At 54.9% G+C, this 55,567-nt stretch carries 56 protein-coding genes and 1 pseudogene (1 of these 57 cut by a window edge); 19 read left to right on the top strand and 38 right to left on the bottom strand.

The window, feature by feature from the left end; all coding sequences use genetic code 11:
* The 6 genes in view from QQJ87_RS04120 to QQJ87_RS04095 are tightly spaced (at most 21 nt apart) and all read right to left on the bottom strand, a layout consistent with a single transcriptional unit that may run on beyond the window.
* On the bottom strand, window positions 1-875 hold the 5' portion of the coding sequence (locus QQJ87_RS04120) for a TRAP transporter large permease (protein ID WP_284280151.1). 430 nt of this gene lie to the left of the window's left edge; the window shows 875 of its 1,305 coding nt (coding positions 1-875); its start codon is at window positions 873-875; the stop codon falls past the left edge of the window.
* On the bottom strand, window positions 875-1,399 hold the full coding sequence (locus QQJ87_RS04115; protein WP_284280150.1) for a TRAP transporter small permease: 525 nt from the start codon (window positions 1,397-1,399) through the stop codon (window positions 875-877). The genes QQJ87_RS04120 and QQJ87_RS04115 overlap by 1 nt, the downstream gene beginning before the upstream one ends.
* 21 nt (window positions 1,400-1,420) lie before the next feature.
* Window positions 1,421-2,626, bottom strand: coding sequence for a 3-oxoadipyl-CoA thiolase (gene pcaF, locus QQJ87_RS04110; protein WP_284280149.1), 1,206 nt, complete (start codon window positions 2,624-2,626; stop codon window positions 1,421-1,423).
* A complete protein-coding gene (locus tag QQJ87_RS04105) occupies window positions 2,623-3,717 on the bottom strand; it encodes a maleylacetate reductase (protein WP_284280148.1) in 1,095 nt (364 codons plus the stop codon). The genes pcaF and QQJ87_RS04105 overlap by 4 nt, the downstream gene beginning before the upstream one ends.
* Window positions 3,714-4,367 (bottom strand): 3-oxoacid CoA-transferase subunit B, encoded by a 654-nt coding sequence (locus QQJ87_RS04100; RefSeq protein WP_284280147.1) that lies wholly within the window; start codon window positions 4,365-4,367, stop codon window positions 3,714-3,716. Before QQJ87_RS04100 ends, QQJ87_RS04105 begins: the two co-directional genes overlap by 4 nt.
* The gene (locus QQJ87_RS04095) at window positions 4,364-5,038 is read right to left on the bottom strand and encodes a 3-oxoacid CoA-transferase subunit A (RefSeq protein ID WP_284280145.1); all 675 of its coding nucleotides are present in this window, start codon (window positions 5,036-5,038) and stop codon (window positions 4,364-4,366) included. Before QQJ87_RS04095 ends, QQJ87_RS04100 begins: the two co-directional genes overlap by 4 nt.
* Window positions 5,039-5,139: 101 nt before the next feature.
* Between QQJ87_RS04095 and QQJ87_RS04090 the strand changes: the two genes are divergently transcribed.
* Window positions 5,140-5,934, top strand: a complete 795-nt coding sequence (locus QQJ87_RS04090; RefSeq protein ID WP_284280144.1) for an IclR family transcriptional regulator — start codon at window positions 5,140-5,142, stop codon at window positions 5,932-5,934.
* Window positions 5,935-5,951: 17 nt separating this feature from the next.
* On the opposite strand, the gene QQJ87_RS04085 is transcribed toward QQJ87_RS04090, so the two are convergent.
* Complete coding sequence (locus QQJ87_RS04085) at window positions 5,952-7,169, bottom strand: MFS transporter (protein ID WP_284280143.1); 1,218 nt, start codon at window positions 7,167-7,169, stop codon at window positions 5,952-5,954.
* A gap of 142 nt (window positions 7,170-7,311) precedes the next feature.
* On the opposite strand from QQJ87_RS04085, the gene QQJ87_RS04080 reads away from it, so the two are divergent.
* Window positions 7,312-7,836 carry a cytochrome b gene (locus QQJ87_RS04080; protein ID WP_284280142.1) on the top strand — a complete coding sequence of 175 codons (525 nt, stop codon included), beginning with the start codon at window positions 7,312-7,314 and terminating at the stop codon, window positions 7,834-7,836.
* A gap of 104 nt (window positions 7,837-7,940) precedes the next feature.
* Window positions 7,941-10,139 (top strand): catalase/peroxidase HPI, encoded by a 2,199-nt coding sequence (gene katG / locus QQJ87_RS04075; RefSeq protein ID WP_284280141.1) that lies wholly within the window; start codon window positions 7,941-7,943, stop codon window positions 10,137-10,139.
* A gap of 27 nt (window positions 10,140-10,166) precedes the next feature.
* On the opposite strand, the gene QQJ87_RS04070 is transcribed toward katG, so the two are convergent.
* The 8 genes from QQJ87_RS04070 to QQJ87_RS04035 form a co-directional block, all read right to left on the bottom strand.
* Window positions 10,167-10,712: an NUDIX domain-containing protein gene (locus QQJ87_RS04070; protein ID WP_284280139.1), complete on the bottom strand. Its 546-nt coding sequence runs from the start codon at window positions 10,710-10,712 to the stop codon at window positions 10,167-10,169.
* Window positions 10,709-11,281: a YaeQ family protein gene (locus QQJ87_RS04065; RefSeq protein ID WP_284280137.1), complete on the bottom strand. Its 573-nt coding sequence runs from the start codon at window positions 11,279-11,281 to the stop codon at window positions 10,709-10,711. Before QQJ87_RS04065 ends, QQJ87_RS04070 begins: the two co-directional genes overlap by 4 nt.
* Before the next feature lie 14 nt (window positions 11,282-11,295).
* Window positions 11,296-12,522, bottom strand: a complete 1,227-nt coding sequence (locus tag QQJ87_RS04060; RefSeq protein ID WP_284280135.1) for an MFS transporter — start codon at window positions 12,520-12,522, stop codon at window positions 11,296-11,298.
* Window positions 12,523-12,580: 58 nt separating this feature from the next.
* A complete protein-coding gene (locus tag QQJ87_RS04055) occupies window positions 12,581-13,168 on the bottom strand; it encodes a chalcone isomerase family protein (protein ID WP_284280134.1) in 588 nt (195 codons plus the stop codon).
* Window positions 13,152-13,583, bottom strand: coding sequence for a MauE/DoxX family redox-associated membrane protein (locus QQJ87_RS04050; RefSeq protein ID WP_284280133.1), 432 nt, complete (start codon window positions 13,581-13,583; stop codon window positions 13,152-13,154). The genes QQJ87_RS04055 and QQJ87_RS04050 overlap by 17 nt, the downstream gene beginning before the upstream one ends.
* Entirely contained in the window at window positions 13,580-14,404 is an 825-nt protein-coding gene (locus QQJ87_RS04045) for a DUF547 domain-containing protein (protein ID WP_284280131.1), read from the bottom strand. The genes QQJ87_RS04050 and QQJ87_RS04045 overlap by 4 nt, the downstream gene beginning before the upstream one ends.
* Before the next feature lie 2 nt (window positions 14,405-14,406).
* Window positions 14,407-15,846, bottom strand: coding sequence for a radical SAM protein (locus tag QQJ87_RS04040; protein WP_284280130.1), 1,440 nt, complete (start codon window positions 15,844-15,846; stop codon window positions 14,407-14,409).
* A gap of 88 nt (window positions 15,847-15,934) precedes the next feature.
* Window positions 15,935-16,387 (bottom strand): rhodanese-like domain-containing protein, encoded by a 453-nt coding sequence (locus tag QQJ87_RS04035; protein WP_284280129.1) that lies wholly within the window; start codon window positions 16,385-16,387, stop codon window positions 15,935-15,937.
* Window positions 16,388-16,510: 123 nt separating this feature from the next.
* Here QQJ87_RS04035 and QQJ87_RS04030 point away from each other — a divergent pair, with 123 nt between their 5' ends.
* Window positions 16,511-17,917 carry an amidase gene (locus QQJ87_RS04030; protein ID WP_284280127.1) on the top strand — a complete coding sequence of 469 codons (1,407 nt, stop codon included), beginning with the start codon at window positions 16,511-16,513 and terminating at the stop codon, window positions 17,915-17,917.
* A 6-nt stretch (window positions 17,918-17,923) separates the two neighbouring features.
* On the opposite strand, the gene QQJ87_RS04025 is transcribed toward QQJ87_RS04030, so the two are convergent.
* Window positions 17,924-18,829, bottom strand: coding sequence for a recombination-associated protein RdgC (locus QQJ87_RS04025; protein ID WP_284280125.1), 906 nt, complete (start codon window positions 18,827-18,829; stop codon window positions 17,924-17,926).
* 129 nt (window positions 18,830-18,958) lie between these two features.
* Between QQJ87_RS04025 and QQJ87_RS04020 the strand changes: the two genes are divergently transcribed.
* Window positions 18,959-20,647, top strand: a complete 1,689-nt coding sequence (locus QQJ87_RS04020) for an AMP-binding protein (RefSeq protein ID WP_284280124.1) — start codon at window positions 18,959-18,961, stop codon at window positions 20,645-20,647.
* Window positions 20,648-20,667: 20 nt separating this feature from the next.
* On the opposite strand, the gene QQJ87_RS04015 is transcribed toward QQJ87_RS04020, so the two are convergent.
* Window positions 20,668-21,513, bottom strand: a complete 846-nt coding sequence (locus QQJ87_RS04015; RefSeq protein ID WP_284280123.1) for a DMT family transporter — start codon at window positions 21,511-21,513, stop codon at window positions 20,668-20,670.
* A 149-nt stretch (window positions 21,514-21,662) separates the two neighbouring features.
* Here QQJ87_RS04015 and QQJ87_RS04010 point away from each other — a divergent pair, with 149 nt between their 5' ends.
* From QQJ87_RS04010 to QQJ87_RS14670, 3 genes and pseudogenes are all read left to right on the top strand, one after another.
* Window positions 21,663-22,214, top strand: a complete 552-nt coding sequence (locus QQJ87_RS04010) for a hypothetical protein (RefSeq protein WP_284280121.1) — start codon at window positions 21,663-21,665, stop codon at window positions 22,212-22,214.
* A 141-nt stretch (window positions 22,215-22,355) separates the two neighbouring features.
* Window positions 22,356-23,153 (top strand): annotated as a pseudogene (locus QQJ87_RS14675) (PAS domain-containing protein); the annotation flags it as partial.
* 21 nt (window positions 23,154-23,174) lie between these two features.
* The gene (locus QQJ87_RS14670; protein WP_431310072.1) at window positions 23,175-23,696 is read left to right on the top strand and encodes a methyl-accepting chemotaxis protein; all 522 of its coding nucleotides are present in this window, start codon (window positions 23,175-23,177) and stop codon (window positions 23,694-23,696) included.
* Here QQJ87_RS14670 and QQJ87_RS04000 read toward each other — a convergent pair.
* Window positions 23,650-24,207 carry a YgjV family protein gene (locus QQJ87_RS04000; RefSeq protein WP_284280119.1) on the bottom strand — a complete coding sequence of 186 codons (558 nt, stop codon included), beginning with the start codon at window positions 24,205-24,207 and terminating at the stop codon, window positions 23,650-23,652. The two genes, QQJ87_RS14670 and QQJ87_RS04000, sit on opposite strands and share 47 nt — an antisense overlap.
* Before the next feature lie 144 nt (window positions 24,208-24,351).
* Here QQJ87_RS04000 and QQJ87_RS03995 point away from each other — a divergent pair, with 144 nt between their 5' ends.
* Window positions 24,352-24,741, top strand: a complete 390-nt coding sequence (locus QQJ87_RS03995) for a thiol-disulfide oxidoreductase DCC family protein (RefSeq protein ID WP_284280118.1) — start codon at window positions 24,352-24,354, stop codon at window positions 24,739-24,741.
* Here QQJ87_RS03995 and QQJ87_RS03990 read toward each other — a convergent pair.
* Window positions 24,732-25,310, bottom strand: coding sequence for a peroxidase-related enzyme (locus QQJ87_RS03990; protein ID WP_284280117.1), 579 nt, complete (start codon window positions 25,308-25,310; stop codon window positions 24,732-24,734). The two genes, QQJ87_RS03995 and QQJ87_RS03990, sit on opposite strands and share 10 nt — an antisense overlap.
* 81 nt (window positions 25,311-25,391) lie before the next feature.
* On the opposite strand from QQJ87_RS03990, the gene QQJ87_RS03985 reads away from it, so the two are divergent.
* Window positions 25,392-25,724 carry an HNH endonuclease signature motif containing protein gene (locus QQJ87_RS03985; RefSeq protein WP_284280116.1) on the top strand — a complete coding sequence of 111 codons (333 nt, stop codon included), beginning with the start codon at window positions 25,392-25,394 and terminating at the stop codon, window positions 25,722-25,724.
* A 6-nt stretch (window positions 25,725-25,730) separates the two neighbouring features.
* Here QQJ87_RS03985 and QQJ87_RS03980 read toward each other — a convergent pair whose 3' ends face one another.
* From QQJ87_RS03980 to QQJ87_RS03945, 8 genes are all read right to left on the bottom strand, one after another.
* Window positions 25,731-26,639, bottom strand: coding sequence for a VirK/YbjX family protein (locus QQJ87_RS03980; protein WP_284280115.1), 909 nt, complete (start codon window positions 26,637-26,639; stop codon window positions 25,731-25,733).
* On the bottom strand, window positions 26,636-27,994 hold the full coding sequence (locus QQJ87_RS03975; protein ID WP_284280114.1) for a sensor histidine kinase: 1,359 nt from the start codon (window positions 27,992-27,994) through the stop codon (window positions 26,636-26,638). The genes QQJ87_RS03980 and QQJ87_RS03975 overlap by 4 nt, the downstream gene beginning before the upstream one ends.
* The gene (locus QQJ87_RS03970; protein WP_284280113.1) at window positions 27,991-28,662 is read right to left on the bottom strand and encodes a response regulator transcription factor; all 672 of its coding nucleotides are present in this window, start codon (window positions 28,660-28,662) and stop codon (window positions 27,991-27,993) included. Before QQJ87_RS03970 ends, QQJ87_RS03975 begins: the two co-directional genes overlap by 4 nt.
* Entirely contained in the window at window positions 28,659-31,766 is a 3,108-nt protein-coding gene (locus tag QQJ87_RS03965) for an efflux RND transporter permease subunit (RefSeq protein WP_284280112.1), read from the bottom strand. Before QQJ87_RS03965 ends, QQJ87_RS03970 begins: the two co-directional genes overlap by 4 nt.
* Window positions 31,756-32,928, bottom strand: coding sequence for an efflux RND transporter periplasmic adaptor subunit (locus QQJ87_RS03960; RefSeq protein ID WP_284280111.1), 1,173 nt, complete (start codon window positions 32,926-32,928; stop codon window positions 31,756-31,758). The genes QQJ87_RS03965 and QQJ87_RS03960 overlap by 11 nt, the downstream gene beginning before the upstream one ends.
* Entirely contained in the window at window positions 32,925-34,223 is a 1,299-nt protein-coding gene (locus QQJ87_RS03955) for a TolC family protein (protein WP_284280110.1), read from the bottom strand. The genes QQJ87_RS03960 and QQJ87_RS03955 overlap by 4 nt, the downstream gene beginning before the upstream one ends.
* 90 nt (window positions 34,224-34,313) lie before the next feature.
* The gene (locus QQJ87_RS03950) at window positions 34,314-35,471 is read right to left on the bottom strand and encodes a carbohydrate porin (protein WP_284280109.1); all 1,158 of its coding nucleotides are present in this window, start codon (window positions 35,469-35,471) and stop codon (window positions 34,314-34,316) included.
* Between the two features lie 116 nt (window positions 35,472-35,587).
* The gene (locus tag QQJ87_RS03945) at window positions 35,588-36,073 is read right to left on the bottom strand and encodes a hypothetical protein (RefSeq protein ID WP_284280108.1); all 486 of its coding nucleotides are present in this window, start codon (window positions 36,071-36,073) and stop codon (window positions 35,588-35,590) included.
* 208 nt (window positions 36,074-36,281) lie between these two features.
* Between QQJ87_RS03945 and QQJ87_RS03940 the strand changes: the two genes are divergently transcribed.
* The gene (locus QQJ87_RS03940) at window positions 36,282-37,604 is read left to right on the top strand and encodes an APC family permease (protein WP_284280156.1); all 1,323 of its coding nucleotides are present in this window, start codon (window positions 36,282-36,284) and stop codon (window positions 37,602-37,604) included.
* Here the strand turns inward: QQJ87_RS03940 and QQJ87_RS03935 are convergent.
* Genes QQJ87_RS03935 through QQJ87_RS03920 form a run of 4 tightly spaced genes read right to left on the bottom strand, consistent with a single transcriptional unit; the run spans window position 37,558 to window position 41,861 of the window.
* Window positions 37,558-38,187, bottom strand: a complete 630-nt coding sequence (locus tag QQJ87_RS03935; RefSeq protein ID WP_284280107.1) for a nucleotidyltransferase family protein — start codon at window positions 38,185-38,187, stop codon at window positions 37,558-37,560. The genes QQJ87_RS03940 and QQJ87_RS03935 overlap by 47 nt on opposite strands.
* Window positions 38,162-39,175 (bottom strand): XdhC family protein, encoded by a 1,014-nt coding sequence (locus QQJ87_RS03930; protein WP_284280106.1) that lies wholly within the window; start codon window positions 39,173-39,175, stop codon window positions 38,162-38,164. The genes QQJ87_RS03935 and QQJ87_RS03930 overlap by 26 nt, the downstream gene beginning before the upstream one ends.
* Before the next feature lie 14 nt (window positions 39,176-39,189).
* Entirely contained in the window at window positions 39,190-41,391 is a 2,202-nt protein-coding gene (locus tag QQJ87_RS03925) for a xanthine dehydrogenase family protein molybdopterin-binding subunit (protein ID WP_284280105.1), read from the bottom strand.
* 11 nt (window positions 41,392-41,402) lie between these two features.
* On the bottom strand, window positions 41,403-41,861 hold the full coding sequence (locus QQJ87_RS03920; RefSeq protein ID WP_284280104.1) for a (2Fe-2S)-binding protein: 459 nt from the start codon (window positions 41,859-41,861) through the stop codon (window positions 41,403-41,405).
* 107 nt (window positions 41,862-41,968) lie between these two features.
* On the opposite strand from QQJ87_RS03920, the gene QQJ87_RS03915 reads away from it, so the two are divergent.
* A complete protein-coding gene (locus tag QQJ87_RS03915) occupies window positions 41,969-42,889 on the top strand; it encodes a LysR family transcriptional regulator (RefSeq protein ID WP_284280102.1) in 921 nt (306 codons plus the stop codon).
* Window positions 42,890-42,900: 11 nt separating this feature from the next.
* Here the strand turns inward: QQJ87_RS03915 and QQJ87_RS03910 are convergent, their stop codons facing one another.
* Window positions 42,901-43,503 carry a nitroreductase family protein gene (locus tag QQJ87_RS03910; protein ID WP_284280101.1) on the bottom strand — a complete coding sequence of 201 codons (603 nt, stop codon included), beginning with the start codon at window positions 43,501-43,503 and terminating at the stop codon, window positions 42,901-42,903.
* A gap of 55 nt (window positions 43,504-43,558) precedes the next feature.
* Window positions 43,559-44,176 (bottom strand): 2-hydroxychromene-2-carboxylate isomerase, encoded by a 618-nt coding sequence (locus QQJ87_RS03905; RefSeq protein WP_284280100.1) that lies wholly within the window; start codon window positions 44,174-44,176, stop codon window positions 43,559-43,561.
* Window positions 44,177-44,242: 66 nt separating this feature from the next.
* Between QQJ87_RS03905 and QQJ87_RS03900 the strand changes: the two genes are divergently transcribed.
* The 3 genes from QQJ87_RS03900 (at window position 44,243) to QQJ87_RS03890 (ending at window position 46,417) form a co-directional block, all read left to right on the top strand.
* Complete coding sequence (locus tag QQJ87_RS03900) at window positions 44,243-44,755, top strand: DinB family protein (RefSeq protein ID WP_284280099.1); 513 nt, start codon at window positions 44,243-44,245, stop codon at window positions 44,753-44,755.
* Window positions 44,756-44,817: 62 nt separating this feature from the next.
* Entirely contained in the window at window positions 44,818-45,963 is a 1,146-nt protein-coding gene (ovoA, locus tag QQJ87_RS03895; protein ID WP_284280098.1) for a 5-histidylcysteine sulfoxide synthase, read from the top strand.
* Complete coding sequence (locus QQJ87_RS03890; RefSeq protein ID WP_284280097.1) at window positions 45,926-46,417, top strand: putative 4-mercaptohistidine N1-methyltransferase; 492 nt, start codon at window positions 45,926-45,928, stop codon at window positions 46,415-46,417. Before ovoA ends, QQJ87_RS03890 begins: the two co-directional genes overlap by 38 nt.
* A 42-nt stretch (window positions 46,418-46,459) precedes the next feature.
* Here QQJ87_RS03890 and QQJ87_RS03885 read toward each other — a convergent pair whose 3' ends face one another.
* Window positions 46,460-47,446 carry an aldo/keto reductase gene (locus QQJ87_RS03885; RefSeq protein ID WP_284280095.1) on the bottom strand — a complete coding sequence of 329 codons (987 nt, stop codon included), beginning with the start codon at window positions 47,444-47,446 and terminating at the stop codon, window positions 46,460-46,462.
* A 147-nt stretch (window positions 47,447-47,593) separates the two neighbouring features.
* Between QQJ87_RS03885 and QQJ87_RS03880 the strand changes: the two genes are divergently transcribed.
* Window positions 47,594-48,118 carry an SRPBCC family protein gene (locus tag QQJ87_RS03880; protein ID WP_284280094.1) on the top strand — a complete coding sequence of 175 codons (525 nt, stop codon included), beginning with the start codon at window positions 47,594-47,596 and terminating at the stop codon, window positions 48,116-48,118.
* Window positions 48,119-48,177: 59 nt separating this feature from the next.
* Here QQJ87_RS03880 and QQJ87_RS03875 read toward each other — a convergent pair whose 3' ends face one another.
* Entirely contained in the window at window positions 48,178-49,338 is a 1,161-nt protein-coding gene (locus QQJ87_RS03875; protein WP_284280093.1) for an acyl-CoA desaturase, read from the bottom strand.
* A 343-nt stretch (window positions 49,339-49,681) separates the two neighbouring features.
* Between QQJ87_RS03875 and QQJ87_RS03870 the strand changes: the two genes are divergently transcribed.
* Both QQJ87_RS03870 and QQJ87_RS03865 read left to right on the top strand, forming a co-directional pair.
* A complete protein-coding gene (locus tag QQJ87_RS03870; protein ID WP_284280092.1) occupies window positions 49,682-51,418 on the top strand; it encodes a pyrroloquinoline quinone-dependent dehydrogenase in 1,737 nt (578 codons plus the stop codon).
* A gap of 68 nt (window positions 51,419-51,486) precedes the next feature.
* Entirely contained in the window at window positions 51,487-52,065 is a 579-nt protein-coding gene (locus QQJ87_RS03865) for a c-type cytochrome (RefSeq protein ID WP_284280091.1), read from the top strand.
* 6 nt (window positions 52,066-52,071) lie between these two features.
* Here the strand turns inward: QQJ87_RS03865 and QQJ87_RS03860 are convergent, their stop codons facing one another.
* From QQJ87_RS03860 to QQJ87_RS03850, 3 genes are all read right to left on the bottom strand, one after another.
* Window positions 52,072-52,755 carry a DUF4197 domain-containing protein gene (locus tag QQJ87_RS03860; RefSeq protein WP_284280089.1) on the bottom strand — a complete coding sequence of 228 codons (684 nt, stop codon included), beginning with the start codon at window positions 52,753-52,755 and terminating at the stop codon, window positions 52,072-52,074.
* 203 nt (window positions 52,756-52,958) lie between these two features.
* On the bottom strand, window positions 52,959-53,195 hold the full coding sequence (locus QQJ87_RS03855; protein WP_284280088.1) for a hypothetical protein: 237 nt from the start codon (window positions 53,193-53,195) through the stop codon (window positions 52,959-52,961).
* Window positions 53,192-54,070, bottom strand: a complete 879-nt coding sequence (locus QQJ87_RS03850) for a fatty acid desaturase family protein (protein ID WP_284280087.1) — start codon at window positions 54,068-54,070, stop codon at window positions 53,192-53,194. The genes QQJ87_RS03855 and QQJ87_RS03850 overlap by 4 nt, the downstream gene beginning before the upstream one ends.
* 118 nt (window positions 54,071-54,188) lie before the next feature.
* Here QQJ87_RS03850 and QQJ87_RS03845 point away from each other — a divergent pair, with 118 nt between their 5' ends.
* Window positions 54,189-55,205, top strand: a complete 1,017-nt coding sequence (locus tag QQJ87_RS03845) for an AraC family transcriptional regulator (protein ID WP_284280086.1) — start codon at window positions 54,189-54,191, stop codon at window positions 55,203-55,205.
* The last annotated feature ends 362 nt before the right edge of the window (window positions 55,206-55,567 follow it).

The following is a 55,567-nucleotide window of genomic DNA, read 5'->3' as shown; positions in this document are numbered from 1 at the left end:
GCACCAATGGCCACCGCAAAAATGGAAGTGGTGCTGGTTAGGGTGTCTTTGACTGCGTTTTTAAAGCTGTCAAAGGTCAATGAACGACGAACCAGTGCAATCACCAGTGACAGAAATGCACCCAGGGCACCCGCTTCAGTGGCGGTCATGATGCCGGCAAACATGCCGCCAAACACGCCCAGCACCAGTACGACCATCGGCCAGCTTTCCTTGATGGCACCCAAGCGTTCACGCATCGGCGCAACGCGGGTGGGGGGCACCAACTCAGGGTTTCGGCTGCCTTTGTACACCACCACAGCCATGTACATGGCGGCGGTCAAAATGCCGGGCAACAGGCCAGCAATGAACAACTTGCTGATCGGCACTTCGGCCAGGTCACCGTAGATCAGAAACAGCACAGACGGTGGAATGAGCGAACCCATTGTTCCGGCCGCCGCCACCACCCCGGTGGCCAGGCTGACGTCGTACTTGTAGCGCATCATTTCTGGCACAGCCACACGGCCCATTGCAGCCGCGCAGGCCAGCGATGAGCCTGTTACCGCAGAAAACAGCGCCGCACCGACGATGGACGCGTGGGCCAGGCCGCCCCGCACGCCCGAAAGCCACAACTGAGCGAGCTTGAAAAGCCCTTCCGTCATGCCAGCGTGAAAGGCGATGTAGCCCATCAGCAAAAACATCGGGATGGAACTGAGTGACCAGTGCGCCGTGAACTCATAGGGCACGATCGACAGAATATTGATGGCTGAGGTGGGGCCGACAATAAAGCTGATACAGACCAGCGACACACCGCCCAGTGATACTGCGACTGGAAAGCGCAACATCAGCGTGATCAGAACCGCGCCAAGACCCATAAAACCAATGGCGAGATCGCTCATTACGCACCCTCCGTCAAATTGGCGTCTGATTCAAATTCGGCGTCGATGTCCACACCGCGACAAATCTGCACCAAGCGCACGATCAACACGAGACAATAAGCACCACAGCCCAGCGGCAGGGTAAATCGCCCTGGCCAGGTTGGCAGGGCAAATGCGCCCATCAGGTATTCATGCATCTCCAGACTTTCCAGGGCCTGGCGACCCGTTTGAAAGGTCATCAGGGCAAAATAGATCAGTGCGGCCGTCATGGCGATAAACTGCACCGTCAGCTTGGCGGGCTTGTTCAGGTGCTGGGTCACCAGGTTCACGCTGATGTGATGGCCCGTGAATTCAACCAGTGCCATGGGCATGAACACCACGGCCACCATGTAGTAAAAGCTGACGATTTCCACCGTCAATGGCAGTGGTTTGTTGAACAGTGTTCTCAAGATGACGTCTGCCGAAATTTCCAGCATCATCACCACCAGGGCGATTCCGCCGACCCAGGCAAACAGGTCCGAGCCCCGTCGCAGTAGTTTTTCCATGTCTCTCCTGTCCCTTTTTGGTTAAATGATTTCAATGGCCAGTGCAATGCCTTGGCCAACGCCGATGCACATGGTGCACAGTGCGCGTTTTTTGCCGGTGTCCAGCAACTCATGCAGGGCAGTGGTCACCAAGCGTGCGCCACTCATTCCCAGTGGATGACCCAAGGCAATGGCCCCACCATTCGGATTGACCTGCGCAGCGTCGTCCGGCAGGCCCAGATCGCGGGTCACAGCCAGGGCCTGGGCGGCGAACGCCTCGTTCAGTTCAATCACGTCAAATTCATGAATGGATCGGTTCAACCGGCCCAGCAGCTTCTTGACCGCGGGTGCTGGCCCAAAGCCCATGATGCGCGGCTCCACCCCTGCGGTGGCCATGCCGAGTACACGGGCCAGTGGCTTCAAGCCGTGTTGCTTGACGGCGTCTTCGCTGGCCAGTAACAAGGCGCAAGCGCCGTCGTTGACGCCACTGGCATTGCCGGCAGTCACGCTGCCACCTTGCCTGAAGGGGGTTTTAAGGGCTGCCAGTTGTTCAATCGTGGTGTCTGGGCGGGGGTGTTCGTCGGTGTCAACCAGACTGATTTGCCCCTTCTTGCCAGACACCGGCACCGGCACGATTTCGCGTGCAAATCGACCACGGGCAATGGCGGCACCGGCGCGCCGTTGGCTGCGAAGGGCAAAAGCGTCTTGATCGGCGCGTGAAATACCAAATTGCTCAGCCACGTTTTCAGCGGTTTCGGGCATGGAATCGACGCCGTATTGGGCTTTCAACAGAGGGTTCACGAAACGCCAGCCGATGGTGGTGTCTTCGATGCTGTTGCTGCGCGAAAAGGCACTGGTGGCCTTGGGCATCACGAAGGGCGCGCGGCTCATGCTTTCAACACCGCCGGCAATCACCAGGTCTGCTTCACCGCTGACAATGGCGCGGGCAGCCGTGCCCACGGCGTCCAATCCAGAGCCACACAGGCGGTTCAAGGTAACCCCTGGCACTTCAACGGGTAGCCCCGCCAGCAGGCCTGCCATGCGGGCCACGTTTCGATTGTCTTCACCAGCCTGATTGGCACACCCCAGAAACACCTCATCAATGGCTTTGGGGTTCAATCCGTTTGTGCGTTCGGTCAGGGTTTTGATGACCAAGGCAGCCAGATCGTCTGGCCGCACCGATGACAAGGCCCCGCCGTAACGGCCAATGGGGGTGCGAATCATGTCGCAGATGTAAGCGTCTCTCACAGCAAAAAATCTCCAGGGTTCATAGGCAGGCCTTCCAGCGCGGCATTCAATAGCAGCAGGGCGTCATCGTGGTTGACCGGGCGGGGGTTTGCGTAGGCAGCGCTGGCGATGTCGCCCGCGGCCAATTCGATGTCAGCGTAATCAAGGCCAAAGGCCGACAAGCTGACTGGCAAGCCGTTGCGCCGCGCCAGATCCTGCAGCGCGGGCCCGATGGCGTGAATGTCGGCCACCTGCAGCGCCTTGGTGAGTTGCGTGGCTGCCTGCGCATCGGCCAGTCGGTTGAAATGCGCCACGTAGGGCAGCACAACGGTGTGTGTTTCTGCGTGTGGAGTGTTGAATCGGCCACCCAGCACATGGCACACCTTGTGGTGCACGCCCATATTGACCGAACCCAGACAGGTGCCTGCCAACCAGGCCCCATAAAGCGCCCTTGAATGGGTCTCTTCATTCAGGTGGGCTTGCTCGGCCATGTCCAGCAAAGCCGATGCCAAAGCACGCACCGACTCTTGGGCCATCAGGCTGATAACCGGGTTTTTGTTGGTGGCGTACAGTGCTTCCACAGCGTGGGCCAGCGCATTCATGGCGCTTGCCGCAGCGATGGGCTTGGGCAGCCCAAGACTTAACGCAGGTTCGTAAACAACCATCTTGGGTTGAACCACGGTAGCGCGACCAGTCTGCTTTTTGCCAGCTTCCGTGATGCCATAGATCGGTGTCATTTCCGAGCCTGAATAGGTGGTGGGCACGGCGACAATCGGCAAACCTGTTTTCAGGGCGAGCGCCTTGGCCAAACCAATGCTTGAGCCACCACCCACTGCCAGCAAGACGTCGCAAGGCTCGGCCTGAAGTTCAGTCAAAGCCCGTTCAACGGTCTCCATGGGTACATGTTGTTTGGCCCGAGTGCAATACACCACCTGATGCTTTGCTGTTGCAGCTCCACAAACCCGCCTGGCCAACTCCGCCTGCCCGCTTGAACTGATGCAGAAGACGCGTTCAACGTCCCATTGGGCCAGCACCGTGGGCAGCTTGCTCAAACTGTTCTGGCCAAACAGCACATGGCTTGGAAGTCCAGTGAATTCGAACGGCTGGATCATGCGGACGCTCCGGGTGGCGCGATGAATGCAAGGCCAGTCAGGTTGCTGAGCGCATCCAGCGTCAAGCCTTCTGCCAGCTCAACTGCCACAAGTCCGTCTTCAGTGATGTCGATGACCCCGTGGTCGCTGTATATGCGGTCCACACAGGCAATGCCTGTTAAAGGGTAGGTGCACTGCGGCACCAGCTTGCTTTCGCCCGTTTTAGTCAGAAGGTCCATCATGACAAACACTTTTTTGGCACCAATCGCCAGGTCCATGGCACCGCCTACGGCGGGAATGGCATCGGCCTCGCCGGTGTGCCAATTGGCCAGATCGCCTTTGGCTGACACCTGAAAGGCACCGAGTACGCAGATGTCGATGTGGCCACCGCGCATCATGGCAAAGCTGTCGCCATGGTGAAAAAAGGCACCACCGGTGAGCAGGGTGACGGGCTGCTTGCCCGCGTTGATGAGGTCTTCGTCCTCTTCGCCCTTGGCGGGTGCAGGACCCATACCGAGTAAACCGTTTTCGCTTTGCAGAATGATTTCGCGATCTGCAGGCAGGTAATTGGCCACCTTGGTGGGTGCGCCAATGCCCAGGTTGACATAGGCACCTTCGGGAATGTCTTGGGCCACACGGGCCGCTATTTGATCACGGGTCAGCTTGATCATGCGGCCACCTCATGCGTGGCCACTACCCGTTGAACGAAAATGCCTGGGGTCACAATGTGTTCTGGGTCCAATTCGCCCAGTTCCACAATTTCAGAAACCTGTGCGATGGTGCATTTCGCAGCCCGCGCCATGATGGGCCCAAAGTTGCGTGCTGTTTTGCGGTACACGAGGTTGCCCCAACGGTCGCCTTTCAAAGCCTTGATCAGCGCAAAATCGGCGTGAATTGGAAACTCCAGCACATAGTCTTTACCGCCGATGTGCCGTGTTTCCTTGCCTTCGGCCAATTGGGTGCCAAACCCCGTGGGCGTGAAAATCGCACCCAGGCCCGCGCCTGCTGCTTCAATGCGGCAGGCCAGATTGCCTTGTGGCACCAGTTCAAGTTCGATTTCGCCTGCACGGTACAGCGCGTCAAACACGTAAGAATCCGACTGCCTTGGGAAGGAGCAAATAATTTTGCGAACGCGTTTGGCCTTAAGCAGGGCAGCAAGGCCAGTTTCGCCATTGCCGGCGTTGTTGCTGATGATGGTCAGGTCGCGTGCGCCCTGGTCGATCAGTGCATCGACCAGTTCGGAAGGCATGCCAGCGTTGCCGAAGCCGCCCACCATGATGTGAGCGCCGTCGTGCACCTGTGCCAGCGCCTCCGCGGTGCTTGTGCAGGTTTTGTTGATCATCTCTCTCGTTTTGCTTGTATTTTTTTATGGTTCAAACTAATATGTTCGCTATACGAACATATGTTTGTTGTACGAACATAATTTAGAAGGCCCCGAACGGCATGTCAACTAACGAAAACCCCAATGAATTTGTTCGCTCTTTGGCCAGGGGGCTTTCGGTCATTGAGTGTTTTGATGCAGAAAATCCCCGCCAAACCTTGTCGGATGTGGCCAAACGCACCGGTATGACGCGGGCCACAGCGCGCCGCTTTTTACACACCTTGAGTCAGTTGGGGTATGTGTCTACCGATGGAAAATATTTTGCGTTGCTGCCCCGTGTGTTGAATTTGGGCTTTGCTTACTTGTCAACGCTGAACCTGCAGCAATTGGCCCAACCCTACATGGAAAGGCTGGTTGAAAAAATTGAAGAAACCTGCTCAATTTCTGTGCTGGATGGGCCCGATATTGTGTATGTGGCGCGTGAACCGACCAAGCGCATCATGGCCATTGCAATCAGTGTGGGTACCCGTTTGCCCGCGTTTTGCACCTCCATGGGCAAAGTGCTTTTAAGCGGTTTGACCGACGACGAACTGGCTGCACACCTGCAAAAATACCCACCCAGAAAGTACACTCGCAACACGGTGTATCACACCCCCGCGGTGATGGAGCGTGTGGCGCAGATTCGCGCCCAAGGCTGGGCGGTGAATGATGGTGAACTGGAAGAGGGCTTGCGCTCAATCGCGGCCCCGGTCAGAAGTCGAAGTGGCAAAGTGGTGGCTGCATTGAACGTGAGTACCCATTCTTCACGCATGACAGCCGACGAACTGGTTGAGAAGGTCTTGCCTGATTTGCTGAGCACCGCGCAGCAAGTGTCTCAGGCATTGGCCAAGGGCGTTACCGCCCTCAGCGACATGTAACGCTTGGGGCGTTGATTTTAGAGCGCCTGTTTGCGCGACACCCAGGCATAGCCCAGAAACGCCAGCAGTGGAAAGCCCGATCCCAGAAGCGCCACCATCGGCCAGCCACCGTGGGTGTAAATCAGGCTGGCCACTGATGAACCGAGTGCAGCGAAAATGAACAGGGAAGTCATATAGACCGCGTTCAGGCGGTTGCGCACATTGGGGTGCAGGGCATAAATTTCACGCTGGCTGACCACCATGTTCGATTGCACCGCGAAGTCCAGCAACACGCCACTGATGACCAAACCCACCAAGCCGTAGCCAGGAAAAAACACCGCAGGCATCAGGCACAGCGTGCCAAGGCCAAGTGCCACCAGGGTAATCGCTTTGGTGTGCCCCTTGTCGGCCAGTCGACCACTGACAGGCGCGGCCACCGCACCCATGGCGCCCACCAGGGCAAACAGCGCAATCTGCGATTGGCTCATCCCGTAGCGGGCGGTCAGTTCCAGCGGAACGGCTGTCCAGTAAAGGCTGAAAATCGCAAACATGCAACCCTGAAACAGCGAGCGCTGACGCAGCACTGGTTCTGTTTTAAGCAGGGTAGCCAGCGAGCCGATCAACTGGCCGTAGGTCGCCTTGTGGGCGGGTTGCCGCTTGGGCATCAAGGTGGCCAATACCACGGTGATCAAGCACATCAGCACCGCAGCGATGCCAAACATGGCGCGCCAGCCCAAGTGGTCAGTGACAAAGCTGGACACCGGCCTGGCAAGCAAAATGCCCATCAGTAGACCACTCATGATGCTGCCCACCACCTGGCCGCGCGTTTTTTCTGGGGCAAGGTGTGCAGCCAATGGAATCAGCAATTGCACCGAGACCGATGAAAAACCGATCAGCAATGACACCAAGAGAAACACAGTGGATTGATGGGTAAAGGCCGCTGCAGCCAGACTGAAAATGGACGCGATGGCGGTCCAGATCATCAGCTTGCGGTTTTCCAGCAGATCACCCAGTGGCACCACAAAAAACAGGCCCAGCGCATAGCCAATTTGTGTCATCGACACAATCAGGCTGGCTGATTCCACACTGACGTGCAGATCGGGTGCAATCAGGCCCACAATGGGCTGTGCATAATACAGGTTGCCTACAATTGCGCCGCAACAAAAGGCGAACAGGGCGATCAGGCCTGGGCTGAGAGGTGTTGATTGGGCCGGGTTTTCGAGCGAAATGCTGCTGGAGTTCACGAATGCTGCCATTGAAAAATACAACTTCCGTAGTTTACTGGTAAATGATGCAATGCGGAATAATTAAATGACCCATCGTTCACCAGTGCTTACCCTAAGGTCTGTTTAATCTTTCTGGCTTAAACTTAAGGGCGTTTAATATTTACACACCATCATGTCAACAACACGCTATTCCAATCCACAAATCCTGATTCACTGGCTGGTGGCCTTGCTGGTGGGCATCGCTTACATCACAAGCGGGCACCCAGACCACGCAAAAACCGATTTCGACAAACTGCTGATTGAAATTCACATCACCACCGGCCTTCTGGTGGCCTCTTTGGTGCTGTTGCGGCTGCCCCTGCGCCTGTTTGCGGGTGTCCCCCCAGTTGAAAACGCGGACAGCCCAAGTGGCAAACTGGCCCACTGGGTGCACTTGATCTTCTATGGCTTGATGGCTGGCGTGCCCTTGTTGGGCTGGATCACCCTTTCGGCACAAATTCCTGATTACCAGTTGTTTGGTTACGCCTTGCCTTTGTGGGCTGTGCCGGAAAGCTGGGAGCACAACCTGGGTGAGGTGCACCAGTTGCTGGGCAATGCGTTTGTCATATTGGCAGGCTTGCATGCAACAGCAGGTTTGTTACATCATTACCTGGCAGGGGATGGAACCTTGAAGCGGATGTTGCCTTTTTTGAAGTAGTTATAAAAAACTATAAGATTCATATCAACAATTGATTTGATCTTTATCAAGACGCGTTCTACGATGAGTCCATTCCCGCTCAACCAATCAAAGAGGATGGATTCATGTCAAACGAAAGCAAGTGCCCGTTTCCCCACGCAGGTCACAATGCCACCAAGGCTGAGGCTGCCAAGCAGGCAGCCTGGTGGCCCGATCAGGTCAATCTGAAGATCCTGCACCAGCGCTCTGAAAAATCCAACCCACTGGGCGAGTCATTCAACTACGCCGACGAATTCAAGAAGCTCGACCTGCACGCTGTGGTCAAAGACCTGCACGCGCTGATGACCGATTCACAAGACTGGTGGCCCGCTGACTACGGTCACTACGGCCCGTTTTTCATTCGCATGGCCTGGCACAGTGCAGGCACCTATCGAATTGCCGACGGTCGCGGCGGTGCAGGTTCAGGTGAGCAGCGTTTCGCACCCCTGAACAGCTGGCCCGACAACGGCAACCTCGACAAGGCACGCCGCTTGTTGTGGCCGATCAAGCAAAAGTATGGCAAACAGATTTCCTGGGCCGATTTGATGATTTTGGCTGGCAATGTGGCGCTCGATTCCATGGGCTTCAAGACCTTCGGCTTTGCCGGTGGTCGCGAGGACGTGTTTGAGCCGTCTGAAGACATCGATTGGGGTCCGGAAACCGAGTGGTTGGCCACCAGTGACAAGCCCAATAGCCGCTATTCGGGTGATCGAGAACTGGCAAACCCGCTGGGCGCTGTGCAAATGGGCCTGATTTACGTCAACCCGGAAGGCCCGGACGGCAACCCCGACCCTGTGGCTTCAGCCCGCGACATTCGCGAAACTTTTGCCCGCATGGCCATGAATGACGAAGAAACTGTCGCCCTGGTGGCTGGCGGCCACACCTTTGGCAAGGCGCACGGCGCAGGCGACCCCAAACACGTGGGCCCGGCCCCTGAGGGTGCGGATCTGCATGAAATGGGCTTTGGCTGGATGAACAGCCTGGGCAGTGGCAAAGGCGAACACACCATTACCAGCGGCATTGAAGGCGCATGGAAACCCAACCCCACCACCTGGGACAACGGCTATCTCGAAACCCTGTTCAAATACGACTGGGAACTGACCAAGAGCCCAGCAGGTGCCCACCAGTGGACGCCGAAGGGTGGTGCTGGCGATGGCACTGTGGTGGACGCCCACAACCCCGACAAGCGCCACGCACCGATGATGACCACCGCAGATTTGGCCCTGCGTTTTGATCCGGCGTATGAAAAAATTTCTCGCCGATTCATGAACAATCCGCAGGAATTTGCAGATGCGTTTGCCCGCGCCTGGTTCAAGCTGACCCACCGCGACATGGGCCCTGTAGCGCGTTACCTGGGCCCCTTGGTGCCCAAGGAAGAACTGATCTGGCAAGACCCGGTTCCGGCAGTGGATCACCCGCTCATCAACGATGCAGACATTGCCCAGTTGAAGGGGGCCTTGCTGGCCAGTGGCTTGAGCATTGCCCAACTGGTGAACACCGCCTGGGCCAGCGCATCCACTTTCCGTGGATCGGACAAGCGTGGCGGTGCCAACGGTGCGCGCATTCGCTTGGCGCCCCAAAAGGACTGGGCGGTGAATCAGCCTGAGCAATTGACCAAGGTGCTGGCCAAAATTCAGGGCGTGCAAGAACAATTCAATGCCGCGCAAAGTGGTGGCAAAAAGGTGTCGTTGGCTGACCTTATCGTGTTGGGTGGTTGCGCCGCCGTGGAAGAAGCCGCCAAGCGTGCAGGGCACGCCTTGAAGGTGCCTTTCACACCGGGCAGAACCGACGCCACACAGGCTCAAACGGACGCAGAATCCTTTGCGCCGCTAGAGTCCAAGGCCGACGGGTTCCGCAATTACCAAGGCCCACAAGCCACAGGCAAAGCCGAAGCCCTGTTGATCGACAAGGCCCAGTTGCTGACTTTGACCGCCCCTGAAATGACGGTGTTGGTGGGGGGTATGCGCGTGTTGAATGCCAATGCGGGCCAGGCCCAGCACGGTGTGTTCACCAAGCAGCCCGAAGTATTAAGCAACGACTTTTTTGTGAACCTGCTGGACATGAGCACCCAGTGGAAGCCTTCGCAGCAGGCCGGTGTTTACGAAGGGCGAGACACCAAGACGGGCGCGGTCAAGTGGACCGCCACCCGAGCTGACCTGGTGTTTGGTTCAAGTTCGCAGTTGCGCGCGATTGCAGAGGTGTACGCCAGCGTCGACGGCAAGCAAAAGTTTGTGAATGACTTTGCCGCCGCCTGGAACAAGGTAATGAATCTGGATCGCTTTTAACTGAAACGGGCACCCGGTGGGCTTGGTCTACCGGGTGTTTTGTTGCATCCAGAATGCGCCAATGATGGTTTTGACATCGGTTACTTCGCCGCTCAAAACCTGCTTCATCAATACATCGGGCTCGACCAGCACGATGTCCAGAAACTCATTGTCATCAAGCTGCTGTTTTTGCAGCGTCAAGCCGCGTGCGGCGTACAGCACAATTCGCTCGGTTGAATACGAGATCACCGGGTGAATGGTGGTCAGGTAGTCCCAGTGCTGCGCCACATAGCCGGTTTCTTCCAGCAGTTCGCGTTTGGCTGTGTCCAGCGGGTCTTCACCCGCATCAATTTTACCGGCCGGAAATTCCAGAAAAACCTGGTGCAAGGGGTAGCGAAACTGCCGTTCCATCACGAACCGGCCGTCGTCCAGCACCGGAATCATCATGGCCGCGCCCGGGTGTTCGGTGTACTCACGCACCGATTCTTCACCATTGGGCAGACGCACCACGTCACGGTTGACCTTCATCAGCTTGCCGTCAAACACGCGCTCGCTGCGCAGGCAGGTTTCGGTCAAATGGGTGTCTTTACTCATGCCGCCCCCAGTGTTTGCACGCGGATCGATCGGTCGTCGAGATACACCTCGCCCTCTTGAATCGTCCAGTTCAGTTTCATGGATTTGGCGTGCACACTGGCCAGTGTTTTGGTGTCTTCGTCGTCGATCAGGAAGAGCTTGACCTTCTCCAGCTTTTGCAAGGCGGCGCGGTTTTTGTCGAGCCACAGCGGAGCAGTGCGCCCAAATGTGTATACACTCACCCGATCAGCCCGTGAACAGGCTTTTTTCAGTCGCGTTTCGTCGGGTTGGCCCACTTCGATCCAATGCACAATGCGCCCGGTCGGATCAATTTCCCACACTGCGGCTTCGTCTTCATTCGACAGGCCCTTGCCAAACTGCAGGTCTTCACAGGCGTTCAACGCGAACGCCAGTACGCGAACCATTACGCGCTCGGCGTTTTCGGAGGGGTGTTGGGCCACCACCAGGCTGTAGTCGGCAAAATGCGACCGGTCCAGATCGGACACGGTCAGTTCGGCTTTCAGAACGGTTGCACCCAGTGCCATGTTGTGTTGCTCGTGTGTGTCAGTCAGGGCGACAGTGTAAGGCAATCGGCCCCGCGCTGTCAGTGCAGGTCTGACATGTGCAGGGTTTTCAGTTTGGGCGCCAGTTTGGTGGTGGCCGCTACCACCAGCAGGGTGATCATGCCACCCACCACGATGGACGGCACCAGGCCCAGCAGGCTGGCCGACACGCCCGATTCAAAGGCCCCCAGTTCGTTGGACGAACTGATGAAAATGCCACTGATGGCCGACACTCGACCGCGCATGTCGTCGGGTGTGCACAGTTGCACCATCGTGGAACGGATGATCACCGACACGCCATCAAAGGCGCCCGAGAGCATCAGAAACACAAAGGCGAGCGGCACCGAACGGGACAACCCAAACCCTGCGATGCACAGCCCAAACGCAGCCACCGAGGCCAGTAGCCACTTCCCCGCATGCCTGTCGATGGTGAAGCGGGCCAGTACAAAGCCAATCAGGGTGGAACCGACAGCCGGCGCTGCGCGCAGCAAACCCAGCACGCTGGGGTCTTCGTGAAGCACACGTTCAATGAAGGCGGGCAGAATGGCCACTGCGCCGCCGAATAGCACGGCAAACATGTCCAGCGACAGGCCCGCCAGCAGCACCTGGTGATTGAACACAAAACCCAGCCCCTCGCGTATGCTTTGCAGGGCGGGTTGCACTTTGGCCGCCGTGACTGGGTAAGTGTATTTCAGCAGATAGCCACCCACCAACCCGATGAAGGCGAACAGGGCCGACACCGCATAAGCAGTGGTCACACCAAATGCGGCAATCAGCACGCCGCTGATTGCGGGTCCCACCATCAGGCAGGCCTGAAATGCAGTGGCGCTAATGGCGCTGCCGCGCGCAAAGCTGCTGCGTGGCAACACAGACCCCATCAAGCTTTGGTAGAGCGGTCGCACAAAGGCGCGTGCCAACCCGCCCACGCCCACGGCGGTGTACAAAAACGCCACGGTCCAGCTTTGGGTGCTGTGGGTGGCCAAGGCCACCGCGGCTGCCAGCAAGGTGTGTACAACTCCGGCACCCAGGGTGATGTGACGGCGTGAATGGGTGTCTACCCAATGACCTGCCACCAGAGCAGCGCAAAAAAACGGAATAACCTCGGCCAGACCGACCCAACCCAGTGACAGCACATCGTCGGTGATGTTGAACACATGCCAACCCACGGCCACAGCAAACACCTGATAGCTCATGGTGATGCCAATCCGAAACAGCATCAGGTTAAGAAAAGGGGGCTGGGCGAGGGGGTTGGTGGACGGGCTACGCATTGGGAAAGACGCAAAATTTAAGCTTGCTTAGTGTAGGGCAAAATGCCCAGGTCTTTGGCTATTTTGAACCGAGTAATTGAACTTTCAATGACTCAGTCGAGGGCACCCGTCCTATCCAGCTGGACAGCACAGTGCGCGCAAACTGTGGGTCAGCAATGGTCTGAACAGGCTTGTCATTTCTCAGAATCGAAAGACCCTTGGCGTCAAAGACGTAGGTTTCGGTGTCGCCAGTGTGCAGGTTGGTTTGAATCTGCATGAATTGATCAAGACTGTTTGAATTCAGTACGCATGGGGCCTCACAGTTGGCCCGCAAATAATGCGTCCACGCCTTTTGATTGTCCTCGCGCTTGCTGTCCACTCGCATTTCAAGGTGGACGATCCTCGTCTCCGTGCTGCTTAAAATAGCAGCTGCGTCGTGCGTTCGTTCGCGCAGGTAAAGGCCGGCTGAGTACACCCTGATTTTGAACAGGGAGTAATAACGGGTACCCGCGCCGTTGAGTGCATAGGTGTGTCCGTCAAAGGTGTAGGTGTCGGGCAATTGCAGGCCATCGACATCGACCGCCAGCGCCGAGCTGACAAAGCCTGGGCCCGTCAGCAGGCAGACCAACATTGTCAGCCAAGCCTTGGTTTTAAGCCGTTTGACCATGGTTCATTGGTGATCTTGAAAGGCGATAAAACAGAACAGCCAGCGACAACAGAACAAGGTCTTCCACGATGGAGTAGGGTGTCAGCGGCCTGGCCCAGTACACGCCAAAGCAGCCGCAATTGCTCAAGTGCAGCCCTCGCAGCAGTGCCTGCGAAAGGCCAGCCAGATAAAACAGGTGCAGCGGCACCAGGCACCACACGACCCGCCGCCATGCAGCCGACACGAGGGTCAAACCCAGTGCGAGTTCAAACAGTGTGAGCGCCCAAGCCGAAGGAATCAGCAGAGGTTCTGGCACCATGTGATAGTTGCGAACGATGTCGTAAAAGCCGGGCATGTTCAACAATTTTCCCGTGGCGCTGGCCAACATCAGCGCAATGAAAAACACCCGGGCTGTGAGTACAAACGCACGCCTCACGATTGGCTCTCCGCTGCTGGCCAGCGGTTGATGGTCCAGTCGTACTTCCGGAATTCAATCCTCGCGCTGCTTGGCACGGGCGTTGGGGCATAGCGGTTGACGTAGTCCAGCAACGAGGGGGCTTTGGCCAGGAAGTCGCCCGTGTAAAACTTCAGGATTTCAGACAACATCACGGTGTTGCCTTGCACACTCAGGTTTCGCGGTTCGGAAAAAAACAGGCGGGTTTGTGCATCCAGTTGGGCGTTCAGGTGTTCTGCAGTGAACACCGTTCTGGGCAAACGTGGGCAACCTTTGCTCATGCAGTTCAAGGCGAAATGGATGCGTGGGTCGCCCAGTTTGCGAATGGTCTTTTCATAGTCGAACAGGGTCGTGGTTTCCCCACCAACCACGATGCGGTTGAACAGGAAAAACCGGAAAAAAGTCAGCCCGGTCAATTGCTGTGGAATGCCTTCCTGAATGACTGAATACATCGCCAGCGCGTTGTAGGCATTGATGTGATAAGCCAGCACTTTGTCGGGGGTGTCAAAAAGGTCGGGGCGGGTAGTCGGCGACTGTTCGGCAATGGCTTGCACCACGCTTTCCAGGGCCGCTGGTTGTTTCGCGATGGCTGCAAAATTGACCCGCCCCTGATCGTCCACATTCGTGTTGAGAATGTGGTCAAAGGTCTGCATGGCCTGCTCCCAAGTGGCTGGCCGCACAGTGTTTTCAGGGGGTTGAATCAAGGTGGAGCAGCCCAGCAAACCCAGGCCTGGAAGTATCCAGGTGAAGGCGATGGTCAAAAACCTGCCGATTGGCAAGCGGGGCCCACTGGTCTGCTTCATGATCAAACCTCTGCGGTTTCAGGGTTGGCAGGTGCCGCAGGTGCCGCCTTCGCACTGCTTGATGTCGGGCGTGCTGCCAATCGTTCGGCTTCCAGCTTTTCGCGAGTGCGGCCTCTCGCCGTTTTGCGGGTGTGTTGCACCACCAGCTTGCCCGGCATCTTGTCGTGAAACTGCCCTGTTAGCGGGTTCCAGAATTTGATGGTGTTTTCCTCCACCTGCATCGGAATGGGTTTGAGCAGGTAGTCATCCCGTTTGGCATTGTTCAGACACATGCTGATGGGGCCTTCCGCAGTGGCTACCATGAACACGCAGGAATCCACCCGTTCTTGTTCAAGGTGGCAGGCGTCCATGAAGTTGTGAATGAAAAAGGACAATTTGTTGACTTTGCCCTTGGCCTTCACCACGTCCACGGCCATGTCTTTGGTTTTGTTGGCCAACCACTTCAGGCTATTGGGCAGCAGTGTTGGGTTTTTGATGACCCAGCTGGCCATGTTTTCGATGACCTGTCGCTTGCTCTGTCGGTCAAACACCATGGAGTGGTCCATGGTTTGCAGCACCTTCTGCACGTAGTTCGTGTCGTAGAACACATCATGCACTTTGTCATTGGCAACCAGCGTCATGGCGTATTTGTTGCACTTGGAATGACCAATGTCCATGGCGTCGAAATTGATGTCGCACCTTGCACCGTCGCGAATCTGTTGCGCCACGGTCTGCTGGGTGATCATGAAATCGCGCTGGGTCAGCACCCCCCGACCGGTGTCGGCTTGCAACTGAAAGGAGGCCAGCCTGACCACATCGCTGTTTTTAACCATGAAATCCACAATGGCCGGAATTTCGTGAAAATTGCCGTCATACACCGTGGTGTTAAAGAAGATGGACAAGGGAAGGCCTCTTGCCCGTTCGATGTATTGGGCGCGCACCTCATTCAATTCCACTTCGGTGACGTAGCCTTTGCGCTCCTGGGTCAGGTCCACGTGAAAAGCCACATCCACGAGCCCGTTTTCCACCAGTTCTTCCAGCATGTCGCGGGTGGCCTTAATGCCGTTGGTGAACAGGGAGGGGCGCATGCCTGAGTCGCGTACATAACGCACAATGGCCATCAGCTCATCGCGCTTGCGCAAAGTAGGGTCGCCGCCGCTAATCTGGATGTCGGTATTTGGGCCGTACATGGCCCGAAGTTGGTCAATCCGTCTGAAAATTTCCTCAATCGGAATGTCTTTGACTGCCTCTGCGCTTTCAGACAGGTAGCAGAGCGTGCAGTCCAGGTTGCAGCGTTGGGTGATTTCGAGCGAGACACAACCGATGGCCCAACGGTGGCCCATGTGTTGCCCCTTGTTCATCAAGTTGTGTTTCGCCATTCTGGCCCGGGCCCTTTCCAGCGGGGTTAGGCCATCGGCCACCTGCTGATAGGGCCCGTATTCTGCGATTTCTTTTTTTGACATGTAGCACGACATTTTTCACTCCTCAACACCAATGGTTATTTTGCAAAAACCAGTCAAGCGTGCCAGTGTGTGCTTTTCCCTCTGTCTGTCACATCCCGGAAGCTCGCCTGTCGCTGGGCAGCAGGAATTTCCAAGGCCACCCATAACCATCAACGAATGGGGTTTCACCTTGGATGTTGAAAACAGGACGAGATTCTTCAACCCAGCGGAAAATACCGCCCTGAAGGTTGTAAACAGAACGCCCCGTCAAACGCTGAACCTTGTCAGCCATCACCGCGCTGCGTGCACCAACAGAGCAATAGACCACAACCGACAGATCGGGTTTGTTGTGTAGGGTTTGGGCGATTTCTTTCGCTTGGTCAAGACGGATCGCGCCTTGAATGTGACTGACCTCGTATTCCCGCTTCGTGCGCACATCAATCAGCAAAACAGGTTTACCGTCGCTCTGCCATTGCGCGAGAGTGGCAGGCTCCAGTCTGGGCACACCTGAAAACCAGGTGGCGAGTAAAACCTGAATCAGGCTCAAAATCCAATTGCTCATGGGTCCTCTTCCTTAAAGCCTAGGGTCAAGAATTAGGTGTAAACCAGTGTAACAGTGCTTCCTGTTTTCTGGTTTCATGTGGAAATCACAATATACAAGACAATCAATCACAGGGATGTCCTCATGAACAATCTCCACGAGTTCAGTGCACTGGAGCTGCGCGACCTCATTTTTGCCAAAAAAGCCAGCGTGTCCGAGGTGGTTCGCGCCCACATCGCACGCATCGAGCTCTACAACCCCACCTTGAATGCGGTGGTGACTGACCGTTTTGAAGCCGCCCTGGAAGAGGCGCAGGCGGCTGATCAGCAGCTGGCCGCAGGGCAGGCCACGGGCGCCCTGTTCGGATTGCCCGTTCTGCACAAAGATTCATTCATGACCAAAGGGCTGAGAACCACCTTCGGCTCGCGTGCCTTTGAGAACCACGTGCCCACTGAAGACAGCGCGGTGGTGCGCCTGCAGAAGGCCGCGGGTGCCATCACCTTGGGCAAAACCAATCTGCCCGAGTTTGGGGCAGGCTCACACACCTTCAACGCGGTGTTTGGTGCCACGCACAACCCTTACAAACCGGGGTACAGCCCGGGTGGCAGCAGTGGGGGTTCTGCTGCTGCGTTGGCCGCCGGTTTCGTGCCGTTGGCCGACGGGTCTGACATGGGGGGTTCGCTTCGCAACCCGGCCAGCTTTTGCAACGTGGTCGGCATTCGGCCCTCACTGGGGCGTGTGGCCATGAGCCCCACTGGCAACGCCTTCAACGCCCTGACGGTGGGCGGCCCCATGGCCCGCAATGTGCGCGATCTGGCTTTGTACATGTCGGTGCTTTGCAATGCGGATGGCGGCGACCCCTTGTCGGGCCATCATGCCTTTTCAGCCCAGTTGCAAGCCATCAACACCAAAGGCATGCGCATTGCCTACAGTGCCAATCTGGGTGGTTTGCCTTTTGAGCCTGCGGTGCAGTCGGTGGTTGAACAAGGTGTACGCGTGCTGACCGACATGGGCTGCGCAGTGGAAGAAGCCGAGCCGCAGTTTAAAGGCGCTGACGACGCCTTTGATGTGCTGCGGGCCTTGGCGTTCGCCACCAGTTATGCGCCGTTGCGTGCAGAAAAAGGCGAATTGCTGAAAAAGACAGTGCGCTGGAACATTGACAAAGGCCTGAACCAGAGCGGAGCAGACGTGGCACGCGCCGAGCGCATGCACACGCAGATGTTCAATCGCATGCGCCTGTTTTTACAACGATACGACTTTCTGGTGTGCCCGGTCAGCCAGGTGTTGCCCTTCCCGGTGGATGAAGAATACCCCATTGAAATCAATGGCCAACCGATGGACGATTATGTGGCCTGGATGCGCTCAGCCTCACGCATTAGTCTGAGTGGTCATCCGGCCATGTCGGTGCCCTGTGGCTTTACTGACGATGGCTTTCCGGTCGGTTTGCAAATCGTGGGCCGCTATGGTCAAGAACAGGCGTTGATGGAATTTGCGTTGCAGTTTGAAACCGCCAACCCGGTGGGCAAAATTCGCCCAGCCGGCTTTAAATAGACGGTGTTATTGCTGGGGGCTTGCGTTCAGCGGGCCGCCCAATGCGTCCACCAGGGCGTCGATCAGTTTGCCGAGTTCACCGGTCATCAAGGCGAAGTCTGCCTCAAATTCCTCGTCGGGTGCGCTCAGGCTGGCCTGTTCGCGAATTACATCCAGTGGGTTGACGCGCTTGATCTGCAGGTTTTCCTGCAACACAAAAGACACCCGATCTGCCCAGGTCATGGCCAGTTTCGTGACGTCTTTGCCGCCTTCAATGTGTTTGCGAATTTCGGCCGTCTCCAGCGAATGGCGCACATAGCGGACGGTTGAACCTGCTTCGCCACGGCCACGCAATTCACAGTCTTGGTCAATCGAGAACTGGGGTGGGTTGTCGTCGTCGGCCATCCAGCTGGTCATGGCCACGGTGGGCGACAGCTTGGTTTTCAGGGGCGACAGGCCTGTGCCCTCTACACACTTGATGAGCAGGCTGACCAAAGCATCAGCCTTGCTGGCAGCGCCAGCGTCCACAATCAGCAATTGTCGGCGGGTGTCAATCCAGGCGCGCACCGTGCTGCGAATGACAAAGGCGCGCGGCAACAGATCTTCCAGCACGTCTTCCTTGATTTCTTTCATCTGTTTGCGGCCCGGTTTGTAGCCATCGCGCTCTTCAATTTCAGCGGCGCGGGCTTTGGCAAACTGGTTGACCACGGTGGTGGGCAGCAGCTTCTTTTCCATGCCCAGTGTAATCAGCAGGTGTTGCCCCTGCGCATGCACAAAGGGGTTGCCCTCGCCCTTGGGTGCAACCCAGCCCTGGGTTTGCATTTCCAGCCCGCCGCAGGCTTGCAAGGCGTGTTCCGCCAGTTTTTCTTCCAGACTTTCTGCCGTGTCAGTCCACGATTTCAACGAATAGATCAGTAAATTTTTAAACCACATGCGTGTTGTCGTCTTTGGTAAAAAAGGACTGGCAGTGTAACGCACAATCTTGTTCGGCTTTGTGAATTTGGGCTACAGTGACATACAACAAAAATGAAAAGCTCAGCCCACAAAGAGGAGACAGCACCCATGTCGCAAGGCAGCCAGGCGTTTTTGGCTGCGCGGGATTTTCTGCTCGCGCACCGCACCGATTACGACACCGCATACGCTGGTTTTGAATGGCCCCAGCTTCAACACTTCAACTGGGCGCTGGACTATTTTGACCCCATGGCCGCCAACAACACCCAGCCCGCCCTGTGGATTGTGGAAGAAGATGGCGGTGAATGTCGCGTCACTTTCGATGCCATGTCGAGGCGTTCTTCAAAGGTGGCCAATTGGTTGAAAGACCTGGGTGTGAGGCGCGGTGAGCGTGTTCTCCTGATGCTCGGCAATGAAGTGGCCTTGTGGGAAACCATGCTGGCCTGCATGAAGTTGGGGGCGGTCGTCATTCCCTGTTCAAGTTTGTTGACATCCGAAGACTTGCACGACCGCTTGGAGCGCGGGCAAGTGGCCCATGTGATTGCGGCACGCACCCAGGCCGACAAGTTTGATGCGTTTGAAGGTGCTTTCACTCGCATTTGCGTGGGGGATGCCAAAGCCGCTTGGCACAACTACGCCGACTCGGCCCGGGCAAGCGAGGCATTCACGCCCAATGGCGCTACACTGGCCTCCGACCCTTTGCTGCTGTATTTCACCTCAGGCACCACTTCCAAGCCCAAACTGGTGATGCACAGCCACCAAAGCTATCCGGTGGGGCATTTGTCCACCCTGTATTGGATAGGCCTTCAACCGGGTGACATTCATTTGAACATTTCTTCACCCGGTTGGGCCAAGCACGCCTGGAGCTGTTTTTTTGCACCCTGGAATGCGGGCGCTTGTGTGTTCATGTTCAATCAAAGTCGATTCAATGCCAAAGCCTTGCTTGAACAATTGGCGCGTTGCAAGGTGACCAGCCTGTGTGCGCCGCCCACGGTGTGGCGCATGCTGATTCAGGAAGATCTGGCCGCCGTGCGCAGCCAATTGGCCCTGCGTGAACTGGTGGGTGCTGGTGAACCGCTTAACCCCGAGGTGATTGAACGGGTGCGCCAGGGCTGGGGCCTAACCATACGCGACGGTTATGGACAAACAGAAACCACGGCGCAAATTGGCAACCCGCCGGGGCAGGTGATGAAGTCGGGCTCCATGGGGCGGCCTCTACCGGGCTACCGCGTGGCCTTGGTGGACCACGATGGCAACCCGGCCGACGAAGGCGAAATTGGCCTGGTGCTGGATCCGCGCCCCATGGGTTTGATGCAGGGGTATCTTGGCGATGCCAACAAAAATGAACAGGTGATGCGTCACGGGGTGTATCGCACGGGCGATGTGGCCCAACGCGATTCAGATGGCTACATCACCTACGTCGGCCGCGCCGACGACGTGTTTAAGTCTTCTGATTATCGCATCTCGCCTTTTGAGCTGGAGTCGGTGGCCATTGAGCACCCGGCGGTGGCCGAAGCCGCCATTATTCCAAGCCCCGACCCGGTGCGTTTGGCGGTGCCTAAAGTGGTGGTGGCCTTGCGGCAGGGTTACAGTGCTTCGCCGGAACTGGCGCGTTCAATTCTGGAGTTTCTGCGCGACAAGCTGGCACCCTACAAGCGGGTGCGCAGACTGGAATTTGCAGAGTTGCCCAAAACCATTTCAGGCAAAATCAGGCGTGTTGAATTGCGTGCCACTGAAAACCGCAAACGCCTTGCGGGGGAAAAGTCGGCACTGGAATTTGACGAGGGCGATTTTCAGTAGGTTGAATAGGCGACTAAGCTTTACCGGCGTGCAATGGCCACGCCGGTGACAGCCACGGCCAGACCCAGCGTTTGCACCAGAGTGAACGACTCGTGAAACATCAACCAGGCGATTAGCGCCGTGGCGGGTGGCACCAGGTAAAACAAACTGGCCACATTCACGGCAGTGCCTGAACGGATCAAAGTGTTCAGCAGCGTGACCGCCCCCAATGACAACACCAGCACCAACCAGGACAGCGCAAACAGGAAGTGCCCCGTCCATTGCACGTGGAAGTGTTCAATCAGCAAGGCGACGGGGAAGGTGACCACCGCCGCGCCAATAAACTGCATGACTGCACCTGTGCGCCAGTCAAAATGGGCGCAATGGCGTTTTTGATACAGCGTACCCACCGTGATGCCCAGCAATGCACCCAATGCCCAGTAAAGGCCATGCAACGCAAAGCCACTGTGAATGCGCTGCGACAGCACCAGCGCCACACCCACCAGGCCTAGTAACAGACCGAGCCATTGAATCGGCCGCATGCGTTCGCCCACCACAATCGGTGCCAGCAGTGCGGTCAGCAAAGGCTGCATACCGACGATCAAGCTGACCACCCCAGCTGGCAGGCCCAGGCTGATGGCCACAAAGACACCCCCCAGGTAACACCCGTGAATCAGCGACCCTGCCACGGCCAGGTGAAACATTTGTGAGGGTTTGGTTTCCCATTTGGCTTTTGCAAGCAGAGCGAATGCCGACATCAGCACAATGACCGCGCAATAGCGCAGCAATAGAAAAGTCAACGGCTCCGCGTAGGGCAGGCCATACTTGGCACCAATGAAGCCGGTGCTCCACAAAAAGACGAAAAGAAGGGGGTAATAATTCAGCATGCCGTATGGTGTCACAAAGCGCTATTGACCGGATCGTCAGTTTCCTTAAAAGCCGCATTTCTAGTGTTTTCCCTAGCCCTGTACAGACAAAAACGCAACGATTGTTTACACTTGATTACTTGCGGTTATTTGGAGTGTCGACGCATTTCATGGACATTATTCAGCTGGGCGAACTTTTTGCCTGTACCACCGGCCTGGCCGTGTTTCGAGAGGTGAAGGGTGCCGTTGGCGATCACGCCCACTGGGCCCACCAAATTGCCATCGACCTGGATGGTCACGAGGTGGCTTGTTTTTGCGAAGGTCGATGGATTCGAGGACAGGGCGTTTTTGTGCCTCGCCATCACACTCATTCAGTGGGGGCGGGGCGGCAGCTCAACCTGTTTTTCGATCCGTCCATTGACTGGCTTGACGAAGTGTTTGGTGGCAGTCTCGACTGCGATTGCGCACAAGTGCTTGATCGAGATACTCTTCAGGGCATTTTAAGTTGTTTTTATTCAGGCACAAGCTTGCTTGAAGGCATGTCCATTTTCACCAAAGCCTTCGAAATGCGAAGTAGTGCAGACATTGACGCTGAGTCAGCGGCCAAGTGGCAGCTGTTGATAAGCAAGGCCATACAGGCTACTGCAGACACCCCAACGGAAGAACTGCCTGCCACCTACAGCACCTTGGGGCGTTTGTTGGCTTCTGAAGTGCATCCATAACGCGCAACTGGCCTCTGTTTCCTACTCTTTTCGGGGGTTGACGCCTGTTAACACTCAGTAACATGGTGTGACCGTATTTCACAATCCAGCATTGTTTGCCCGGGCAGTACACGCAACAGTGTTTTACTAAAGGGTGGCTTCATGTTCACATTCAAAAGGCGCAAGGTCGTTCCACAAGTCAATCCTGAATCCGTCCAACAGTCGGCAAAGGCCCTGTTTGAGGCTGGCTTGTTGCAAGCCGTGAGTCGATCCATGGCCTGTGTCATGTTTGATCCCCAGGGGCGGCTACTGGACGCCAACGACAATTTTCTAAGTGCCATGGGATACACCCTCGGCGAGGTGGCAGGTCGAGACCATTCCATGTTTTGCGCCTCGGATCTGGTTCAAAGTGATGAATACCGCAATTTTCGCGCCGCCTTGTCTGCCGGCACCGTGCATCAAGGGCAGTTCAGGCGTGTGCGTAAAAATGGCACCCCCATTTACCTTGAAGCGTCCTACACCCCCGTTCGAGACCTCAGCGGCAACGTCACCGGCATTGTCAAAGTTGCGCAAGACATTACCGTTAAAGCGCAGGAAGACATGCATGTTCGCGCGCTTCAGCAGGCGATGGATCGGTCGATGGCACGCATTGAATTCACGCCGGATGGCCACATCGTGGACGCCAACGACAACTTTTTGAATGCAGTGGGTTATCGGATGGACGAAATTCGAGGCAAGCACCACCGAATTTTTTGCACGCGCGACTATCAGCAATCCGCCGACTATCAACATTTCTGGGCTGACCTGGCCGACGGACATTTTCATTCAGGTGAATGTGAACGCGTGGCCAAGAGCAATCGCCCGCTTTGGCTGGAGGCCACCTACAACCCCGTGGTGGATGACCGAGGCAATGTGGTCGGCGTGGTGAAATTTGCAATCGACGTTACCCATCGCCATCAACAGGCTGAAAACAACCAACGCGTGGTCAGCTCCACCCGTGTCATTTCAGCAGAGGCCGTCAAGCGTTCTGAAGAGGCCGTGAATTATTCCGGACAAAACAGCGAATCCATCAACAGCCTTTCCAAGCAGGTTCAAGAGGGTCGCCAACGGGTGGGGCAGTTGGGCGAACTGGCCAAGCGGATCAATGAGATTACGCGCGCCATTTCCGAGATTGCGTCTCAAACCAACCTGTTGGCGTTGAATGCCGCCATCGAATCAGCCCGCGCGGGCGAGGCTGGCCGTGGCTTTGCTGTGGTGGCGGACGAGGTGCGCAAACTGGCCACCAAAACCGATGAACAGGCCAAAATTATTGCTGACATCATTACTCAAACCCAGCGTGAAGTGCAGGAGGTCAGTGACAGCATGCTGCGCTGCTCGGAACAATCTGAACATGCCAAGAGCAGCAACGCGGCAGCGTTGGACGCATTGAAGGCGCTGGATGTCTGTTCCAGAAAGCTCAGTGAGTTGATGGGCTCAATGGATCAAGGCGGCGCGCAGCGCTGATTTTGTACAGGCCGTAGAGGTTGGCCACATTCAGCACAATCATGCAGGCCAGCAATTCCCAAGACCGGAAAATGACCGCGTGAACCGCCCACATGCCGTTGGACAAAAGGGTCCAGCGGCGTATGTTTTCATTGGAGCAGAAAAAGAAACTCCATGTGCCGATCAGGGTGGCTGCCAGTGGAACCATCGACTGATACCAAATGTGCGCAGTCAGCCCAGTCAATACAAAGGCCGTTATCGTAAACACGCCCGCAAACAGTTGCTTTTGGCGCAGCGACATGTGCATGGCATACACGCTGACCCCCTGCCGAACAGCCGCCAACACCATGATGGCAGCACCCGTGGCCGAGCCCAGCAACACGTACTGCACCCCCCACACCACCGAGCTGATGGCAAACAGCGTTTTGGTTTTTTGCTCGGTCACTTCGATGTAGCCCCACATGCTGAGCAGGGCAGCCACCAGGCCAGTAAAACGAACAAGCAATTCTTCGGAGGGCAACACGATAAGCACACAATCGTCAAGATGAGCACGGACTATACACCGTCGTGCCTTTGGCTTTTGTGACGATTTGTATCGGTGTTGCAAGCTGACAACCATGGGTGCATCGGGGTATGATGAAGCCCAGTCTCAAGCAGTACGGAGCACGCAGTTCACATGTCTGACCCCACACCCACAAACGCCTGCACCGAGGTGTATTTCGATGGTTCATGCCCTTTGTGCCGTCGTGAAATTTCGCTGTATCAAAACCTGAAATCCGACCAGCCTATCGAGTGGGTTGATGTGTCGGTTGAACAAAGCAGCTTGCCCGCCGGGGTCACCCACGCGCAGTTGATGAAGCGCTTCCACACACGCACAGCCCAAGGCGAATTGTTGAGCGGGGCTGCCGCGTTTGTGCACATTTGGGCGCAGTTGCCGGGGTGGCGCTTATTGGCCAGCCTGGCCAGAATTCCCGGTGTGCTGTGGTTGATGGAGCGCACCTACCGTGGGTTTTTGGTGATTCGGCCCAGCATTCAGCGGGTGTTTCGCAAGCTGGATCAGGCTTGACGCCCCAACAGATAAAACTCGTCGTTGGCGCGCATGCTGGTTACGTTGGCCATGCGGTTGGACAAGCCAAAAAACGCTGAAATGCCGGCGATGTCCCACACGTCTTCCATCGTGAAACCGTGTGCGGCCAGCGCTTCAAAGTCAGTGTCATTCACCGCGTAGGCTTGTTGGGATACCTTCATCGCGAAATCAAGCATGGCCTTCTGCCTGGGCGTGATGTCCGCCTTTCGGTAATTGATGGCGACCTGGTCGGCAATCAGCGGGTTCTTGGCCCGAATGCGCAAAATGGCGCCATGGGCAATTACGCAGTACTGGCATTGGTTGGCGTTGCTGGTGGCCACCACAATCATCTCGCGCTCGGCCTTGCTCAGGTTGCCGGGCTTCTCCATCAGCGCATCGTGGTAGGCAAAAAACGCCCTGAATTCATCGGGCCGGTGGGCCAGCACCAAAAATACATTGGGTACGAAACCAGATTTTTCCTGCACGGCCAGAACACGCGCTCGAATGTCGTCAGGCAGGTCGGCCAGTTCCGGCACCGGAAAACGGCTGATGGGCGGTGTGTTCGACATGGTACTTCTCCGGGTCAGGTGGTTTTCAAGACCTTCATTTTGACGCAAACTAGCAGCCAATGGATTTTGGTGCAGCAAGTCATGTCCAAGCGTCGTAGAAATGAGCCTGAAAGTTGGTATCAACCCCCTGAACCCGAGGTGTGTCCGCTGTGTCGGCGGGAAATTCCGCCTTCGCAGAAGGACCTGCACCACCTGGTGCCCAAGCTGAAAGGCGGCAAGGTAACGCAAAGCCTGCACCGCATTTGCCACCGGCAAATTCATGCCCTGTTTACCGAGGCTGAGTTGGCCCAGCATTACTTCACCATTGACGCTTTGCTGGCCCACCCCGATATTCAATCTTTCGTGAAATGGGTCAGCAGCAAACCGCCTGAGTTCATGGACCGCACCCGCAAAAGCAACCGTATCAAGCGTTGAACTCAGTTATTCAGGTATTTCTTGAAGCTGATTCAGGAACAGTTCGATCTGATTTTGCAAATCTTCTTTCAGACGCAATTTTCGCTGATATTCCCCGCGACGGCTCGATGGTACGTCCTCAAGCGCTTTGTGTTTGATCTCCAGATCTGAAATCCAATGGCCGTTGGGCGTGGCTGAGAAGCCCTGCTCGATACAAAACTTGTCGTAATCGAACGAGATCGTGCGCCTTTTGCGCAAATGCTGATACACATGTTTGGCCGATGAGACCATACCCAAGTTGTCTGCCAGCAGGTGTCGGGCCATTGCTTTCAAAATGAATAGCATCAAAAGGCCAGGCCGTGTGTTGTGAAAGTTCTTGGTTGCTCTGTTGATCAGTTCTCTGCGGTGTGGCCCTGTTGCACCCTGCAGACAACCCACAAACAGGGTGAGCGTATCCTCTTCATCAAGCAGCGTGAAGGTTGCAGCGTAAAGCCGGTAGCCTTGTTCCATCAGGCTGACTGTGAGTTCGCCTTCTTTGGCAAACTGACTTGCGCTCTGAACATGCACTTCATAGTGTTGGCCCCTGCAGCCATCGAATTTGCAGATGACCTTGTGTTCTTGAGGATTCTCCAAAAATGAAAGTGCATTCCATCCACGCATGTTCAGTGTTTCGTGATGTTGCAATACCAACATGGCACGCTGCCCAGCCCCAAGAGACTTTTCAAGGTAGGGACGGTATGGCTTTTCGAGAATATGGGCATGGTTTCGAGTCAGGCTATTCAAGGGCACAAGATCATCCAGTCCTTCAAGCCACTGTCGCGAAGTTCGATAGAACAGCAGGCTGCGCAGAAAAAATTTCAGCCGTTTGCGCCATTGGTCGGGGTATATCTGGTAAGCAATGTCCAGCAACACACCGGGAAGAGTTCTGAATTTCATGCAGGAAATCTCACAACAAACCGTGTTCCCGAATTGGCGTGCGAATCGGCGATGACGATACTGGCATTGTGGTCAGCAACAATGTTGTTGACGATGGCAAGTCCAAGCCCGGCGCCTTTTTGACCCTCTATATCAAGGCGGACATGACGCTTCAGCACATTGGTTCTGGCTTGTTCAGGAATACCAGGTCCGGTGTCTTCGACTTCCAGTTCAGCCGAGCTATCTGGCATCGTTCTGCATTTAACCGTAACCCTGCCACCTTCCGGCGTGTAGCGAATGGCGTTGTCCACCAAGTTGTCCAGCAGGTCGCGCAGCAAAAACACGTCGCCTCTGGCGGAGGTAGGCGTCAGTTCAAAGCCCAGATCAATCAGCTTGTTGTCCGCCAGCAGGATAAAGTGCTGCATGGTGTTTTCCACCAGCAAATCGAGTCGGACCTCTTCGAACAGTTCAGGGTTGCAGCGGCTTGGCTCTGCTCGTGCCAACGACATCAATTGGTTGCTTTTTCGTGTCAGGTCTTTCACCGAAGAAAGCACCAGTTCCAGAGACTGCCGCGATTTTTCATCGTTGGCATGGCGCGTGATCAGCCATTCAACGTGGGTCTGTATGCCGGCCAGTGGTGTGCGTATTTGATGGGCTACATCGGCAATGAATTCCCGTTGGGTGCGAAGACTGCTGTCCAGCCGCGCGAGCAGGTCGTTGATCCCTTTGACCGCAGGTGCAAGCTCCACGGGTAGATTTTCCGTGTGAAGGGCAGTCAGATCTCCAGGCTTTCGCATATCCAGTTCTTCCTGGAATCGAGAGACTGGGCGAAGTCCGCTGCCCACCGCTTTCCAGACAACGAGTACAAATACTCCCAGCAAAAGACTTTCGAGAATCATCAGACCACTGAGAATTTCAGACTGGCTTCTCTTGCGTTTTCTGAGCGTTTCAGCCACACCGATACGGACCTCTTTTCCATCGATGTGGGTAATGAGGGTAATCACCCTCACGGGCTCGCCGCGCATGGTTGCGTAATAGGCCAAGAGTGCTTGGTCAGCCTGCGCCGTTTGTAAATTCGGAAAATCGTGATCACCGAGAATGGTGTGATGCGCTTCGTCACGAACCGCGAAGAATATTTCATCGTAATGGTCGATTCGCAGAATTTGAGCCGCTGGGTTGGGAAGATCGACCACTACCTTGTTGTCGATGACTCTCAGTCGCGAAGCGAGGGCCCAGGCATTGTCAGCGAGGCTTTGATCAAATGCCAGCTGTGCCGGTCCCCAGGCAAGCCAGTAAGTCAATGCACTGGCCAGCAAGCTGACCAGCAGCATGGGGATGATGAGCCTTTTCAGTAGCCCCAGGCGAATGCTGGTCATGCTGTCTCTACACCTTCGAGTAAATAGCCAAATCCTCGAATGGTGCGAATTCGCAGTCCCGAACCTGCCAGTTTCAATCGCAGCCGCGACACATAGACTTCGATCGCGTTCAGGGACACTTCAGTGTCTGTGGTGAAGATGGCATCAATAATGTGCTGCTTCGAAAGAACCCGGCCCAGATTTCTGATCAGATATTCCAGTACTGTCCACTCTCTCACCGAAAGATCAACGGTCTGGCCACAAATCTGCACTCGGCGGCCAAAATAGTCCATCGTTAGGTCGCCAAGCGATATCGCGTTGTCCGCACCTCGGCTGCGTCGAATCAATGCCTTAATTCGCGCCACCAACTCGGGTGTTGCAAACGGCTTGATGAGGTAGTCGTCGGCTCCAACCTCCAGCCCGTGCACTCTGTCTTGTATGGCGTCTCGTGCAGTCAGTAACAAAACTGGTGTCACATCATTGCGTTGGCGCATTCGGCGCAACACTTCAAATCCGTCCAAACCCGGCAGCCCGATGTCCAGAATGACTGCACTGAATTCAATCTGCCGAACCAGTGCATCTGCAGTGGAACCATTGTTGATTGTTTCTACATTCATGCCATGACCCTCCAGCACCCTGGAAATACCGGAGGCCAGTACTGGATCGTCTTCAACGAGCAAAATATTCATGATTCGGAGCCCTCAACGGGTTTTTGGTGACGCTGTTCAACCATGGAGAACACAATCGGCAGCAGGGTGAGCGTGAAGAACGTGGCAGACACAATGCCGCCAACAATCACCACGGCGAAGGGACGCTGGGTCTCTGAACCGATTCCGTGTGAGAGGGCAGCAGGCAGCAAACCGAGACCCGCCATCAAGGCAGTCATCAATATTGGGCGAAGTCTGCTGATTGCACCTTCTACACTGGCTCGCAACAGCGTCATACCTTCGTCCAGGTATTCAAGGATCTGCTCGATCATGATCACGCCGTTTTGTACAGAAATTCCTGCAACAGCGATAAAGCCAACAGCGGCCGAGACCGAGAAATGTAGACCTTCGAGGCCCAGACCAATCACACCGCCAATCACGGAGAAAGGCACGATGCCGAGCACCACGAGCGCACGCCTGACCGATCTGAAGGTCCAGAACAGCAGAGAGAAAATCAGCAGTGCGGTGACGGGAACAATGACCGAGAGCCGTTTAACCGCACGTTGCTGGTTTTCAAATTGCCCGCCCCAAGTCAAGCGGTATCCTGGGGGCAGCTTGACCTTGTCGGCCACTTCTTGTTGAGCCTCAGCCACGAAGCTGCCTTGATCCCGACCAATCAGGTTGGCCTTGACGGACGCGATCCGGCTGCCTTCTTCCCGGTTAATCATGCTGGCGCCCTGGGTCTGTTCGATGTGGGCGATCTCTGCCAGCGTGATTACCCCCTTGTTGTCGGGCAGGGCAATCGGCAAGGCACCAATACTGTCGGCTGAACTGCGAAAAGGCTTGTCCAGGCGAATGCTGAGGTCATAGCGTTGGTCTCCGTCGTAAAACGTGTTGACGGGCAAGCCTGCCAGTCCGGCCTGAACTGCCGAATTGATTGCTGCCACATTCAGGCCGAGTCTGGCGATCCTGTCTCTGTCCAGTTGAATGTCCAATTCACTCTGCCCACCAATTTCGGTCATTCCCACGTCGGTTGCGCCGGGTATGTTTTTAACCACTTGAGCAACTTCACGGGCCTTTTGGGCAAGAACTGCCAGGTCTGGGCCGAAGATCTTGATGGCTATTTCACCCTTCACACCTGAAAGGGATTCCTCCACGTTGTCTTCGATAACCTGAGAAAAGTTGGTTGGTACGCCGGGCAAGGCATGCAGGCGTTTGGACATGCTTTCAATCAGCTCGTCTTTTGAATCAAAGCGCCAAGTGTCGGTGGGTTTCAGGTCTGCCAGAATTTCGATGTTGTTGGAGCCTTTTGGGTCGGTGGCGTCGTCGGGGCGCCCAACCTGGCTAATGACATGGGCCACCTCTGGGTAGGACAGTAAAATTTGTCGTACCCGTTGTTCAACAGATTGGGTGTTCTCGATCGCGCTGGAGGGTGGCAATGTGATCGTCAACCAGATATTGCCCTCATCCAGTTTGGGCAGAAATTCACTGCCCAGCAAAGGCGAAAGCAACAGAGTCAGGGTCAATGCAAAGCCAGAGGCCAGCAAAAGAACATGGCGTTTCAGGTGAAGGGCACGCAGCATCCGTCTGTAGCGGTCTTGAAGCTTGATCAGCCACGGACTGTGCTTTTCTGCCATGGAACCGGAGCGCATGGCCCAATCCAGCAGCGATGGAATCCAGGTCACAGTCAAGATGACCGCACCCAGAATAGCAAAGCTCAATGTCAAGGCCACAGGTGTAAAGATCTTTCCTTCTACCCGCTGGAAGGTGAAGATCGGTAGGAATGCAGTGATGATGATGGCTTTGGCGAACAGGATCGGGTGTCCCATTTCGGTCACGGTTTCTTTCAGAACCGATTGCCCGGTACGCCAATTGGTGGTTTGGTTTGAACCGGTCAAGGCCTGTTCTGCCAGTCTGACCATCAAGGCTTCTACCAGCACCACCGCGCCGTCAATAATGATGCCGAAGTCCACCGCGCCCAGTGAGATCAGGTTGGCGGGTATGCCCTTGGCATCCAGCAGGATGAACGCAAACAGCAGTGCCAAGGGAATGACAGTGGCCACGATCAGGGCTGCGCGCCAGTTGCGTAAAAACAGAATCAGAATGGCGATCACCAGCAGGGCGCCGATCAACAGGTTTTCCGTCACGGTGCGTACGGTCTTCTTGATCAAGTCTGTCCGGTCGTAGATGACCTCAAGCCGCACGCCCTTGGGCAATTTGGCGTTGATGGAGTCCACTCGCTGGCGTACATCCGAGATGACTTTGGCCGCATTGGCGCCCTTGGTCATCAATACAATGCCCTCGATCACACTGTTTGCTTTGTCATAGGCCACAATGCCGGATCTGGGTTTGTGTCCGATTTCAACCTGTGCGACGTCCCGCACCAACACTGTTTTACCGTTGTTGGCTTGTACTACGATATGGCCAATGTCCTCCAGCGACCTTACGATCCCGATGCTGCGAATCACGAGCGACTCGTCACCCCGTTTGAAAAAGCCACCACCAACGTTGGCGCTGTTGTTGGCAAGGGCCTGGCTGACCTGGTCCAGCGTGACGCCGAAACGCTTTAGCCGGTCCGGATCTACCCGCACCTGATACTCCTTCACTGTGCCACCAAAACTGACCACATCGGCAACACCGGGTACCATTCGCAGTTTGTTGCTGATCACCCAGTCCTGAAGGGAGCGCACGTCGTTTTCTGACATGCTTGCTGGTGCGCGCACCACATAGCGAAAAATTTCGCCAACCGCGGTGCTCAGTGGCGCCAGTGTGGGTTGAATGCCCGGCGGAAGGTTAACCTCCTGCAGTTTTTCAAGCACTTGCTGGCGGGCAAAGTAGTCATCCGTGTGGTCTGCAAATGTCAGCGTGACCACGGAAAGCCCGTTGAGCGTGACCGACCTCAACTGGGTCTGCCTGGGCACTGAGTTCATCGCCCGTTCGATCGGAAGGGTGATGGCGCGTTCCACCTCTTCTGGCGCTTGCCCTGGATTCAAGGTCACTATTTGAACCTGTACATCCTGCACGTCAGGAAAGGCTTCAATGGGGATGTCGGTCACGGCCCTGTAACCAAACAGGCACAATGCGCCTGTCATGACCAGCACAAATACACGTTGTGCCAATACGAATTCGATCAGCTTATTGAGCATCGTTGGCGGCTTCCGAATTCAACAGCAGTGCGCCCTCGACCACCAAATTGTCACCGGGCTTCAAGCCCTCTGAGACCTCGCTGAAGTCTGCGCCGCGTCGAAGCAATTGAACTTTCAATTTTTTGAATGTGTTCGATCCAGTCTGTACAAAAACGCTGCTGTATAGCCCGTCTGTCAGAAGACTTTGATTGGGAACGCGCACAATTTGCGTGGCTTCACGATCTGAGAACGCCACCTTGGCAAACATGTCCGGCTTCAATGAAAGATCAGCATTGTTCAATGCACATCGAACTGGAATCCGGCGTGTGTCTGGATCGACCGCAAGGCCAACGCGGGTCACCGTGGCGTCGAACAGTTTGCCGGGGTAGGCCTGCACCTCCACGGTGGCGTGTTGTCCCACAAACACTTTGCCAATGTCTGCTTCTGGCACGTCCACCAGACCCCACAACTTTGTGGGGTCTGTCACGATAAAAAGGGCAGAGCCCGAATCCGGTTTGGCCTCCATACCTGGATTCACTTGCCTTGCGGCCAGCCTGCCTGAAAGAGGGGACACTAGCCGGAATTGACCCGGAGTGCCTGAAATCATAAGCCCGTGAAGATTTCTCACCTTTTCACGGGTTCGGGTCGTTTCCGCCTGCGCTTGCAGAAAATCAGCTTTGGCTGCCTCCGCATCGCGTGCAGCGATTACTTCGTGCTGTAGCAGTGTTTGTGCCCTGTGCCAGGCCAATTCCTTCATGGTTTGATCGGCAGTTGCCTTCTGAAAGTCCGCCTGTGCGCTGGCAAAATCAGGGGAATCCAGCTCTGCCAGCGCCTGTCCTTTGGCAACTGAGTCGCCAATGTCGGCCAAAATTCGCGTCACGCGTCCGGCAACTGGGGTTTCAACACGGGCAGTGCGGTCTTCGTCATAGACGATTTTGCCGTTTAAGGAATCAGTGACCGATTTGGGCCAGGCCTTCAGCGTTTCAGTTTTCAGTGCTGTCAGTTGAGAATCTTGAACAGTGACTTCACCAGGCTCGGCAGGCTTTTGTTTGTTGCTGGCCTCAGACTCTGCCGCTTTGACCGCTGAGGGTTTGTGTTTGCTCAACATGCTGGCGGAAAACCAGCCTGCACCCGCTGCAGCGATCACGGTCAAGGTCAGGCCAATGGCTTGTTTTGCTTTCATGGTGTTTTTTCATCCATCGTGCTGAATAGTCGCAGGCGTTCCAGCGCCTTTGCATAGTCGGCCTGCGCGGCTATTTCACCGCTTTGGGTTTGTTTGTAGGTTCGTCGTGCGTCAAGTAGTTCAGTGGCGCCTGCGGCTCCTTGTTTGAAGGCGTATTCCACGGATTCCAGTGATTTGCGCGCTGCAGGTACAATGTCGTTGTGGTAATTGGCCAGCCGCACGGCTGTGCTTTCGACGCGACTTTGCGCAAGATTGACATCAGCACTGCTTTCCGCCCTGATTCGCTGAGCGTCTTCTTCCAGCTGGTTTTGCACCGCCTGTGCAGCCAATATTTCACCGTCGTAGTCGTACCAAACAAACAGCGGGAACTGAACAGCAACCCCTACGCTGTTACCGCTGCCCTGCATGTTTGAGGGACTTGTGGGGTAATGTTCATATTGAACAGCCAGCGTAATGTCGCGGGTTCGCAGTGCCTTTGAGAGTTCCACCGCTTTGCTGGCGGCCTTCAAACGGTCTTTCGCAGCTTCCACTTCGGGTTGTTCAGGCGTGTCTTGCTGATTTTCCCCGGAAGGTGAGTCCACTTTACTCGGCCAGGGTTGCGCCAGCCGCAGATTTCCAGGCTGGTTGGCCATTCCGATCAGCCGCAGAAATGCGTCCCGCTTGATGTTTAAGTCGTCTTGCGCCGCGCTGCTGTCATTGTGGGCCTGGTAGGTGTCCACCTGAACGCGCTGAAGCTCCGCACCAGACAGATCCCCCGCCTTAACTCGCAACTGGGCCAGTTTCAAATTGTTTTCCGCAAGGCTTTCGAGTTCGCGACTGAGTGTCAATGCGTCACTTGCCGCCTTCAGGTCAAAATAGCTGTCGGCAACGGCCTGTTTGACCCGTCTCGTAGTGCTACGTAAGTCGTTTTCTGCGGCTTGAATCAGGTAGTCAGCGGCTTCAGATCGAATTTGTCGTTTTTGGCCTCGTTCGATCAACTGGCTGATCTGGATCGTGGAATCTACCGTCTTGTCAGACAAATTGCCTGCGCCAACTCCCAATTGGTGGTTAATGTTGAAAGTCTGCAGGTTGAGTTGCGGGTTGGGTCTTGCTTGTGCAGACAGAGATTGAGCGCGGGCCACCTGAAGCGCGGCCTTCGCTGCGGTAATGTCTGAGTTGAGTTCAACAGCGATTGAAAGTGCGTCGTTCAGTGTGAAGTCCCTGGCTGCAGGCGCAGGTACTCCCGCACAGACGTGGCCATGCCACACCCATGCAAACAGGATTACGGATTTAGCAACTCGGCCCTTCAGACGCATATTTCAGTATTCGCAAATTATTCCCGTTGCGAATTCTAGAGAGCGATACTGAGGAATGACTGAGGGTTTGCTGACAGTTTTCTGACAAGGTCAGAATTGCATGTGAATGCGAATGGCACCGAGATTCACCGGGCCGCGATCGCGGTTGTAGGCAGGGTTGTTGATGTGTTGAAAATCCACTGTAAAAGTCACCTGATCACTGATGCTCATCGAATAAAAAGTCTCGAGGATTTGCTCAGTGTTGTAATTCAGTCTGCCATCGCCGATCAAAATGCCGGATCCGCCACTTGCAAAGTATGATTTTGCGGGACCCGACAATGCGTTCAAGGCCACTGCAGCGCCAAACTGATCATTCGGTCTGGTCCATGTTCTGCCGTTGACTGAAATGCCGGTCGCGAACGATTTATTGATTTCAGTGAACTCGTAGGCTTCCTTGCGACCGTCATTCGCACTCCACCTCGCAAAAATTCCTGCGTCGCTACCAATCGCCTGTTCCAGGTTCATCGCAAACCCTGCTCTTGAACTGCGTTTGCGAACCATGGCCGTGTCTGGTACGGATCCTGTGATAAACGCCTGTTTTAACGCATCGTTATAATCCCCCATGCGACCTTCATTCAGGAATGTGAGCAATTTCAACTTTCCGGGTAAATTGCCCAAACCATAACGCCCTTCAGCCTCGACGACTGACATTCTCTGGCTGAAATCGAACCCAGTAACCTTGCCATTGGGCACAGACGACAGCTGAAAACGGCCAGCCCTCAAGGTCCACCAGTTTTTGTTCCATTCCACGGCAACGCCGTTGGTGAAACCCCATGAATCAGCAGCGTAGTCGAAGGCACCGGCGTCGATGATGGACCAGTTCAGGAAGTCGTTTCTTGGGTCATGAGCGTACGTGTTGTTGTCAAACACATCGACTACTGAAAATTTACCCAATGTGACCGTGACATTGTTGGTGGCAACTGGGCCACCCAGTTGATTGGCTGAACCTTCAATTGTAGTACTACCACCTGGCAGTGCAAATAGGCTGCGAATGAATGCCCTCGGTACGCGAAGGTAAGGTGCATTTGCCCCGATTTTGTATGCCTCGCCACTGGGGAACCCCGCCACGCCGACTGTGTTGCTAACTCCGAAGCCTTGATCGACTTCTGGATTGATCCAGAACTCTGTGCTCGGGGAAAGTCGCAGACCCGCATAGAGGGTAAGGTCAGTGGTTTCCTCCAAACGTTCATTCTGCTGGAGGCTATTCATCCCGGAATACGGGGAAGGAAAGCGATTGTGTGACTGTGTCACATTGGTCAACTGTCCATGTACAGCCCAGTTCTCAATTTGCGGATCCGCCGGAGGCGTTGAAAACCACATCTGGATTACCCACCCTTGCGTCCACTTTGCTCCGGCACGGGCGGCGCTACTCGATTGACCGCCTCTTTCTGCACGCATTCTTCCGTGCCGTGGTTACCGCCCTGGTAGCCTGGCTCGTAGTAGAACTTGGTGAACGCCCAGCGATTGCCGTGGGCCTTGTGAAAGCGGGCCAGGCCGGTGCCCGCGTCGCCGGTTTTGGGGCCGGTGTTGGCAAAGTGGATTGCGGCGTAATGGCCTTGTGCCACAGCCTCGCCGGGATAGGTCCCAAAGCCTGGTACTTTCATCTCAAAGTGGTAGGCCGTGTTGTTGCCCACGCTGTGTATCGGGTTTTTGGTCAAAGTAACCTCAGCGGTGTATGCGCCGTCGTGTGCATCGGTGCCTTTGCAGTCATAAACGCCTGAATAATCGGCGGGCGCGGGGTTGCCCGGAGCAGCCCAAACTGGTGCAGTGCTGCCCAGAAAAAGCGCATATACAGTGGCTTTCAAGCGCATGTGTGGTTTCCTTTCAGCAAAATCAAATTCAATGAGCGCAAGACTATCTTTTTTTCTGAAACTCTTGGTGACACTTTTGTGATTCGGTATATGATTTGCAAAATTTCATGAATCAATTGTAGTCCGAGCCTTCATCGGGAAAGGAAACAAAGTGGCATCCGCAAAAGCGTTGGCACAAGGTGCGTTGGGTTCATTCGAATCCACGGTGATGGGCATTGCGGGCACAGCCCCCGCATTTAGTGTGGCGGTTACCACTGCCACCATTGTGGCCTCGGTTGGGGTGCTGTCCGTGGGCAGCATTTTCTACTGCGGGTTGATCATGTTCGGCATTTTGCTCGCATTCATCCACCTCAGCAAAATCACCCCGCACGCAGTTGCGTCGTACGCTTGGGTGGGGCATGTGTTTGGCAAAAACTGGGGGTTTTTTGCAGGTTGGGGCTTGCTGGTGGCTTCCATCTTTTTCATGGTGTCTGCCACCATTCCGGCCGCCACCTCCACGCTGGTCATTCTGTTTCCCGACAAAGTTGAAAACACCAATTGGGTAACCGCCACAGCCGCCATCTGGCTGACGGTGGTGACGATTGTGGTGACCAAAGGCATCAAGCACGCCAGTTACGCGCAAATTGTTTTGACGGCTCTTGAAACTGCAGTCATTTTCGCGCTTATCGTGGGCGCATTCGTGCAGTACGGCAAACACCCCGCCCATGCGCCGTCGTTCATTTGGTTTTCTCCGTTTTCTTTCACGCCACAGGCCTTTGCCACCGGTGCGCTGACCGCCATCTTCTTTTATTGGGGTTGGGACGTCACCATGAACCTCAGCGAGGAAACCAAAACCGGCGCGGCGCAACATGAACTGAACGCAGCCAGCAAAGGGGCCTTCTGGGCCATGATCAACCTGATTCTGTTTTTCATCATCATGATGATTGTGGTGTTGATCGTGCTGACCGACGATGAAATTGCCAAGGCCAACACCAATGTGTTGTACGCCATTGCGAACAAGCTGTTTCCAAAGCCCTGGAATTACCTGGCCGTGATGTCCACCATCCTGAGCACGGTGGGCACCATTGAAACTCAGATTCTGCAATTCAGCCGCAGCATGTTTGCCATGGCCCGCGATGAAATGCTGCACCCCCGTTACGCCACCATTCACCCCGAGTGGCAAACCCCCTGGGTGGCTACTGTCGTCATTTGGGCCTTGGGCATTGTGTTGCTGTTCAGCTCGTCTTACATGCCCAGTGTGGAATCGATTTTAAACAGCTCCATTTTGTCGATCGGTTTTCAGATCTGCTTTTACATGAGCCTGGCCGGGTTTGCCTGCGCATGGCATTACCGAGGCAAGCTTCGCGAGGGCGTCTACAATGCGGGTTCGTATGTGCTGTGGCCCTTGCTGGCGGCCTTGTTCATGGTGTTTATCGCGCTGTACAGCATTCCCACCTTCGATTTCATCACCAACATGCTGGGCATTGGCGGCTTGTTGATTGGTTTTATTCCGCTGTTTTTGGGGCGTCTAAGGGCGCGTCAAGGTCTTTGATTACACCGTCGTCAGGCCAATCAATGGCGTGGCAACGGGCATGCTTCATCAGCTGCCTTGCACCCTGGTCGCCGTTCAGCGAAGCCAGGGCACCGAACCAGTCTGACCCAAAGCCTACGGGGTGCCCACGCTGCCCTTTGTAAACCGGCGCGCAGAAATCTGATTGCCCGCCCGGCAGGGTTAAGGTCGCATTGGCAACTTGTTCAATCGCCTTGCTGCCCACCCACGCCATATCCGCCAGTGCAAGCACTATCGCCTTGGCGTCTGCATACTGGTGCTGAATGGCCTGCACGCCCGCAGCCATGCTGGCCCCCATGCCCAATGCGGCTTGCGGGGCTTGAACCACATCAAAGCCCAGCTTCATCAACAGCGCTTCTCGTTCCGCTTGTGCGGGTTGAACCACGGCGATGCAGTGGGGCAGGGCCGCCTTCAAGGCGTTTGCACTGTGCCAAAGCACGCTGTGGCCATCGGCCAGCACGTGCATCAGCTTGTCGCGTTGGCCGCTGGGGTCGTATCGTCGACCAAACCCCGCGGCCAGCAGCAGGCCGACCGCTTGTTCAGCCGCAGGCGGGTGCTTCGTCACTGGCGAATTGCAGTGTTTGTGGCTTGCGCTGCACGGGTGTGCCCGCCCGGATGCCATTTTTGCGAGCCACCAGTTCAGCGGCAATGGAGACCGCTATTTCGCTGGGGGTGCGGCTACCAATGTCCAGCCCGGCTGGGCCACTCATGAACTCGGCCTGCGCTTGGCTTACGCCGAACTCAAGCAGGCGCTTGCGTCTGGCGCTGTTGTTTCTTCTGGAGCCCAGCGCCGCCACGTAAAAGGCCGGTGTTTTCAGGGCCTCCATCAAGGCCAGGTCGTCCAGTTTCGGGTCGTGCGTCAGCGCGATCACAGCGGTGCGTGAATCTGGTTTCATCGCGATCACAACGTCGTCGGGCATGTCTCGGGTCAGTGTGGTGCCTGCTTCGTTCCATTCTTCCGAATATTCAGTGCGCGGGTCGCACACTGTGACCGCAAAGCCAAGCGCCAGCGCCACGCGTGCCAATTGCTGGGCCAGTTGCCCAGCGCCAATCAACAGCAAGCGATATTGTGGGCCGAACAGCTGTTTCAGCGTGTTGCCGTCGAATGCCAGTTCCTTGCCTTGGCGGCACTCGGTCAAGGTGACAGCCCTGCTCGCAAGCGTCAGCGTGCGCTCCACAAGTCGGCCGTTTTGCAGGTGCTCGATCAGTTCGTCCAGCCGGCTTGCTGCTGTAATGGGTTCAAGCACCAGTTCCATTCGTCCGCCACAGGGCAGGCCAAAGCGCCGCGCTTCTTCAGCGCCAACACCGTACTGAACCAGTTGCGGCCTGGTGGGCAAGCCTTCTTTGTTGACGATGCGGTCAATCAGGTCGTCTTCAATACAGCCGCCCGACACGCTGCCCACGGCATGGCCATCGTCGCGCAACACCAACAGCGACCCCGGTGGGCGTGGCGACGACCCCCAGGTTCGCACCACCGTGACCAACACTGCTTGTCGGCCGCTGTGGTGCCAGCTTTGGGCCTTGCGCAATACTTCAAGGTCAAGACCTTCCATGTGCAATCAACCCCTTAAACCTGGATGGTGTCCTGAATGGGCAGGCTGCGAATCGTCACCCCTGCTGCATTTTTCAGCGCGTGCGCCAGTGCGGGTGCCAAAGGTGGCACACCGGGCTCGCCCACGCCTGTGGGCTTCTCGGCAGACTGCACCATGTGCACCTCGATTTTCGGCATCTGGTTGATGCGCAGCACCGGGTAATTGTGGAAGTTGGTCTGTTGCACTTCGCCATCTTTCAGGGTGATTTCACCGTACAAGGCACCAGCCAATGCAAAGCCAATGCCGCCTTCCATCTGGGCTTTCACCACGTCGGGGTTGACCACCACACCGCAGTCCACCGCACACACCACTCGGTCCACTTTGTAAGCGCCGTCTTTTTGAACGGTCACTTCCACAACCTGGGCCACAAAGGTGTTGAACGATTCATGCACAGCCACGCCTCGGCCACGCTTTTCACCGTTTTTGCCGGGGGCCACTGGTTTGTGCCAACCCGCCTTTTCGGCGGCTAGCTTCAAGACGCCTGCGTGGCGGGGGTGCTTCTTCAGCAGCGCCATGCGGTACTCCACCGGGTCTTTGCCGGCTTTTTCAGCCAGTTCATTCATAACCACTTCCGTGGCGAATGCGGTGTGGGTTGACCCCACAGAGCGCCACCACTGCACCGGCACGCGCACGGTGTCGTTGGTGGTGTGCAGGTCAACCAGCATGTTCGGAATGGCGTAGGGAAGGGTGGCTGATCCTTCTACCGAGGTGGGGTCGACGCCGTCTTTGATCATCATTTCGAAAGGCGAGCCCTTCATGATGGACTCCCCGACGATGCGGTTCATCCAGGCTTTGGGCATGCCGTGCTCGTCCAGTGTGGCCTGAATGCGATGGGCGTATGCGGGGCGATAAAAGCCCCCGGTCATGTCGTCCTCGCGTGCCCACACCAGCTTGATGGGGTTTTTGCCACCGCTGGCTTTCAGCACATGTGCGGCTTCCACCAGGTAGTCCGCGTGCGGGTTGGCCCTGCGGCCAAAGCTGCCGCCTGCGTACAGCATGTTCAGGTTCACCTGCTCTGGCTTCAGGCCCAGCACACCGGCCACAGCGGCCTGGTCTGCGGTTTGCATCTGTTCACCGTTCCAGACCTGCACGCCCTCCGGCGTCATTTGCATGGCGCAGTTCATGGGTTCCATGGCGGCGTGGGCCAAAAACGGAAAATGAAAATCGGCCTGAACCACATTTTTGCTGTCTGCCAGCGTGGCCATGGCATCGCCTTCTTTGCGGGCCACTGTGCCGGGTTTGTCCAACAGTGCGGTGTAGTCTTTTTGAATCTGGTCGCTGCTGCCGCTGTAAGCCTGGCTGAAATCCCAATCGATCACCAGCGCATCACGGCCTTTCTTGGCGGTCCAGAAGTTGTGGGCCAACACGGCCACTCCAGTTGGAATGGTCACCACCTGTTGAACACCCGGAATGGCACGCGCCTTGGTATCGTCCACTTTGGCCACTTTGCCGCCGAATTTGGGGCTGTGCGCCACCACGGCGGTCAGCATGCCGGGCAGTTTGAAGTCTTGCGTGAACATGGCCTTGCCAGTGGTTTTGGCGGCGCTGTCTTTGCGGGGTGCTGTTTTGCCAATCAGCTTGAATTCATGGGCCTGTTTCAGGGTCACGTTTTCCGGAACGGGCAGGGCGGCTGCCGCTTGGGCCAGTTCACCAAAGGTGGCCTTGTGGTGGCCGTCTGCAGTGTGCACCAAGCCTTTGGTCACCTGAATTTTGTGGACTGGCACTTTCCAGCGCTGTGCAGCCGCTTCAACCAACATGGCACGCGCGGTGGCGCCTGCCTTTCTCATTTGCTCAAATGAATTGGCAATGGCGGTGCTGCCGCCCGTGCCTTGCACACCCCAAAACAGATTGTTGTAGGCCTTGGCTGCGGGTGCGCCTTGTGCGTGCACTTGTGCCCAGTCTGCGTCCAGTTCTTCGGCCACCAAAGTGGCAAGCCCGGTGAACACGCCTTGGCCCATTTCAAGGTGTTTGCAGATTACGGTGACGGTGTTGTCCTCTCCAATGGTTACAAACGCATTGGGGGCGAAACTTCCAGTTTCGACCTGTGCACCCACCTGACCGGGGCCGCCCGCTTTCAGTTTGCTGGCTGCCATCGACATGGGCAGTTGCACGGCCAGGGTAAAACCCACCCCGGCTTTCAGGAATTCGCGTCGGCTTAATTTACTGATGATGGTCATTTTGATTCTCCTTAAGCCAGCGTTTTGGCGGCTTCGTGAATGGCCGCGCGGATGCGAACATAGGTGGCGCAGCGGCAAATGTTCCCTGCCATGGCGTCGTCAATGTCTTTGTCGCTGGGTTTCGGATTGGTTTTCAGCAAGGCGGTGGCCTGCATGATCTGCCCGGATTGGCAGTAACCGCACTGCACCACGTCCAGCTTTTGCCAGGCGTGCTGCACTGCTGCACCCACCTTGTCGTCGTGCATTTGTTCGATGGTGGTGACGTGTTTGCCAGCCACGGTCGAAATCGGGGTTTGGCAAGACCGAACTGCCTGACCTTCCACGTGCGCGGTGCAAGCGCCGCAAAGGCCCATGCCGCAGCCGTACTTTGTGCCGGTCATTTCAAGTTCATCGCGCAGCACCCACAGCAGTGGTGTGTCGTTATCCACTTGCGCACTCACGGGTTTGCCATTCAGCACAAAATCAACCATTTCACCCCCTAGGTCAGGAATTATTGTCATAGCTCAGCAGTGTAACTTGAGTAATTATCAAGATAAAGGCTATATTTTTCATTTGTTTTAAACCTCAGGTTTATAAAATGGACAAAGACGTCTTCGATGGTGTGGCCGTTTTTCTGGAAGTGGCCGCCTTGTCCAGTTTTTCGCAGGCTGCGCAAAGGCTCGGTGTCAGTGCCACCGCAGTCAGCAAGACCATCCGCGCGCTGGAGGATCGCCACGGCGTCTTGCTGTTTCGGCGCACCACGCGCCGTGTGGCGCTGACCGAGGCTGGCCAGCAGTTGTACAACCGCTTGAACCCGGCTGCGCGTGAATTGCGTGAAGCGCTGGAAGGTTTGGGATCTTTCCAGAGCAAACCCAGTGGCACGCTGCGGCTCACGATGACGCGCTTTGCCTGTGAATGGCTGATTGAGCCTGTGTTGCCTGAGTTCAGGCGCAAGTACCCTGAAATTCTGTTGGACATCCACATCGATGAGGGCATTGTTGATCTGCTTGATGAAGGCTTCGACGCCGGCATTCGGCTGGGCGAGTCGCTTGAAAAAGACATGGTTGCATTGCCATTGACCCCCGAATTTCGCTGGTGTGTGGTGGCAAGCTCTGCGTATGCAAAACAGCATGGCCTACCCAAACAGTTCACCGACATCCCAGATTACACCTGCTTGAATTACCGTTTCGTGACCAGTCGAGCCCTGCACCGGTGGGAGTTTGAGCAGCAGGGGCGGGAAGTGTTGGTGGATGCGCCAGTGTCGGTGGTGGTGAATGACCGCAGCAGCCTGGTGAATTTTGCATTGGCGGGTTTGGGGCTGGCCTACGTGGCCGAGATGGAAGTGCAGCAGTGGTTGGCTACTCAGGAATTGGTGTCGTGCTTGTCCGACAGCCTGCCTGTTACCTCAGGCCTGTTTTTGTATTTCGCAGAGCGCAGTCAATCGCAGCCCAAGTTGAGGGCGTTGATCGACGTGCTAAAAAAAAGGCGAGGAAATGATTCCTCGCCTCGTGCTGTCTAATTCAAAGCCAATTAAAACGTGTTGTTGATCACCACGTCATTGAGGGCCAGTTGACCGGGCTTGGGCCAAGGCTGCTTGTTGCCTTTGCCAATCGCAACCATCGGTCCCATCACATGGTCAGCAGGCAGATTGATCAGCTTGGCCACCGCTTCAATGTCAAAACCGATCATCGGGCAAGAGTCGTAGCCTAAGCCTTTGGCAGATAGCATCAGCGTTTGCATGGCCATGCCGATGGAGCGTTGCGCCTCATCGCGCTGCAGCCATTCGCGGCCATCGTGGAAGGGGCCCATCCAGCCCACCAGCAGATCGGCCACTTCCTTCGGGGCTTTTTCCCAGTAGCGAGCCGGGTTTTTCTGCCAGGCTTTGGTGTCAGCCGTCATGATGACCAACAGTGAAGCATCTGTAATCTGCGCCTGATCGTTGCCCAGTTTGCGCATCTCTTGGCGCAAGGCCTTGTCGCGCACGACCACAAAACGCCAGTGTTGAATATTGAAGCTGGTGGGCGCCTGAATGGCAGCTTCCAGCATTTTGGTTTCATCAGCAGCGGGAATTACAAACTCGGAATCGAAGCCCTTAATTGCGCGGCGCTGGTAAATTGCATCAAACAAATCCATGAGTACTGCTCCTTGGTTACTGCAATAAGAAACGCAAGTGTAACGCTGGCGCATTTCATTTTGGTGGTAGTTCTGCAGAATCCTGAATACAGGCATCCACTGCCGCTTCAAAGCGGTCGTCGCCCCAAAACAAGTGTTGGTTCACTACAAACGTGGGTGCGCCAAACACCCCCAGCGCGTCGGCCTGTTCGGTGACCTGCCGCAGATCGCTTTTGTTGTGCGCACTGGTCGCCCTGTCCAATATTTCCCGAGAATCGAGGCCAAGTTCAAGCAGCAATCTGCCTATTACATTCGGCTCGCTGAGGTTTTCATCATGCACAAAATAAGCCTGAAAAGCCGCCACACAGAAGTCAGCCAGCCAGGGTTCGTCTGGGGCACAAGTGGCCACGCGTGCAGCCAACACGCTGTTGACCGGAAAATGCGAGGGCTTGTGAAAGGGCAGACCATGGCGCCTTGCCTGCCGGGCTACATCCAGCCACATGTAATCCAGCTTTCGGGCCTGTGCCAGAAACGGGCTGGACTCCCATCCCAATCGCTTGAAAATAGAGCCAAGCACAATCGGTCGTAAATTCAGTCTGATTGGCAAACCATCCAGTAAGTGGTTTGCCCGTGCCACAGACAAATATGAGTAGGGGCTGGAAAAATCAAAGTAGAGATCGATCTGTCGAGTCATGGCATGGCTTTTTAACAATTCGGGATTATGATTTCTTCACCACCTTGCCATCGATTGACCGCCATCATGACCGCCAATAGTCAGCCTGCCAGCCCAACCGCACTTTTTAAAATGCTCGCCCAGTACAACCAGGTGATGAACCAGCAAATACTGGACGCTTGCGCCAAGCTGCCCAATGAAGCGCTGCTGCAAGACATGGGCGCATTTTTTGGTTCAATCATGGGCACCTTGAATCATTTGGTCAATGCCGATGAATTGTGGTTGAGTCGTTTGCTGGATCGCCCACATGCAGTGTCCGCCTTGAACGAAATTCGGTTTTCCAACTTGAAGACCTTCGGGGAAATGCGCGCAAAACTGGATCAAGATCTGCTTGCTTACGTCGATGCGCTAAGTGACCAACATTTGCATCAACCCTTGCGTTACACCAGTTTGGCGGCCAATCAAACTCGGGAAGAGTCTTTACACAAGGTGCTTCTACACTTGTTTAACCACCAAACCCATCACCGCGGACAAGTCACGACGTTGTTATTCCAGAAAAAGGTTGACCCGGGAGTGACAGATCTTGTTTTTCTGGTCTGAAAGGACTGATTGCCTTATAAATTTATTACACTAAGTGCTTTGCTTTACCAGAGTCCGCCGCCATGCATGCCCAATCGCACAAGAAGTCGCCTGCAACTGAGGTGCATCAGCGCACTCCACTTCTGGACGGCGGCGACGTCGAAGCCAAACGCACCGAAATTCTGAACTATTTCCACGCCACCTTCGACCGCTACGAATCGCTGTTCGAGTTACTCAGTTGCGACGAGGCCTATTACAAGAAGCCGATTACGTTGCGTCATCCGCTGATCTTTTATTTCGGTCACACCGCCACTTTTTTCATCAACAAGTTTTTGCTGGTCGGGTTGATCGACAAACGCATCGACCCTTGGCTCGAATCCATGTTCGCCGTGGGTGTTGATGAAATGAGTTGGGACGACCTGGACGACACCCGATACGACTGGCCCACAGTGGCCGAAGTGCGTGCCTACCGCAACAAGGCGCGCGATGTAATTGACAAAGTCATACGCCACACGCCATTCAAATTGCCCATCGGCTGGAATGACCCTTTCTGGGCTGTTCTGATGGGCATCGAACACGAAAACATTCACCTTGAAACTTCTTCTGTGCTGATGCGACAGCACGAACTCCGGTTTGTTCGGCCCCATTACGCTTGGCAACGTTGCCAACAGGCAGGTGCGGCACCCGCCAATACACTGGTCAATATTCCGACGGGTGCCGTCTCTCTGGGGCGGGAATTGAGCGAACCTGTCTACGGCTGGGACAATGAATACGGCCAACACAAGGCCGAAGTGGGGGCATTTCAGGCCTCACGTTACTTGGTCAGCAATGCCGAGTTTCTGGAATTTGTGAACGCTGGGGCTTACCACGCAGATCAATTTTGGGACGATGAAGGCAAGCAATGGCGGCAATTTGCCAAGGCAGAACATCCCACCTTCTGGGTGAAGGGGAGCCATGGCCAAAAGGATTGGAAGCTCAGGTTGTTGACCGAGGAAGTGCCCATGCCCTGGAATTGGCCCGTTGAAACCAATTGTCATGAGGCTCGTGCCTTTTGCCGCTGGAAATCCGTGCAAACCGGTCAGCCCCTTCGATTGCCCACGGAGGACGAGTGGAATCGAATCTACGACCATGCCGGGCTTACCGATGTGCCGCGCGACAGCCAAGCCAACGCCAATCTGCACCTGGATCCGCTTGCAGCAAACCAGCACCGTGCGTTACACCTTGCCTGATGAAGGCGAATTGGTGACCTATCACGAGCACACCCTGGCCGAACTGGATTTGGCATACACCGCACACAAGGTTGAGTTCTGGCAGGGCGACGCGTGCAATCTGAAAGAGCTGTTCACCGGGTTCGATCTGGTGCTGGCAGCAAACCTGATTGATCGACTGTATGCGCCACGTCGATTTCTTGAATCGGTGGCATCCCGACTGAATCCGGGTGGACTGTTGGTGCTGTCTTCACCTTACACCTGGCTTGAGGAGTACACCAAGCGCAGCGAGTGGATCGGGGGCTTCAAAAAAGACGGCGAGTCCTACACCACACTCGATGGTTTGAAAGACATTCTCGGCGAACGATTTGAATTGGTGGATGTACCCCAGGCAGTGCCCTTTGTCATTCGGGAAACCCGGCGCAAGCACCAGTACACTGAAAGTGAAGTGACCGTCTGGAAATTGAAAGCCTGAAAAAAGGGCACCGACAAATCGGTGCCCGATTCTTCCTGACGCTCAGCGATTCAACGCCGCCATCTGCGGCGCAGCATAGCGAGTACCAGCGGCCGCACCAGGGGGCAAAATGGCGTCTAGCTGATCAAGTTCTGAGCGTGTCAGTTCGACATTCAATGCCGCCACGTTTTCTTCCAACAAGGCCACCCGCTTGGTACCTGGAATTGGCACAAGGTCGTCGCCTTGTGCCAGCACCCAGGCCAAGGCCAATTGCGCAGCCGTGCATCCCTTTTGTTCTGCCATCGCCTGCACCTGTTTCACCAGTTCCAGATTTTTTTGAAAATTCTCACCCTGAAACCGAGGTGAATTGCGCCGGTAATCGTCGGCTGCCAGATCATCAATCGACTTGATTTGCCCACTCAAAAAGCCGCGCCCCAGGGGGCTATAAGGTACATATCCAATGCCCAATTCACGTGTGGTCGGCAGTATTTCATCTTCCGCGTCGCGACTCCACAGCGAATACTCAGTTTGCAGGGCAGTAATCGGGTGCACAGCGTGCGCCCTGCGAATGGTCTGAACGCCCGCCTCAGACAAGCCGAGGTATCGCACTTTGCCCGCCTTCACCAAATCAGCCATGGCACCCACAGTGTCTTCAATCGGCACATTCGGGTCGACGCGGTGCTGGTAATACAGGTCGATCACCTCAACATCGAGACGCTTCAAGCTGTCTTCACAGGCTTGCTTGACATACTCAGGCCGACCATTGATTCCCAGAAACTGCCCCTCAGGGCCGCGCATGTTGCCAAATTTGGTGGCAATCACGAATTGATTACTGCGACCTTTGATCGCTTTGGCCAACAATTCCTCGTTTTTACCGACGCCATACATGTCGGCAGTGTCCAGAAAATTCACACCGAGGTCCAACGCGCGGTCGATGGTTGACAGTGATTCTGCATCCGACCTGCCACTGTAAAACTCCGACATTCCCATGCATCCAAGGCCTATTGCCGACACTTCCAGCCCTTGGCTGCCCAGCTTTCTGCGTTCCATTCTGTACTCCTCAATCAAGATGGAATTCAATTGTTTCAAATTGTGATAACGACTAAGCATTGCACCCTGGATTGATTCTTGCAATAAGTAATTGTTCCCGAATCACTGTTCCGGAATTTCACGAAAAATTATCACCAGGAGTTCAAGATGTTGAAAAAATGGATACTGACTTGCGCGCTTTTGCTACCCGCACTCTCCTTTGCAAGTCCGCCTAAAATGCTTACAGTCGAGAGAACGGTCAGCATCGATGCGCCCGCCACCACCGTGTGGGAGTCATCGAAATCCTTTGATGGTCTGCCGTCCTGGCACCCCGGGTTTTCCAAAGATGAAATTGTGAAAGGCAAAAACAACACCGCGGGGGCAGTGCGTCAACTCACCATTAAAGACGGCCCTAGCTTTACAGAACAGCTAACCCGGTTCAATGAGAAAAGCAAAAGTTTCAGCTACAAAATTGTCGAATCGCCGCTACCCATTGTTGCTTATCACTCCATCTTCAAAGTGATCAGCACAGGCAAAAACTCCAGCAAAGTTGTCTGGACAGGGCACTTCAAGCGTAAAAACACGACGGACAATCCACCCAAAGGAGAGGGGGATGCTGATGTCATTCAGTTGATTACCGGCGTGTACGATGGAGGATTGAACAATTTGAAAAGTCAGTTGGAAGCCAAGTAAGGAAATCCATTGACTGTGTCGCACCAGCCCCCTTTGTTTAGAACGGGGGCTGCGTGTCTTTAGGCCCAAACGCCTTTGGGGATCTGGTTCACGAGGGCTGCCACGCGCTTGCGTTGGGCTTTCAAACCACTCTCAATGGCTGCAATGCGGGCATGGTAGGTTTTCATCACTTCACTGTGCTCAAAGGCCTCTCTGGCGGCGTGAATTTGCTCTTCTTTCACCTTGGCCCATTCTTGCAGAGCCGCTGAAAATGACTCGTACTCTCTGGCCAGGGTGACTTTCAAATGCTCGATCGATTCCAAGGCTGCCAGCTTCTTGCAACTCAAACCTTGCTCAGCACGTTTGAATTGCATGTCGAGTCTGGCCTTCTCAATCTTGAAATTGGGCACCCGTTTCAAGTCACCAGCCAGACCACACCACGCAAGGCTGCGAATCAGCCATTTCGTGGGGTCAAACTGGTACCAGCGGATGCCGTTGCGGTAATCGTACTGAAAAATGTGATGGTAGTTGTGGTAGCCCTCACCGAAAGTGAACAAGGCCAAAACGCCGTTGTCGCGGGCGCTGTTGGCATCGGTGTAGGGGCGACGGCCCCAAATGTGCGCCAGCGAATTGATGAAAAACGTGGTGTGATGAGACCACACCAAGCGCAGCAGGCCACCCAGCAACACCACGCCCCACACATCACCGCACAAATAACCAATCAGGAAAGGCAAACCAAAATTGATGCCCAAGGCCAGCGCCGTGTAGTGCTTGTGTTGAAACGCCAGCATACGGTCTTCCAGCAAATCCGGAATGTTTGAAAAATCTTCCTTGTTGGTGCTGTATTCGCGCACCATCCATCCCATGTGAGAAAACCAGAAACCCCGCTTGGCGGAGTAAGGGTCGTTGTCAATGTGGTCGACATGCCGGTGATGACGCCTGTGTCCCGAGGCCCAAATGTACACGCTGTTTTGAACGGCCATAGTGCCAAACATCAGCAGCACGAAGCGAACCACCGGATGCGCAGAGTATGCCCTGTGGGACCAAAGGCGGTGATAACCCGCCGTGATCGAGATGCCATTCAAGCCAGCCAACACGACAAAAGACACCCACGCCGCAGTCGAAAACTCGTTTGAATAGGCGTAAAGCGGGATCAGGATCAAAGCAGAAAACAGTGTGCTCCACAGCGTAATTGCCGCTGGCCAGTTGATTGGGGCTTTCTCTGGGCTTGCTAAATTCATATCGAAGGGCGAATCAAATTGAAAATGATCCAGCACTTTATCCCAGTTTTGGGCGAGGGACGCACATGAATTTGGCAATACATGGTCGATTTTTCCGAACTGTAAGGAAAACAACACACGCGGAGGATTCATCCTTTTTTGTCAATTCCACTGAATTCGGAATTTAATTTGACGCAGATGTTTTTTGTACTTAAGATTTTTTTAACAGTTTTAATTTAATAAAAAAGAGAAAGATCCATCCACAACCGCTAATCTCAACCACGATGTCTGTATTTCCATGCACAGGATGTGAATTGAAGCCCCTCGGTTTCAATAACAGCAATACCAAAAAAACGGAGACAAAATGAGACACTCAATGACAGCCCACACGTTTGCCCTTGTGGCAGCCAGTTCCCTTTTGCTTTACACGGCGTCAGGATTTACCCAGGAAATTGAGGGGGGGGCAGGCATCAAACCGGTCTCGGTGCCTCAGAGTCTTCCGTCCGTTTCGCAAAAAATGCTCGATTCAGCATCCAGTGATTCCAAAAACTGGTTACTACCGAATGGGGATTACAAGCAAACTCGATATTTTCCAGGCAAACAGATCAACTCTGGCAACGTGTCCAAACTCAAACCCGCTTTTGTGTTTCAGACAGCCGTTGTCGAGTCCATGGAAACTGCGCCGATTGTGGTTAATGGTGTTATGTTTATCACCACCTCTTTTGACCACGTTTATGCGTTGGATGCCGCCACCGGTCAGGAATTCTGGCACTACAAGCACAAGCTCGGGGACACAAGCACTTACTGTTGCGGACCGAACAACAAAGGCGTTGCGGTCGAAGGAGACCGCCTGTTTATGGGTACACTGGATGGCAAGCTGATTGCTCTGGACACCAAAACAGGAAAGCTGTTGTGGTCCACTGAAATTGCTGATCCTGAAAAGGGTTACAGCGAAACCATGGCACCCACAGTGGCTGACGGCAAAGTACTGATCGGAACCAACGGTGGCGAATACGGTATTCGAGGCTTCGTCAAAGCCTTTGATTCAGCCACTGGCAAATTGCTTTGGACATTCAACACCGTGCCCGAAAAAGGCCACGAAGGTGTATGGGCAACCACAGACGCCACAGGCAAAGACCTGCATCGCGACATTGCCGCTGAAAAAGCGCAATTCGCCAAAAATTCGGATTTTTACAAAACGCTGGGCGGTGGCGTGTGGATGACGCCTGCCATCGACCGGGAGACCAAAACCGTCTTCTTTGTGGTCGGCAATCCTTCTCCTGATCTATATGGTGCTGAACGTCCGGGCGACAACCTTTACACGGATTCCATGGTTGCCGTGGACTTGAATACAGGTGCCTACAAATGGCACTTTCAGTACATTCCTCATGACGTGTGGGACTTGGACGCAGTCAGCCCCCCCATTCTTGTCAACGTAAAGGACAAGTCCGGTAAAGTGATTCCAGGTGTCATTCATGGTGGAAAGACGGGTCATGTCTACATCCACGACCGCCGCGACGGTAGCCTGATCCGGTTTTCGCAGGCTATGGTTCCTCAGGAAAACATGTGGTCTCTGCCCACCCCTGAGGGTACCCGCATGTTGCCTGGCGCGAACGGTGGTGTTGAATGGTCACCCATGGCCTTCAATCCGAACACTCATTATTCCTACGCTGTAAACCTGCACCAGCCCATGAATTATTCCGTGGAGGCGTCCAAGTATCCCAACGGCAAGCTGTGGCTGGGTGGCGCATTTAAAAACGTGCCCGGCGAAGAGCAGTGGGGCAATGTCACTGCTGTCAACATCGACACTGGAAAAATTGCATGGCAGGCCAAAACTGATCAACCCATGATCGGCGGTGCCCTGACCACAGCAGGCAACCTGGTTTTCGCGGGCGAAGGCAATGGTCTGTTTAAAGCCTATGACGCAAAAACAGGCAAGGTGCTTTGGCGCTTCCAATGTGGGGCAGGTGTCAATGCGCCACCCGTGTCCTACATGATCAATGGCAAGCAATACATCGCAGTTGCGGCGGGTGGCAATTCCCAGCTGAACTTTAAGCGAGGCAACAGCATCATGGTGTTTGCACTGAGCGGCAAAAACTGAAGCAGAGTTTGGCCCTGGCCGTCTGTTTTGGGCGACCGGGGTTCTTACAGAAGTGTGGAGTATCAGGAATGAACAAACTATCTTTAACGACGGTCTTGCTCGTGTTCGGTTTATTTGCTAACACAGTCCGAGCTGCCGACATCGAGGCGGGTAAAGCCAAGGCGCAGGCTTGTGCCGCGTGTCACGGTGAAACCGGCAATTCGACTAATCCCCTCTATCCCGTATTGGCAGGTCAGAACGCAAGATACATTTATCTCGAACTTCGCGATTTCAAGGAAGGAGCGCGTTCCAACCCTGTGATGTCCCCGATGGCTGCCAATCTGTCCAAGGAAGACATGCATGACCTGGCTGCGTACTTCGCAAGTCAAAAGCCCGACAACATTCCCTTCAAAGCCGATCCCGAGAAAGTGAAGCTGGGTTTCGCCAAAACCGAAGAAGTGTTATGCACCATGTGTCACATGGGTGGCTTGAAGGGTCAGAATGAAATACCCCGGCTAACTCATCAGCATTACGAGTACACGCTCAAGCAGTTGTACGATTTTAAAAACCATGTCCGCACCAATGATGCGGGTAACATGTCTGCTGTGTCAAAAACCTTGACTGATGAGGACATCGTCAATATTGCGCAGTATATTTCCACGCTTTGACATCCTTTAGTTTGAAAATACTTTTTTCAGCAATGCGCTGCCAGTGCCGACCGGGTCGGCGCGAATGGCCTGCTCCTCATTGCCGATCATCGTAAACAAACCACTCAAGGCCTGATTGGTCACATAACTTTCCAGATTGGCCTGCGACGCGTCCACCAAACCAAACTTGCTGCCTTTCTGTGCCAGCGCATTGTATTGTGCCGTCAGGTTCAGCTTGCCGGTTTCACCCTTCACGATCGGCAGCAAAGCAGCGTACAAGTCGTCTTTTGTTTTGGATTTGAAAAAGTCGGTCACCGCTGTGTTTCCACCGCTTAAAATCGACTTTGCATCCGACACAGACATGCCCTGAATGGCCTTCTTCAAAATATTGGCGGCTTTGGGCACAGCAGCCTCGGCTGCGTGGTTCATCGACTGTTCCATGGCGTCCAGCTGAGAACCCATTCCCACCATCTTAAGCATGCCTTTGTGGTCATTCAAAAAGGCGGGCAGTGGAATGTGAACTTGTGGATTGTTCAAAAAGCCGTTGTTTTGCCCCAAATTCTGAATGGCTGAATCAGCGCCCTTGGACAGGGTGGTTCGCAAAGCCGACACAGCATCCTTGTTGCTGATCTGGCTCAAATCCATCGCATGGCCCCAAATCGGCGTAAGCAGCAGGCTGGCATTCAAAACAATCAGTCTCAGAAGTTTCATGGTGCATTCCTTGGTAATGACAGCGAACATTGTGCGCCATCTGAAAGAACTTGGAAGCGCTTGATTCAAAATTGTTTGTGAATGATGATGAAGGCGATCCATTCAAAGAAGAACAACTCATGAATCAAACATTTCATCATTCATCGCCCGGCTGTTGATGGGTTTGCTGGCATTTCGGGCAGGTTGTTTGGAAAATCGCGCGACTAGGTCAGGTTTAAGTCAAGCTGCTTTGTAAGCCAGTAGGTCAATAGACCAACTGCAATCAATGCCACTGAGAAAATCAGGGCGACCTTGGCACTATTTCGCGCCACCTCACGAAACTCTGTTTTTCCGCCCTTGCGTTTTTTGCCTTGATCGTAATGCCACTTGATGGCGTAGAACATGCCAATCCCGAACACAAGAAGCTTGAATGCGACGAAAACAAGAGGGACCCAATTCATAAGTGGCGTCTGCTGAAAATTCCGATGATTGGCGTACGGTGCGCCCTTAAAACAGGTTCGATTTCACGGTGAAGGGCATGATAGCGGTAAAACGGAACCTTGGGAAACAAGTGGTGGATGGAGTGCAGGTTTTGCCCAAGCCAGAACCACTCCAATGGCTTCATCCAGGCTGGCACAATAAGGCTGTTGGTGTTTTGGTAGCGGTTTGAATTGTCATACGGATGGTGGGGGCGGTAGGCAAACCAGTAGGCGGTAAAAAAAGCACCGATCAAATAACCAGCCACCAGCAACCATGCCGCTTCGGCTGTGCCCAGCCACAACCCGAATGCGACGCGCCAGCCCAGCGTAAGCAGGATTTCTGTCAGATAGATGCAACGATCCTTCCCGCTTGTGGTTTTCCAATAATCGCGAAACAGAAAGGTGATCTGAACCCAAAGAAAGTGAAAGCCGCTCAGCAAAAATGACAGCAGCCCATTGCGCATGTTACTGACCACATAGTCGGGGTCTTTGTCCGCTTGGTTGGTGTAGCGATGGTGTGTGAAATGCTCCACCTTGTGCGTCGAATAGGGCACCATGATCAATGTAGCCACCAGATAGCCACAAAGATCGTTCAGCCACTTCAAGTGCGAATGCTGTCCATGTATGTTGCCATGCACGGCCTCGTGCAGCGGCGTGTAAGACATGTAGGTCAGCACCGAATACATGGGTATCGCAACCCCGATACTCAGATTTTTTTCGGCAAACAGCCACAGCAGTAAACCGGTCGAACTCACAACAAAGACGGTCAGCCCGATGGTTACCCAAGCCAATTCGCCCGTATACTCCTTAGAGGCTTCAATCGCCCTCCGGTTTAGTTCATTCAGATTTTCTTGCATTCGAGTCTCCCGGATTTTGTTCTCTGTTGACTTGAATGTACCTTGATCGCATCAATTCAAACAGGGCATTTCAGGACTTGACACAAACATTTAAGGCCAATCTATTCGGGAGTCTGTAGTGCACACTGGCCACTCAAAACACCCTGCGGCAATCGCCTTGGTCATGGTTAATTTTGCGTCTCGATTGGGTGTCGACGCGCAAACGTGTCTGTCAGGCACAGGATTAACCCTCGAAGACTTGACCCGTGCTGACACCTGGCTGCATCGCAGTCAGGAGATCCAACTGCTCGAAAATATAGTCGCTAGCTTGCCCGATCTGCCCGCATTGGGCTTTCAGCTGGGGATGCAATACAACGTATCCACGTTCGGCATCTGGGGTTTTGCCATTCGCACCAGTCCAACCCTGGCGTCTGCAGTACAAACAGCCATGCGTTATCTGCCCTTAAGCACAGCTTATTGCCGGTTCTCTGTGGTTCACACTCCAGGCTCATTCGGAATTGTCGCGCATGCAGATGACATTCCACAAAATCTCCGCCAATTCCTGCTTCAGCGAGATTTGGGAACGGCATACAGCTTACTTCGCGAGTTGGGTCTGAATGGAGTGCCTGTGCAAAGTCTTGAGTTCGAGCATTTGAGCAATCGCGACGCGCAACACATAGAAGAACTGACTGGTGTCCACCCACTTCAGTCTGCCCTGCACAATGCAATCATGCTGGACCGTCGCAATGCGGAGTTACAACTGCCCACCTATGATCCGCATCTCTTGCGCGTTTTCGAAGATCAATGCACACAGCAACTGCGCCAGCGTCAGGCGGAAGGGGTGGCGGGTCAGGTTCGCCAAATTCTTCTAGGGCCATTTGGACTGGTGTCAACCCTCGAAGATGTGGCTCGTACCCTGTCGCTGTCGCCTCGAAGTCTGCGTCGCAGGCTGTCAGAGGAAAATGTCAGCTTCAGCGAGTTGATTGATGTGGAACGCAGGCAGTTGGCAAAAAAGTTGCTGGCCACACAGATGAAGATGGACGAAATCGCTTTACACCTTGGCTACGGTGACACCGCCAGCTTCACCCGCGCATTTCGCCGTTGGTTCAACGCTTCACCCGGTGAATATCGCCGCAGTTGCGGTCTCAAAGCGTAAAAGCCGGGCACACATCAGGGTGACAGTCACCCCGCCCGAAACCGGTATTTTTTGTCAAAAAACAAAAAGGCCAATCACCGCTAAGTGATTGACCTTCTTCAGTATTTGGTTGCGGGGGCAGGATTTGAACCTACGACCTTGGTTATGAGTATTTTCTTTTTTAGCGGCTTCTTGCGAATTACTTTAACAAGAAGCGATCTAAATTGGCTTCAGAGGCACGTCTTTGCTAACTGTTGTATAAACAGTAGGGGTGCATGTAGAGCACACCCTAGGTCAATTAAAACCAATTGCGCCCCAAGTGACCTTGCCCTCGTTTAATGGATACGTTAACTCGAACTATGCAGCCTTCCCGTTGAGGGATT

Origin of the sequence: Limnobacter litoralis, assembly GCF_030160455.1 — a bacterium.
In the GTDB taxonomy this organism is placed as follows: domain Bacteria; phylum Pseudomonadota; class Gammaproteobacteria; order Burkholderiales; family Burkholderiaceae_B; genus Limnobacter; species Limnobacter litoralis.
Note: the sequence above shows the minus strand (reverse complement) of the source record. Positions and strands in the feature narration are given on the sequence as shown.

Bases quoted from the DNA above. Each gene is read 5' to 3' on its own strand.
- QQJ87_RS04115 (WP_284280150.1), bottom strand. From the start codon at position 1,399: ATGGAAAAACTACTGCGACGGGGCTCGGACCTGTTTGCCTGGGTCGGC.
- QQJ87_RS04105 (WP_284280148.1), bottom strand. From the start codon at position 3,717: ATGATCCAGCCGTTCGAATTCACTGGACTTCCAAGCCATGTGCTGTTT.
- QQJ87_RS04100 (WP_284280147.1), bottom strand. From the start codon at position 4,367: ATGATCAAGCTGACCCGTGATCAAATAGCGGCCCGTGTGGCCCAAGAC.
- QQJ87_RS04095 (WP_284280145.1), bottom strand. From the start codon at position 5,038: ATGATCAACAAAACCTGCACAAGCACCGCGGAGGCGCTGGCACAGGTG.
- QQJ87_RS04090 (WP_284280144.1), top strand. From the start codon at position 5,140: ATGTCAACTAACGAAAACCCCAATGAATTTGTTCGCTCTTTGGCCAGG.
- QQJ87_RS04085 (WP_284280143.1), bottom strand. From the start codon at position 7,169: ATGGCAGCATTCGTGAACTCCAGCAGCATTTCGCTCGAAAACCCGGCC.
- QQJ87_RS04080 (WP_284280142.1), top strand. From the start codon at position 7,312: ATGTCAACAACACGCTATTCCAATCCACAAATCCTGATTCACTGGCTG.
- katG (WP_284280141.1), top strand. From the start codon at position 7,941: ATGTCAAACGAAAGCAAGTGCCCGTTTCCCCACGCAGGTCACAATGCC.
- QQJ87_RS04070 (WP_284280139.1), bottom strand. From the start codon at position 10,712: ATGAGTAAAGACACCCATTTGACCGAAACCTGCCTGCGCAGCGAGCGC.
- QQJ87_RS04060 (WP_284280135.1), bottom strand. From the start codon at position 12,522: ATGCGTAGCCCGTCCACCAACCCCCTCGCCCAGCCCCCTTTTCTTAAC.
- QQJ87_RS04055 (WP_284280134.1), bottom strand. From the start codon at position 13,168: ATGGTCAAACGGCTTAAAACCAAGGCTTGGCTGACAATGTTGGTCTGC.
- QQJ87_RS04045 (WP_284280131.1), bottom strand. From the start codon at position 14,404: ATGAAGCAGACCAGTGGGCCCCGCTTGCCAATCGGCAGGTTTTTGACC.
- QQJ87_RS04040 (WP_284280130.1), bottom strand. From the start codon at position 15,846: ATGTCAAAAAAAGAAATCGCAGAATACGGGCCCTATCAGCAGGTGGCC.
- QQJ87_RS04035 (WP_284280129.1), bottom strand. From the start codon at position 16,387: ATGAGCAATTGGATTTTGAGCCTGATTCAGGTTTTACTCGCCACCTGG.
- QQJ87_RS04030 (WP_284280127.1), top strand. From the start codon at position 16,511: ATGAACAATCTCCACGAGTTCAGTGCACTGGAGCTGCGCGACCTCATT.
- QQJ87_RS04025 (WP_284280125.1), bottom strand. From the start codon at position 18,829: ATGTGGTTTAAAAATTTACTGATCTATTCGTTGAAATCGTGGACTGAC.
- QQJ87_RS04020 (WP_284280124.1), top strand. From the start codon at position 18,959: ATGTCGCAAGGCAGCCAGGCGTTTTTGGCTGCGCGGGATTTTCTGCTC.
- QQJ87_RS04015 (WP_284280123.1), bottom strand. From the start codon at position 21,513: ATGCTGAATTATTACCCCCTTCTTTTCGTCTTTTTGTGGAGCACCGGC.
- QQJ87_RS04010 (WP_284280121.1), top strand. From the start codon at position 21,663: ATGGACATTATTCAGCTGGGCGAACTTTTTGCCTGTACCACCGGCCTG.
- QQJ87_RS03995 (WP_284280118.1), top strand. From the start codon at position 24,352: ATGTCTGACCCCACACCCACAAACGCCTGCACCGAGGTGTATTTCGAT.
- QQJ87_RS03990 (WP_284280117.1), bottom strand. From the start codon at position 25,310: ATGTCGAACACACCGCCCATCAGCCGTTTTCCGGTGCCGGAACTGGCC.
- QQJ87_RS03985 (WP_284280116.1), top strand. From the start codon at position 25,392: ATGTCCAAGCGTCGTAGAAATGAGCCTGAAAGTTGGTATCAACCCCCT.
- QQJ87_RS03980 (WP_284280115.1), bottom strand. From the start codon at position 26,639: ATGAAATTCAGAACTCTTCCCGGTGTGTTGCTGGACATTGCTTACCAG.
- QQJ87_RS03975 (WP_284280114.1), bottom strand. From the start codon at position 27,994: ATGACCAGCATTCGCCTGGGGCTACTGAAAAGGCTCATCATCCCCATG.
- QQJ87_RS03970 (WP_284280113.1), bottom strand. From the start codon at position 28,662: ATGAATATTTTGCTCGTTGAAGACGATCCAGTACTGGCCTCCGGTATT.
- QQJ87_RS03965 (WP_284280112.1), bottom strand. From the start codon at position 31,766: ATGCTCAATAAGCTGATCGAATTCGTATTGGCACAACGTGTATTTGTG.
- QQJ87_RS03960 (WP_284280111.1), bottom strand. From the start codon at position 32,928: ATGAAAGCAAAACAAGCCATTGGCCTGACCTTGACCGTGATCGCTGCA.
- QQJ87_RS03955 (WP_284280110.1), bottom strand. From the start codon at position 34,223: ATGCGTCTGAAGGGCCGAGTTGCTAAATCCGTAATCCTGTTTGCATGG.
- QQJ87_RS03950 (WP_284280109.1), bottom strand. From the start codon at position 35,471: ATGAATAGCCTCCAGCAGAATGAACGTTTGGAGGAAACCACTGACCTT.
- QQJ87_RS03945 (WP_284280108.1), bottom strand. From the start codon at position 36,073: ATGCGCTTGAAAGCCACTGTATATGCGCTTTTTCTGGGCAGCACTGCA.
- QQJ87_RS03940 (WP_284280156.1), top strand. From the start codon at position 36,282: ATGGGCATTGCGGGCACAGCCCCCGCATTTAGTGTGGCGGTTACCACT.
- QQJ87_RS03930 (WP_284280106.1), bottom strand. From the start codon at position 39,175: ATGGAAGGTCTTGACCTTGAAGTATTGCGCAAGGCCCAAAGCTGGCAC.
- QQJ87_RS03925 (WP_284280105.1), bottom strand. From the start codon at position 41,391: ATGACCATCATCAGTAAATTAAGCCGACGCGAATTCCTGAAAGCCGGG.
- QQJ87_RS03920 (WP_284280104.1), bottom strand. From the start codon at position 41,861: ATGGTTGATTTTGTGCTGAATGGCAAACCCGTGAGTGCGCAAGTGGAT.
- QQJ87_RS03915 (WP_284280102.1), top strand. From the start codon at position 41,969: ATGGACAAAGACGTCTTCGATGGTGTGGCCGTTTTTCTGGAAGTGGCC.
- QQJ87_RS03910 (WP_284280101.1), bottom strand. From the start codon at position 43,503: ATGGATTTGTTTGATGCAATTTACCAGCGCCGCGCAATTAAGGGCTTC.
- QQJ87_RS03905 (WP_284280100.1), bottom strand. From the start codon at position 44,176: ATGACTCGACAGATCGATCTCTACTTTGATTTTTCCAGCCCCTACTCA.
- QQJ87_RS03900 (WP_284280099.1), top strand. From the start codon at position 44,243: ATGACCGCCAATAGTCAGCCTGCCAGCCCAACCGCACTTTTTAAAATG.
- ovoA (WP_284280098.1), top strand. From the start codon at position 44,818: ATGCATGCCCAATCGCACAAGAAGTCGCCTGCAACTGAGGTGCATCAG.
- QQJ87_RS03885 (WP_284280095.1), bottom strand. From the start codon at position 47,446: ATGGAACGCAGAAAGCTGGGCAGCCAAGGGCTGGAAGTGTCGGCAATA.
- QQJ87_RS03880 (WP_284280094.1), top strand. From the start codon at position 47,594: ATGTTGAAAAAATGGATACTGACTTGCGCGCTTTTGCTACCCGCACTC.
- QQJ87_RS03875 (WP_284280093.1), bottom strand. From the start codon at position 49,338: ATGAATTTAGCAAGCCCAGAGAAAGCCCCAATCAACTGGCCAGCGGCA.
- QQJ87_RS03870 (WP_284280092.1), top strand. From the start codon at position 49,682: ATGAGACACTCAATGACAGCCCACACGTTTGCCCTTGTGGCAGCCAGT.
- QQJ87_RS03865 (WP_284280091.1), top strand. From the start codon at position 51,487: ATGAACAAACTATCTTTAACGACGGTCTTGCTCGTGTTCGGTTTATTT.
- QQJ87_RS03860 (WP_284280089.1), bottom strand. From the start codon at position 52,755: ATGAAACTTCTGAGACTGATTGTTTTGAATGCCAGCCTGCTGCTTACG.
- QQJ87_RS03855 (WP_284280088.1), bottom strand. From the start codon at position 53,195: ATGAATTGGGTCCCTCTTGTTTTCGTCGCATTCAAGCTTCTTGTGTTC.
- QQJ87_RS03850 (WP_284280087.1), bottom strand. From the start codon at position 54,070: ATGCAAGAAAATCTGAATGAACTAAACCGGAGGGCGATTGAAGCCTCT.